Annotated in this window: 50 protein-coding genes (1 of these 50 running past the window's edge); 26 read left to right on the forward strand and 24 right to left on the reverse strand. The window is 56.3% G+C overall.

Annotation, left to right across the window (positions count from 1 at the left end; translation table 11 throughout):
• Window positions 1-227 precede the first annotated feature (227 nt).
• Window positions 228-1310 (forward strand): substrate-binding domain-containing protein, encoded by a 1083-nt coding sequence (locus FQB27_RS09775; protein ID WP_169560830.1) that lies wholly within the window; start codon window positions 228-230, stop codon window positions 1308-1310.
• Between the two features lie 7 nt (window positions 1311-1317).
• On the forward strand, window positions 1318-3903 hold the full coding sequence (locus FQB27_RS09780; protein ID WP_169560831.1) for an ATP-binding protein: 2586 nt from the start codon (window positions 1318-1320) through the stop codon (window positions 3901-3903).
• A 49-nt stretch (window positions 3904-3952) separates the two neighbouring features.
• On the opposite strand, the gene FQB27_RS09785 is transcribed toward FQB27_RS09780, so the two are convergent.
• From FQB27_RS09785 to FQB27_RS09825, 9 genes are all read right to left on the reverse strand, one after another.
• Entirely contained in the window at window positions 3953-6223 is a 2271-nt protein-coding gene (locus tag FQB27_RS09785; protein ID WP_169560832.1) for a xanthine dehydrogenase family protein molybdopterin-binding subunit, read from the reverse strand.
• A gap of 2 nt (window positions 6224-6225) precedes the next feature.
• Entirely contained in the window at window positions 6226-6684 is a 459-nt protein-coding gene (locus FQB27_RS09790; RefSeq protein WP_169560833.1) for a (2Fe-2S)-binding protein, read from the reverse strand.
• A gap of 262 nt (window positions 6685-6946) precedes the next feature.
• A complete protein-coding gene (gene recQ, locus FQB27_RS09795; RefSeq protein ID WP_169560834.1) occupies window positions 6947-8743 on the reverse strand; it encodes a DNA helicase RecQ in 1797 nt (598 codons plus the stop codon).
• Between the two features lie 39 nt (window positions 8744-8782).
• Window positions 8783-9058: a transposase gene (locus FQB27_RS09800; RefSeq protein WP_169560835.1), complete on the reverse strand. Its 276-nt coding sequence runs from the start codon at window positions 9056-9058 to the stop codon at window positions 8783-8785.
• 35 nt (window positions 9059-9093) lie between these two features.
• Window positions 9094-9420, reverse strand: coding sequence for a RebB family R body protein (locus FQB27_RS09805; RefSeq protein WP_169560836.1), 327 nt, complete (start codon window positions 9418-9420; stop codon window positions 9094-9096).
• A 48-nt stretch (window positions 9421-9468) separates the two neighbouring features.
• Window positions 9469-9810, reverse strand: coding sequence for a RebB family R body protein (locus FQB27_RS09810; RefSeq protein WP_169560837.1), 342 nt, complete (start codon window positions 9808-9810; stop codon window positions 9469-9471).
• Between the two features lie 116 nt (window positions 9811-9926).
• On the reverse strand, window positions 9927-10283 hold the full coding sequence (locus tag FQB27_RS09815; RefSeq protein WP_169560838.1) for a RebB family R body protein: 357 nt from the start codon (window positions 10281-10283) through the stop codon (window positions 9927-9929).
• 44 nt (window positions 10284-10327) lie between these two features.
• Complete coding sequence (locus tag FQB27_RS09820; protein WP_169560839.1) at window positions 10328-10648, reverse strand: RebB family R body protein; 321 nt, start codon at window positions 10646-10648, stop codon at window positions 10328-10330.
• A 51-nt stretch (window positions 10649-10699) separates the two neighbouring features.
• A complete protein-coding gene (locus FQB27_RS09825; protein WP_169560840.1) occupies window positions 10700-11047 on the reverse strand; it encodes a RebB family R body protein in 348 nt (115 codons plus the stop codon).
• A gap of 207 nt (window positions 11048-11254) precedes the next feature.
• On the opposite strand from FQB27_RS09825, the gene map reads away from it, so the two are divergent.
• Window positions 11255-11992, forward strand: coding sequence for a type I methionyl aminopeptidase (gene map / locus FQB27_RS09830; protein ID WP_169560841.1), 738 nt, complete (start codon window positions 11255-11257; stop codon window positions 11990-11992).
• A 10-nt stretch (window positions 11993-12002) separates the two neighbouring features.
• Here map and FQB27_RS09835 read toward each other — a convergent pair whose 3' ends face one another.
• Both FQB27_RS09835 and FQB27_RS09840 read right to left on the reverse strand, forming a co-directional pair.
• Window positions 12003-12446, reverse strand: coding sequence for a RebB family R body protein (locus tag FQB27_RS09835; protein ID WP_169560842.1), 444 nt, complete (start codon window positions 12444-12446; stop codon window positions 12003-12005).
• Window positions 12447-12506: 60 nt separating this feature from the next.
• The gene (locus FQB27_RS09840; protein ID WP_169560843.1) at window positions 12507-12893 is read right to left on the reverse strand and encodes a RebB family R body protein; all 387 of its coding nucleotides are present in this window, start codon (window positions 12891-12893) and stop codon (window positions 12507-12509) included.
• 258 nt (window positions 12894-13151) lie between these two features.
• Between FQB27_RS09840 and FQB27_RS09845 the strand changes: the two genes are divergently transcribed.
• Window positions 13152-13790 (forward strand): RNA polymerase sigma factor, encoded by a 639-nt coding sequence (locus FQB27_RS09845; RefSeq protein ID WP_169560844.1) that lies wholly within the window; start codon window positions 13152-13154, stop codon window positions 13788-13790.
• Window positions 13791-13928: 138 nt separating this feature from the next.
• Here FQB27_RS09845 and FQB27_RS09850 read toward each other — a convergent pair whose 3' ends face one another.
• The gene (locus FQB27_RS09850; RefSeq protein ID WP_169560845.1) at window positions 13929-15269 is read right to left on the reverse strand and encodes a DEAD/DEAH box helicase; all 1341 of its coding nucleotides are present in this window, start codon (window positions 15267-15269) and stop codon (window positions 13929-13931) included.
• Window positions 15270-15686: 417 nt separating this feature from the next.
• Here FQB27_RS09850 and FQB27_RS09855 point away from each other — a divergent pair, with 417 nt between their 5' ends.
• On the forward strand, window positions 15687-17279 hold the full coding sequence (locus FQB27_RS09855; RefSeq protein WP_169560846.1) for a SulP family inorganic anion transporter: 1593 nt from the start codon (window positions 15687-15689) through the stop codon (window positions 17277-17279).
• Between the two features lie 85 nt (window positions 17280-17364).
• Window positions 17365-18195, forward strand: coding sequence for a mechanosensitive ion channel family protein (locus FQB27_RS09860; RefSeq protein WP_169560847.1), 831 nt, complete (start codon window positions 17365-17367; stop codon window positions 18193-18195).
• Between the two features lie 97 nt (window positions 18196-18292).
• Here FQB27_RS09860 and FQB27_RS09865 read toward each other — a convergent pair whose 3' ends face one another.
• The 3 genes from FQB27_RS09865 to FQB27_RS09875 all read right to left on the reverse strand — a co-directional run bounded on the left by FQB27_RS09865 (window position 18293) and on the right by FQB27_RS09875 (window position 21295).
• Window positions 18293-18772, reverse strand: a complete 480-nt coding sequence (locus tag FQB27_RS09865; RefSeq protein WP_169560848.1) for a potassium channel family protein — start codon at window positions 18770-18772, stop codon at window positions 18293-18295.
• A 79-nt stretch (window positions 18773-18851) separates the two neighbouring features.
• Window positions 18852-20453, reverse strand: coding sequence for a GMC family oxidoreductase (locus FQB27_RS09870; RefSeq protein ID WP_169560849.1), 1602 nt, complete (start codon window positions 20451-20453; stop codon window positions 18852-18854).
• A gap of 56 nt (window positions 20454-20509) precedes the next feature.
• On the reverse strand, window positions 20510-21295 hold the full coding sequence (locus tag FQB27_RS09875; protein ID WP_169560850.1) for an AraC family transcriptional regulator: 786 nt from the start codon (window positions 21293-21295) through the stop codon (window positions 20510-20512).
• A 138-nt stretch (window positions 21296-21433) separates the two neighbouring features.
• On the opposite strand from FQB27_RS09875, the gene FQB27_RS09880 reads away from it, so the two are divergent.
• Window positions 21434-22687 carry an NAD(P)/FAD-dependent oxidoreductase gene (locus FQB27_RS09880; RefSeq protein ID WP_169560851.1) on the forward strand — a complete coding sequence of 418 codons (1254 nt, stop codon included), beginning with the start codon at window positions 21434-21436 and terminating at the stop codon, window positions 22685-22687.
• An 86-nt stretch (window positions 22688-22773) separates the two neighbouring features.
• Window positions 22774-24048, forward strand: coding sequence for a glycerate kinase type-2 family protein (locus FQB27_RS09885; protein WP_169560852.1), 1275 nt, complete (start codon window positions 22774-22776; stop codon window positions 24046-24048).
• Window positions 24049-24141: 93 nt separating this feature from the next.
• On the opposite strand, the gene FQB27_RS09890 is transcribed toward FQB27_RS09885, so the two are convergent.
• From FQB27_RS09890 to FQB27_RS09900, 3 genes are all read right to left on the reverse strand, one after another.
• Window positions 24142-25911, reverse strand: coding sequence for a methyl-accepting chemotaxis protein (locus FQB27_RS09890; protein WP_169560853.1), 1770 nt, complete (start codon window positions 25909-25911; stop codon window positions 24142-24144).
• 23 nt (window positions 25912-25934) lie between these two features.
• A complete protein-coding gene (locus FQB27_RS09895; RefSeq protein ID WP_206374503.1) occupies window positions 25935-26549 on the reverse strand; it encodes a hypothetical protein in 615 nt (204 codons plus the stop codon).
• Between the two features lie 116 nt (window positions 26550-26665).
• Window positions 26666-27235, reverse strand: coding sequence for a helix-turn-helix domain-containing protein (locus FQB27_RS09900; protein WP_169560854.1), 570 nt, complete (start codon window positions 27233-27235; stop codon window positions 26666-26668).
• A 92-nt stretch (window positions 27236-27327) separates the two neighbouring features.
• Here FQB27_RS09900 and tdh point away from each other — a divergent pair, with 92 nt between their 5' ends.
• The 12 genes from tdh (at window position 27328) to FQB27_RS09960 (ending at window position 44091) form a co-directional block, all read left to right on the forward strand.
• Complete coding sequence (gene tdh, locus FQB27_RS09905; RefSeq protein WP_169560855.1) at window positions 27328-28413, forward strand: L-threonine 3-dehydrogenase; 1086 nt, start codon at window positions 27328-27330, stop codon at window positions 28411-28413.
• Window positions 28410-29594: a glycine C-acetyltransferase gene (locus FQB27_RS09910; RefSeq protein WP_169560856.1), complete on the forward strand. Its 1185-nt coding sequence runs from the start codon at window positions 28410-28412 to the stop codon at window positions 29592-29594. The genes tdh and FQB27_RS09910 overlap by 4 nt, the downstream gene beginning before the upstream one ends.
• Window positions 29595-29882: 288 nt before the next feature.
• The gene (locus FQB27_RS09915) at window positions 29883-31817 is read left to right on the forward strand and encodes a serine protein kinase (protein ID WP_169560857.1); all 1935 of its coding nucleotides are present in this window, start codon (window positions 29883-29885) and stop codon (window positions 31815-31817) included.
• A gap of 13 nt (window positions 31818-31830) precedes the next feature.
• Complete coding sequence (locus FQB27_RS09920) at window positions 31831-33093, forward strand: YeaH/YhbH family protein (RefSeq protein WP_169560858.1); 1263 nt, start codon at window positions 31831-31833, stop codon at window positions 33091-33093.
• Between the two features lie 15 nt (window positions 33094-33108).
• Entirely contained in the window at window positions 33109-34572 is a 1464-nt protein-coding gene (locus tag FQB27_RS09925; RefSeq protein ID WP_169560859.1) for a SpoVR family protein, read from the forward strand.
• A gap of 194 nt (window positions 34573-34766) precedes the next feature.
• A complete protein-coding gene (betB, locus tag FQB27_RS09930; protein WP_169560860.1) occupies window positions 34767-36233 on the forward strand; it encodes a betaine-aldehyde dehydrogenase in 1467 nt (488 codons plus the stop codon).
• Between the two features lie 158 nt (window positions 36234-36391).
• The gene (locus FQB27_RS09935; protein WP_169560861.1) at window positions 36392-37294 is read left to right on the forward strand and encodes a DMT family transporter; all 903 of its coding nucleotides are present in this window, start codon (window positions 36392-36394) and stop codon (window positions 37292-37294) included.
• Window positions 37295-37458: 164 nt separating this feature from the next.
• Window positions 37459-38625: an acetylornithine deacetylase gene (gene argE / locus FQB27_RS09940; RefSeq protein ID WP_206374505.1), complete on the forward strand. Its 1167-nt coding sequence runs from the start codon at window positions 37459-37461 to the stop codon at window positions 38623-38625.
• 149 nt (window positions 38626-38774) lie between these two features.
• A complete protein-coding gene (locus FQB27_RS09945; protein WP_169560862.1) occupies window positions 38775-40373 on the forward strand; it encodes an ABC transporter substrate-binding protein in 1599 nt (532 codons plus the stop codon).
• A gap of 73 nt (window positions 40374-40446) precedes the next feature.
• Window positions 40447-41418 (forward strand): ABC transporter permease, encoded by a 972-nt coding sequence (locus FQB27_RS09950; protein ID WP_169560863.1) that lies wholly within the window; start codon window positions 40447-40449, stop codon window positions 41416-41418.
• 5 nt (window positions 41419-41423) lie between these two features.
• Window positions 41424-42353: an ABC transporter permease gene (locus FQB27_RS09955; protein WP_169560864.1), complete on the forward strand. Its 930-nt coding sequence runs from the start codon at window positions 41424-41426 to the stop codon at window positions 42351-42353.
• A 10-nt stretch (window positions 42354-42363) separates the two neighbouring features.
• Entirely contained in the window at window positions 42364-44091 is a 1728-nt protein-coding gene (locus FQB27_RS09960; RefSeq protein ID WP_169560865.1) for an ABC transporter ATP-binding protein, read from the forward strand.
• 73 nt (window positions 44092-44164) lie between these two features.
• On the opposite strand, the gene FQB27_RS09965 is transcribed toward FQB27_RS09960, so the two are convergent.
• Entirely contained in the window at window positions 44165-45247 is a 1083-nt protein-coding gene (locus FQB27_RS09965) for a M14 family metallopeptidase (protein ID WP_169560866.1), read from the reverse strand.
• A 177-nt stretch (window positions 45248-45424) separates the two neighbouring features.
• On the opposite strand from FQB27_RS09965, the gene FQB27_RS09970 reads away from it, so the two are divergent.
• Window positions 45425-46432, forward strand: coding sequence for a glutathione S-transferase family protein (locus FQB27_RS09970; protein ID WP_169560867.1), 1008 nt, complete (start codon window positions 45425-45427; stop codon window positions 46430-46432).
• Window positions 46433-46461: 29 nt separating this feature from the next.
• Here FQB27_RS09970 and FQB27_RS09975 read toward each other — a convergent pair whose 3' ends face one another.
• Window positions 46462-48669: a PAS domain S-box protein gene (locus FQB27_RS09975; RefSeq protein ID WP_169560868.1), complete on the reverse strand. Its 2208-nt coding sequence runs from the start codon at window positions 48667-48669 to the stop codon at window positions 46462-46464.
• 246 nt (window positions 48670-48915) lie between these two features.
• On the opposite strand from FQB27_RS09975, the gene FQB27_RS09980 reads away from it, so the two are divergent.
• On the forward strand, window positions 48916-49938 hold the full coding sequence (locus FQB27_RS09980) for a YeiH family protein (RefSeq protein ID WP_169560869.1): 1023 nt from the start codon (window positions 48916-48918) through the stop codon (window positions 49936-49938).
• Window positions 49939-50002: 64 nt separating this feature from the next.
• On the opposite strand, the gene FQB27_RS09985 is transcribed toward FQB27_RS09980, so the two are convergent.
• The 3 genes from FQB27_RS09985 to FQB27_RS09995 form a co-directional block, all read right to left on the reverse strand.
• Complete coding sequence (locus FQB27_RS09985; protein WP_169560870.1) at window positions 50003-51370, reverse strand: TRAP transporter large permease; 1368 nt, start codon at window positions 51368-51370, stop codon at window positions 50003-50005.
• Window positions 51367-51975 (reverse strand): TRAP transporter small permease subunit, encoded by a 609-nt coding sequence (locus tag FQB27_RS09990; RefSeq protein ID WP_169560871.1) that lies wholly within the window; start codon window positions 51973-51975, stop codon window positions 51367-51369. The genes FQB27_RS09985 and FQB27_RS09990 overlap by 4 nt, the downstream gene beginning before the upstream one ends.
• A gap of 110 nt (window positions 51976-52085) precedes the next feature.
• On the reverse strand, window positions 52086-53147 hold the full coding sequence (locus tag FQB27_RS09995) for a TRAP transporter substrate-binding protein (protein ID WP_169560872.1): 1062 nt from the start codon (window positions 53145-53147) through the stop codon (window positions 52086-52088).
• Window positions 53148-53620: 473 nt separating this feature from the next.
• Here FQB27_RS09995 and sugE point away from each other — a divergent pair, with 473 nt between their 5' ends.
• From sugE to FQB27_RS10015, 4 genes are all read left to right on the forward strand, one after another.
• A complete protein-coding gene (sugE, locus tag FQB27_RS10000; RefSeq protein ID WP_169560927.1) occupies window positions 53621-53938 on the forward strand; it encodes a quaternary ammonium compound efflux SMR transporter SugE in 318 nt (105 codons plus the stop codon).
• A gap of 177 nt (window positions 53939-54115) precedes the next feature.
• Complete coding sequence (locus FQB27_RS10005; RefSeq protein ID WP_169560873.1) at window positions 54116-55150, forward strand: META domain-containing protein; 1035 nt, start codon at window positions 54116-54118, stop codon at window positions 55148-55150.
• 252 nt (window positions 55151-55402) lie between these two features.
• A complete protein-coding gene (locus tag FQB27_RS10010; protein WP_169560874.1) occupies window positions 55403-56275 on the forward strand; it encodes a 5'-nucleotidase, lipoprotein e(P4) family in 873 nt (290 codons plus the stop codon).
• 289 nt (window positions 56276-56564) lie between these two features.
• Complete coding sequence (locus tag FQB27_RS10015) at window positions 56565-57200, forward strand: CGNR zinc finger domain-containing protein (RefSeq protein WP_169560875.1); 636 nt, start codon at window positions 56565-56567, stop codon at window positions 57198-57200.
• Between the two features lie 48 nt (window positions 57201-57248).
• Here the strand turns inward: FQB27_RS10015 and FQB27_RS10020 are convergent, their stop codons facing one another.
• Window positions 57249-57671: the final stretch of a malonate--CoA ligase gene (locus FQB27_RS10020; RefSeq protein ID WP_169560876.1), read on the reverse strand. It continues 1089 nt past the right edge of the window; only the last 423 of its 1512 coding nucleotides appear in the window; its start codon lies beyond the right edge, outside the window; its stop codon occupies window positions 57249-57251.

Here is a 57671-nt window from a genome sequence, read left to right on the forward strand (position 1 = left end):
AGAATAACAGCGTTGTTGAGGGAAAACCAAGACAAATTCCGGGATGTGGAAGGGGACGAGGGAGAGATCCCCTCTGTGTGAATTTGGAGAATTTCTAAAGAGTTCGTAAACTTTTTGGCAATAGGCTTTATTCCCGCATGCGTGAAACCGGGAGGGATGCGCATTTGAAAAGAAAGAGTAAACAGGGACAGCGCGGCAGCGTATTCGGTATTGTAAAAGCGGGTCTGATGCTTTTTTTCTGCCTTGTCCTGAGTGTACCGGCGTTTGGCCAGTCCCGCTTTGAGGATTACTGGACAATCGACGAGTTTTTCAGAAAAAAACCGGCACAGAAACAGATTACCGCCGCCTTCGAGAAGCGGGTTCAGAAATCGGGCAATGTGGACGTCCCCTTACCGGATAGAACCTTGCGGATCAGTGTGGTTTATCCCGGCGTTCAGGCTTCCGACTATTGGACAAGAAGTGTCCGCGCATTTGAGGCGCGGCTGAAAGAACTGGGCGTGAAATACACCCTGATGCCCTATTTCACCCGCCCGTCCAAGGATGTGGGGATGCAGCGATCCTATCTTGCCAAGGCGCTGAATTCCAAGGCTGACTATCTTGTTTTCACGTTGAACGCGGAACGTCACAAGGGCCTGATCCAGAAATTCATGGCGGCCGGGCCGACAAAGGTCTTCCTGCAGAATATCACCACCCCGTTGAAGGCCTTTGGAAATCGGCAACCTTTTCAATATGTGGGGTTCGATCATATCGCAGGAACCCGCCTGCTGGCGGAACGGTACCTGACAGAAACCGGGGGAGAGGCGACCTATGCCATGCTGTATGGCCCAGAAGGGTATGTCAGTGCCATGCGGGGGGATAGCTTTTACCTGTTCATGGACGAGCATCCGAAAATGAAGCGGGCAGCGGCCTATTATGTGGGCTTTGATCGGGAAAAGGCCCGCGCGGCGGCGCTGGAACTGCTGACGGCCTACCCGGATCTGGATTTTATCTATAGCGCCTCGACGGATATCGCGCTTGGTGTGGTGGATGCCTTGAAGGAGACGGGAAAGCTGGGGCAGGTGCTGACAAATGGCTGGGGCGGCGGGGCTGCAGAACTGGCTGCGCTTGAGGCAGGGGAGTTACCCTTCACGGTGATGCGCATGAATGATGACAACGGGGTTGCCATGGCCGAGGCGGTCTTTCTGGACCAGACAGGAAGGCGGGCGGCGGTGCCGCTGGTGTATTCGGGTGAGTTGGTACTTGTGGACCAGAAAAGCGGTTCCAAGAGATTGATGGAATTGAAGGAACGTGCCTTTAGATACTCAAAATAGGTCAAAAATGACACGGGAATACAAACTTCCGCTGGTGCTGGCGGGGGGGCTGTTCGTTCTGGTCCTGCTGATTTTGGCGGTTCTTCTGGCCGCTACCTATCGGAACTCACTGACCGCGCTGGAACAGGAAAGGGCCCAGCTTCAATCCCACAGCCAGTCAATCAGTGATCTTGTCGCCGAGACCAGCCTGGAAAGATTGCGGCATATCATTGACGTGACCGTCGAGGATGCGGTTTTTACGGAAGCCATCGGTCCGGGCAGTCAGGATACCCAGAAGGCCTTTCTGGGAGAGATTTTCTATAACCAGTCGCAAGGCGAGTTTGATGTTCTGGTCCTGTTGACATCGGGCGGTGAGATTGTAGAGCGGTACCATACCGAGCTTTCCGGCTTCCCGGTGATCCTGCAGGCGGTGCGGGCGTCCTCATCGCAATTGGGGAACTGGTTCTGGGCCGAGGAAGACGCAGGGCCTTCCGAAAGGTCGCGAATTATGGCCTTTTACAAACAGGCCATCATCAACCAGATTTCCGGCCGGGTGGAAGGCTATCTGGTGGGCGGGGTGTTCTTAAGCGGGAATACCGGTCTGGCCCAGATGGTCAATGACAGGGCGCAGGCGGATCTGACCGTCCTGATGCGCGGCGGGCAGGTTCTGGCCACCTCGCACGGGGACGGCGAGGTGGTGCCAGCAGCGGATCTGGTGTTCGAGGCGGGGCAGGTTGAAAAGCAGGTCTCCGGCTATCGTCTGATCCGGTCTGAAATCCTGTCCGAGCGGTTTCCGGAAGCGGGCTTTGCCTCGGTCACGGCCTATAATACGGAAAGTGACCGCTCGCTCATCAGAACCTTCGTTATTTCCACCCTTCTGGGGCTGGGGTTGGCGCTTTTGTTGTCGCTTCTGGCCCTGTCGGCCCTTCGGGCATTGCTTCTGCAACCGTTGGGCAAGGTGATGGACTATGCCCGCACAGTGGGGCGGCAATCGGATGCGGTTGCGCCGCCGGTGACGTCAATTCAGGAGTTTAACGAGTTTTCCCGGACGCTGGAAAATGTATTCGCCGCCTTTCTGGAGAGTGAGAAGCGGTTTGCCGATTTTGCGTCTGTCTCGTCGGATCTTTTGTGGGAAACGGACGCAGATCATATCTATACCTATCTGTCGCGGGACCCGCAAAGCAGCCTGTCCGTCGAGACATCGGACCTGCTAGGGCGCAGACGTTGGGAATTATCCGCAATTGATCTGGAGTTCAGTGACTGGGAGCATCACAAGCAGGCGCTGGAGGAGAGGCAGCCGTTCCGCAATTTCATTTTCCGTATTTCGGGGGCAGAGGGGGGCTGGGAATACTGGTCTGTAAGCGGGCGGCCTGTTTACGATAATGACAATCGGTTTGTGGGATATCGGGGGACATCCACCAATATCACAAGCGAGATTGAGGCCCAGAAGGAAGCCGCGCAATCCCTTGAAAAATTGCGGCAGGCCCAGAAGATGGAAATTGTTGGCCAATTGACGGGCGGCGTTGCCCATGACTTCAACAATCTGCTCGCGGTGGTTCTGGGTAATCTGGAACTGGTGGAGGAAGGGATGAGCCATGAGGATCCCAACCGGAAAGCCCTGTCAGATGCCATTCGGGCGGTTGAGAAAGGGGCGGCCCTGACCCATCAGCTTTTGGCCTATTCGCGCCAGCAGACCCTGAAACCCGTTGTTGTGCGGCCGGGGGAAATCGTCCATGAGATGCAAAGCCTGCTGGATCGGGCGCTTGGCGAGACCGTGACGGTGCGGTCCAGCCTGAATGACAGTTGGTCCGTGCTGATTGACCCCAATGAACTGGAGAATGCCCTTCTGAACCTTGCGGTCAACGGCCGGGATGCCATGCCAGCCGGGGGGGAGTTGGTGATCGAGAGTTTCGACATCACCATTGATCAGGATTTTGCCGAAGCCGAGGGGGATATGCTGCCCGGTGACTATGTCTGCGTCGTGGTGACGGATACCGGGGAAGGTATCCCGGAGACGGTGCGCGACAAGGTGCTGGAGCCATTTTTCACCACCAAGGAAGTCGGCAAGGGCAGTGGCCTTGGCCTCAGCATGGTGTACGGGTTTGTAAAGCAATCCGGCGGGGCGCTGAATATCTATAGTGAAATCGGGCAGGGAACGTCTATCCAGCTTTATCTGCCAAAGGTCAAAGACGCAGACGAGACTATCCCGGTGCCGCCGGGAGATGTGATCCGGGGGCGCGGGGAACTGGTTCTGGTGGTCGAGGATAATACAGCCGTCCGCCGCCTGATCGTTTCGCAACTGAAATCCATGGGCTATGCCACGCTGGAATGCGGTGACGGGGTCGCGGCCCTGAACGCGCTGGAGCGGGAGCCGGTGGATATTCTGCTGTCGGATGTGACCTTGCCGAAGGGAATTTCCGGGGTGGAGATTGTCACACTGGCCGAGGATCAATATCCAGACATGCCGAAATTATTGATGTCCGGTTTCAGCAAGGAGGTCTTGAGCGGCGAGGTCACCTTGCCCGAAAAGATCGACATCCTTTACAAGCCGTTCACAAAAATCCGCTTTTCAGAAGCCCTCAGCCGGGCCATCAAGGTTCGGCAGGCAGGGTAAAGGACAAGCAGGCTGGGCCGGACAGGGTGTCCGGCCGTATTGCGGCTTGTTAGACGCTGAACCCGTGTTTGGTGAGGGGGAGGGAGCGAACCCGTTCCCCTGTTGCCGCAAAGAGGGCATTGGCAACCGCCGGGGCAATCGGGGGCGTGCCCGGCTCGCCGATGCCGCCAAGGGGGCGACCACTGGCAGCGATATGCACCTCGATTTCCGGGCAGTTGGCAAGCCGTACCATGTCATAGTCCGGGAAGTTGCTTTGCTGGACCCGCCCGTTTTCAATGGTGATTTCCCCATAGAAGGCCGCCGACAGACCGAAAACAATACCGCTTTCCATCTGGGCGCGGACCGTGTCGGGATTGACCACGGTGCCGCAATCCACCACACAGGTGACCTTGTGAACGGTCAGGGTCTTGTCCGCATCGACGGAAATTTCCGCCACCTGCCCGACGATGGAACCAAAGGATTCATGGAGGGCAATACCGCGGGCGCGGCCCGCTGGCAGGGGTTGCCCCCAGCCACTTGCCGCCGCCAGTTTCTTCAGAACCGCCGTGAAATCTGACTGTCCTTCCAGATGGGCAAGGCGGAAATCGACAGGGTCCGTTCCGGCGGCATGGGCCATCTCGTCCATGAAGCATTCCGTAAAGAACGCATTGTAGGAATGGCCCACACTGCGCCAGTACCCGACCGGAACCGGCGTCCGAACGGGCACATGTTCCATTAACTTGTTGGGGAACTGATAGGGGATATCCGCCGCGCCTTCCGCCGTTGTATTGTCAGGCATGTCGGCCCCGGCCCACGGCAGCATCCGTTCGGTGAAGGATCGGGTGACGGAGGGACTGGCAACCCGGTTGAGCCATGTTTCCGCCTTGCCATCCGCCCCAAGAACCGCCTTGAATTCCGCCAGTGCCGCGGGGCGGTACATGTCGTGCTGAATATCGTTTTCCCGGGTCCAGATCAGCTTGACCGGGGCACCGTTTGTTTCCTTGGCAATGGTGACGGCCATGACCACCAAATCAATTTCGGCCCGCCGACCGAACCCGCCGCCAAGATAAGGGGTGTGGACAGTGACATTCTCTGCATCAACATCGGCGGTTTTCTCGGCAAACCATGCCATCAGGGTCGGGGCCTGATTGGGGATGGAAACCTCGACCTCGTTCTCCCCAACAAAGGCCGTGCAGTTCATGGGTTCCATGCAGGCATGGGCCAGAAATGGAACCTGATAGGTGGCGGACAGGACCGACCCCGCCTTTGCAAGCGCGGCGTTGGTATCCCCGTCATCCACATAGGATCGCCCTTCTTCCTGTTGCAGGCTTTCACGGTATTGCTGGAAAATCCCTTCCGAGGACAGGTTTGCGTTGTCGCCTTCATCAAACGTCACGGGCAGGGCGTCGACCGCCTTCTTGGCGCGCCAGAAACTGTCGGCGACAACGGCAACACCGGTCCCAACGGATACAACCTTTCGAACGCCCGGCATGGTGCGAATGGCATCTTCATCCCACGAGCGGACGGTGCCCCCGAAAACGGGACATAATTTCACCGCAGCATATAACAGGTCGCGGTTGTAAAGGGTCGCATCCAGCCCGAAACCGGCCTTGCCGGTGACCTTGTCCGGAATGTCCTGACGTTTCGGGCTGGTCCCGATGACTTTCCGAAGGCTGGCGGCTTTCAGGGTGACATCGGTGGGCGGTTCCATGTCGGCGGCACTTTCCACCAGATCGGCGTAGGAAGCCCGTTTGCCGCTGGCGGGGTGGACAATATGACCCTGTTCGGCGCGGCATTCCCCCGGCGAGACCTGCCAGAGTTGGGCCGCTGCTGCGATCAGCATTTCACGGGCCATGGCACCAGCTTTCTGCATGGACTCCCACGAGTTGCGGACGCTGGTGCTGCCGCCGGTGACCTGAACCCCAAGAAGATTGGCCACCTTTCTCATGCCCCAGGCGCCAATGGTGGCCTCGCCTTTATGGTGCCCGTCCGAGAAGGGCAGGCTGTCCATGATGGCGGTGAAGTTGGCATAGACCGGCGCGATCGGGGCCTGTTCCGGGGTGACCGCGGCAACATCAACTTCCAGTTCCTCGGCCACCAGCATGGACAGGGCCGTGTAAATACCCTGTCCCATTTCCGAATGGGGAACGGCGACGGTGATCTTGCCGGATTTGGCGATTTTTACCCACGCGTTGAGGACATATTCCCCGTCTTCCATGGTTTCGGCAAAGGCCGCCGCATCGGGGGTGTCTTCCTTGAAGCCGAAACCGATGGCCAGTCCGCCGCCAACGAGGCCGCCCGCGATCAGGAATTTACGCCGTGAAAACTTGAATTTCGCCATGATCACGCCTCCGCCCGAAGTTTGGCCGCAAGATGGATGGCCTTTCGGATGCGCGGATAAGTGCCGCAGCGGCAGATGTTGGTGATGGCATCGTCGATATCCGCATCCGTGGGCGACGGGTTATCGCGGAGCAGGGAACTGACGGCCATGATCATGCCGGACTGGCAATAGCCGCACTGGGGAACCTGTTCCTCTATCCATGCGACCTGAACCGGGTCCAGTCCGTCTGGGGACAGGCCCTCGATGGTGGTGATTTCGCTGCCGATAACATCACTGACCGGGACAACGCAGGAGCGCACGGCCTCTCCGTCCACATGGACGGTGCAGGCCCCGCAGGCGGCAACGCCGCACCCGAATTTTGTGCCTGTCAGGCCGACCGTGTCGCGCAGCACCCAAAGAAGGGGCGTGTCCTCTTCTGCGTCGATATCGGTTGTCTGTCCGTTGATGCTCAGTTTCAGCATTGATGTCCCCAGCCTGTTCGTAAATGACCACCGGTTATGATTTTGGAAGTTGTGTAATTTTTGTCAATAAATCTCTCTAAAGAAGCGTTAAATCATATAAAAACCCGGTTCCGCGAAAAGGGGCATGGCCGTCCAGATAGCCAGTCGCGCCCTGTTGCGAATGTCGGTTTTTATGATGTCGGCATGGCGATGAGTGCGAATATATCCGGGCCGAAGGGGTGATATGCCACCCGTGCAGGAGGCCTATCAATGCCGCAATCGGTCAGACAGGCTCTGACAGGGCGTCCAGAAAGGCAGCGCCGTATTTGTCTCGTTTTGTCTCGCCGATGCCGGGGATTTCCCGGAAGGTTTCCATGGAGGTCGGCTTCAGGCGGACCATTTCCACCAGTGTCTTGTCATGAAAGATCACATAGGGGGGGACGTTCTGCTCTTTCGCCAGTTCTAGCCGCCGGGCCTTGAGGCGGGCGAAAAGTTGGCGTTCCTCCTCTGTGTCCAGCGAGATGGGGGCACGGGACCGGCTGCTGCCGCCCTTGGATTTTTCCAGTTTCCGGATATGCAGGCTTTCCTTGCCCTGCAGCAGGGGGCGGCATTTCTCGTCAAGGGACAGGCTGCCATACCCTTCCGTGTCGGTATTGATATAGCCAAGGGCGAGAAGACGGCGGATCAGGGATTGCCATTCCGCCCGTGTTTTCGAGGTTCCCTTGCCATACACATTGAGGGTGTCATGACCAGTGCTGCGGATCTTGTCCGTATCAGCCCCCAGCAGAACATCAATGATATGGCCGCTGCCATACATCTGGCCGGTGCGGTAGATGCAGGACAGGGCCAGTCTTGCATCTTCGGTGCCGTCGATCAGGGTCGGCGGGGCCATGCAGTTATCGCAGTTGCCACATGGGGCCGGGTTTTCGTCCCCGAAATAGGTGAGCAACAGGACCCGGCGGCAAGAAACCGTCTCGCAGAAATCCAGCAGGGAAGAGAGCTTTTGGTTTTCGATCAGGCGCTGTTCCGGCGGCAGGGACGCCCCCATCAGTTGCTTGATCTTGACGATATCCTGATGGCCGAAGGTCATCCAGGCCGTTGCAGGCAATCCGTCCCGCCCGGCGCGCCCCGTTTCCTGATAATAGGATTCCATGTTCTTCGGCAGGTCCAAATGGGCGACAAAGCGCACATCCGGCTTGTCGATCCCCATACCAAACGCAATGGTGGCGACGATGATCAGGCCATCTTCCTTGAGAAACCGGTCCAGCGTTGTGGCCCGGACCTCTGACGGCAGGCCCGCATGATAGGGCAGGGCATTATACCCGGCATCCTGCAGTTTCTCGGCCGTGGCCTCGACCTTTTTCCGGGACATGCAATAGACAATACCGGCATCATCCGGGTGGTTGTTCTTTAAAAATGAAACTAACTGGTTAAGTCCATTTTTCCGGTCAGTGACATTGTAGGTGATATTCGGGCGATCAAAGCCGGACTGGAACACCTTCCCGTATTGCAGGCCAAGCCTTTCGACAATGTCTTTACGGGTTTCCGTATCGGCCGTGGCGGTCAGGGCGATGCGCGGCACCGTCGGGAACTGTTCCTGAAGCAGGGCAAGGCGGCGGTATTCCGGCCGGAAGTCATGCCCCCACTGGGAAACGCAATGGGCCTCGTCGATGGCGAACAGGGCCGGGTTCAGGCGTTTCAGGATATCCGGGAAGTTGCCCGAGAAAAGCCGTTCCGGGGCCACATATAACAGCTTGATCTCGCCCGCCATCAGGGCTTTTCGCACCTGCGACTGTTCGTCCATTTCCTGGGATGAATTGAGGGCCGCCGCCGGTATGCCCAGCTGGTTCAGGGCTTCCACCTGATTTTGCATCAGGGCAATCAGCGGCGAGACAACAACGGTCAGCCCGTCAAGGCAGAGGGCCGGAACCTGATAGCACAGGGATTTCCCGCCGCCGGTTGGCATCAGGACAAGGGCATCCCCACCGGACAGGATATGGTGGATGATGTCCGCCTGCTGGTGGCGAAACTCGGGATACCCGAAAACGGATTGTAATATGTGTAACGGATCACGCGACATGCCCCTGTTATACAAGCTGTGGGCAACAGTACAATCCGATTAAGACTGTTTTTTGATCCGGGCCAGTTGTTCCTTCAGGGCGTGGATCTCCAGGGCGGCATCCGCCAGCAGATTTTTGAGCCGGCTGTTCTCCTCGTCCACCTGCCGAAGTCGGGCCGCTTCCTCGTCAAGGGAACTGCGGGCCTGCTTGCGCCAGCGATACAGGGTTGCCTTGGATACGCCAAACTTGCGGAGCGCTTCAGGGACGCTCAACCCGGCGTCCAGTTCATCGAGTATGGCGGCTATTTCCTCCGCTGAGTGTTGTTTTCGGGACATGGGGGCTCACATATGTTGCGGGGCTGCATCAGGGACTATTTCCCGAGTTCGTTGACGACGGCCTGCAGGGCCGACAGGTTTTCGGTAATGGCACTGCCTGCGACCAGTTCCTGGGAGGCCTTGGCGGCGGCGGCCGGATCGGTTGTCAGCAATTGACGGGACGCCGCAAGGGTGATGGCGTTATGTATGGAATAGCTGTGCTGTTGCTGGGCGATGACATTCTGCAGGGCAAGGCCGATACTGTGGGCCATTTGCTGATACAGTATTGCCATGGCTTCTGCCGGGGCCTCTCCGACCACCTTCATGCTGGTCTGGGTAATGGCATCGGTTACCTGGCTGTTGACGTAGCTTTCCTCGGTCATTCCGTTGCTCCTGCTTCGTTAGGGGCCATGGTGGACGCGGGCGACCCGTTACGTGTCGCTGTCATTTTTCCGGCGTTTTTTCTGCTTTGGTGCCTCTGTATGAAGGACAATCGGCTGGGCGGAATGAATGATGCGGGTGGCCGGTTGCGGACGTTGCAGAATAAGCTGGATATTCTGGGACAGGGCCGCCAGATTGACGCTGTTCACGTTCTGCTGGTTAGACACCGCATTCTGGACCGAGGCCCCGATGGACTGGGCCATGGACTGATAGAGTGTCGCCATGGAATGGGCCGGCGCCATCCCTGTCGCCAGCATGTTGGACTGGGTGATCGCGTCGGTGATCTGGCTGTTGACGCTTTTTACCGGAGTTGAGTTGTTGTTTGCGGTCATTGCTGTCTCTTTTCCCTACTGAAATGCCTGAACCTCACAGAGAGACGGTCTCTCGGGGGCGATTGTGAGGTTCAGGCGCAGTTGCAGACAGATTGGATGCTGTCTGCAAACCCGGATTAGCGGTTAAAGCTGGGTGTGTTCGGGTTTTCCCGATTGAAGGAGTTCATGACCCCTTTCATGGATGCCATGGATTCCGCGATCGGGTTGCCGCTCAGGATTTCCTGTGTGGCCTTGCCGGTGGTGGCTGTGTCCAGCGTATAGAGGATAGTGACCGCGCCGGTTACCACGGCACTGTCAATGGAGTTCTTGTGCTGCTGGTTGGCAACCATGTTCTGCATGCTCATACCCGTGCTTTGTGCCAGCATCTGGTACAGCATTCCCATGGATTCTGCCGGGGCATCGCCCAGAACCTTCACGTTTGACTGGGTGACAGAATCTGTGATCTGACTGTTCATCCACGTATTTTCAGCCATGATTTATCTCCTTGAATGAGTGTTCCTGTTAAAAGTCTCAAGACCTAGAAGCCGCTTGCGGCGGCCTGAAGGGCTGTAAGGGATTCCGCGACCGGGTTACCGGCCAGGACTTCCGACGTGGATTTCGCAGCCGTTGATGCGGACAGGGAATAAAGAACGCTTGTTCCCTGCGTGGTGATGGCCAGATCAATGGTGGCCGCGCTTTGCTGGTTGGATACGGCGTTCTGCATGCTTGCGCCCACAACCTGACCGAACACCTGATAGGTGTTGGCCATGGAAATGGCAGGGGCTTCTGCAAGGTTGCTCACATTGGCCTGGGTAATGGAATCGGTAATCTGGGAGTTGACCGGGGTATCGCCTGGCATGGTAATGCTCCATCATAGGGTTTAGGTTGGTTGTGCGGTTTGTCTTTCGGGTTATTCAGCCTGCTTTTCTTTCAGTGTCTTGAGTTCACTGATGATCGATTTCAGGGCCTCGGCTATTTCCAGATTGGATTCATCCATCAGGATGTTCCGCACGGAACCGGCGTCGGCGGCGGTATCGAGGTTGAACAGCATGCTGATCCCCTGGGACACAATCGCGGAGTCGATGGTGTTCATATTCTGCTGGTTCGCCACGGCGTTCTGCATGGAGACACCAACCGACTGGGCAAGCAGTTGGTAGGTGGTTGCCATGGACTGGGCGGGTGCCCCGCCGAGAACAGTAAGATTGGCTTGCGTCACCGCATCCGTTATCTGGCTGTTGACGGGCGTATCTTTGGCCATTGGGCATTCCTCCATGCATCAAGACAAAGCGATGAATATGAGATGTTCATCATTCGACAGTGGCAAGACGCACCGGTTTGAGAATATGTGAAGAACGGGTTGGGATTTTCTTTTCCCGGTTGCGAAAACTCTTATTTGTGTTTTTGCCAGAAAACAGGCAAAACCGTGGTTTGTTGCGTAGGGCGTCAGTGTTGAAAGAAGATATTCATGATTGTTAAAACCGAAACGGACCGGCAGGGACTGATTGAGATCGGCGGTATCATCCGGCAGATCCTCGACGAAGTGGAAACGCTGGTTCGTCCGGGGATCACCACACTGGAGCTGGACCGGATCGTGGGTGAGAGGCTGGCCCATCACGGCGCCCGCTCGGCGCCCATGCTGGCCTATGATTTTCCGGGTTTTTGCTGCATCAGTGTCGGGGATGAGGCCGCGCACGGTATTCCGGGACCGCGGGTGCTGCAGGAAGGCGAACTGGTCAATGTTGATGTGTCGGCGGAAAAGAACGGTTACTGGGCAGATTCAGGACGGTCCATTCCGGTCGGAAAGGTCAAGGATCACCTGACGCATCTGTGCAATGCGACCCGCAAGGCCCTGAAAGAAGGGGTGAAGGCGGCGCGGGCCGGGTCCCCCATCAATGCCATTGGCCGTGCGGTTGAGGGCGTGGCCCGCAAAAGTGGTTTTGAAATCATTGACGGGCTGGTCGGGCATGGCGTCGGCCGCAATATTCATGAACCCCCCGAAGTTCATAACCGCTTCCTGCCCAGCGGGAGGGATATTCTGGTCGAGGGGCTGGTCATTACCATCGAGCCCTTCCTGACCACCGGTGCGGGATATTACCGCGAGGGGGATGATGGGTGGACCCTCTATACGGGGGACGGGTCCCCCTGCGCCCAGTATGAACATACATTGATCATTACCCGGGGCAGCCCCATCATCCTGACCTGATCAGGGCGTCTTATCCGCCCATCTTCTTGACGATGCTATCCATGGCAACGGCTGTTGCCGCAATGGCATCCGCGGTAATGCCGGCGATTTCCTGACTGGTCTGTGCCGTCAGGGCCGTGGCCCCGGCGTTGGTTACCGAATTCAGGCCGGTAACAGCGGTTTGCGTCTGGGAGTTGAGCGCCTGTGTGATGGCGGCGGTCTGGGCGTTATAGCTTTCGCCGATGGTGGTTTTCTGGGCACTGAGGACAGCCGCCTCGGCGTTCTTGAGTGCGGTCAGGGACGCGGCCCCTGCGCTGGTAACACTGTTCAGAACATTGGCGTTGATGGTCGCGTTCTCAAGGGCAAGGCCCGATGAATGGGCGGCAAACTGATAAAGAAGCCCCATGGCAAAACTGGGAGATTCCTCAACATTTGCCATCATGGCGGTGAAGGGCGGCTTTGTGTTTTCAGTCATGACTAATCACTTCATACTGGACATGAAAAAGGGGGGCTGCAAGGAAACAGGGGAAGGGGCCTATGCGCCTTCTGCTGAATCCGTTCCGGCGGTCGCCGCGCCTTCCTCCCCGGTGCCTTCCTGCTCTCCTGATGCGGGGGCGGTTTTCTCGCCACTGATGATGGCGACCAGTTGTTCCCAATTTTTCAGGCGATCTGTCATGGTCAGTTTGTTGACCTGATCTGTCATGCCTTCCCACAGGATGTTCCCGGCGGCGGCGGATACCGCTGCTGTATTCAGGATGTTCAGGTTCTGTTGGGTGGCGATGTTGTTCTGGGCCCCCATGCCGGCGGCATGGGCGACGCTCAGATACATGGTGGCCATGGCGCTGGACGGGGCGCAGCCAAGAACAAGCTCATTCAGGGCAACGACAGATTCAGTAACAGGATTTGAGTAAGTTTTTGTCATTTCTTGAAATCTTTCAATGAAAATTATTTTATACTAAAGTTAATTTGGGTTTTACTTTTATATTTCAATAAAAAGATATTCCTGTTTCCGATTTATTTTAGATTTTTCTTCTAAACTTCTCTTTTTGATTATTAGGTTGTGAAAGTTTTTGTGCTGGCACTTTAAACGTGTAATTTACAACCTAAATCCACATAGCGTTCGAAAAATGCTCTTTTAAAGAGTTTTTTGTGGTTGGGATTGCTGCTGTGGAGAGACAGGGTGACGAAAAACAATATCCGGTATGCCTCATCTGTAAAATCATCAGGAAAACTGAGGGAAGTTATTCTGTCGAGCGAGAGCATCTCGTCCCCATGCGAGGAGAGCACTCCGTCGCCCGCCATGTTCTGGAAGGCATGGAACAGCCACGGGGACTATCTGAAGCGGCTCAGTCAGGTATGGATGAATGTCAGCCATACGGATGCGGAGGATGCCTTCAGCGATGCTACCATCCGGGCTTTTGAGAAATACGCCGCTCATGCCACCCAGATCAGCAACGAGCGGGCATGGTTCGCCCGGCTGCTGCACAATATCTGCATTGATATTCACCGTTCGAACAAGCGGCGGGGGACGCTTCGCGAAAAGGTGAAGGAAATATCGGATATCGATACAGGGTTGTTGGATACGGTGATTTATACGCCGGAGGCCCGTCTGATCAATTCAGAGATCGGGGCCATGATCACGACGGCCATTCAGGACTTGCCTGAAAAGTTGCGGCAACCGCTTGTCATGCGGCTGGTCAGCGGGGATGAGTATGACCATATCGCCTGCACGTTGGGTATCTCCAACGACAACGCCCGCAAACGGGTGCAGCAGGCGCGGGCCATCCTGCGAAAGAAGCTGTCTGTTCTGAGGGAATGAGGGGCCCGGCATATGTATGGGCCGAAGGGCCTACCCGGGACCTGAGGGAGCGGGGAGGAGAGGCGGGGGCGGTTGTTTCCGTCCCCGCGGTATTTCTGGCGGTGTTCCGCCTCGGGTCAGTTTGTAAGGCCGGTGACCTTACCCGGCCTTTTTGAATTTTGCACGGTTCGGTGCTGCCTTGCCAAATTTCGCCTTTGGGGCTCCATTGGGCCGTTTGGCATTCTTAAATCCTGGCTTACCCGTGTTCTTTCCGAAGGTTTTCTTGCCTTTCGGGGCCCCATTCTTGGAGAACGGCTTTCTCCCGCCTCCCGGACGATGCTTTTTCGCCGGGCTTTTGGGCATGGGGAAGGGGTGGTCATCGTCAATCCGTACTTTCTGTTCGATGGCTTTTTCAACATTGCGGAGCAGGTTGCGTTCGCGAGGTTCACAGATGGAGATGGCGATGCCCGTTGCCCCGGCACGACCTGTCCGGCCAACGCGGTGGACGTAGTTTTCCGGTTCCATCGGCAGGTCATAGTTGATGACATGGGTGATGCCGGAAACGTCAATGCCCCGTGCGGCCACATCGGTTGCCACAAGGATGGAGAATTTCCCCTGCTTGAAGGCGCGCAAGGTTCTTTCGCGGCTGCGCTGCGGCTTGTCACCATGAATGGCGCAGGCCTTGGTGCCCTCGATTTCTTCCTCAATGGCGGCGGCCAGCGTTTCCGTGGTTGCCTTGGTGCGCACGAAGATGATCACCCGCTCCTTGTCGCCAAGGGCCAGAAGGTGCATCAGCAGATCTTTCTTGTGCTGCTGGCCAACCATCAGAACAGAATGGTCGATGGTTTCGGCAACAACTGTTTCCCGCGGGGCTTCCACATAAACCGGTTCGTTCAGCAAGTCCTTGGACAGGGATTTGATGGCCGGGCTCATGGTCGCCGAGAACATCACGGTCTGGTGTTCAGGCGGCAGCTTTTCGGTGATTTCCTTGACGTCGTCAATGAAACCCATGTCCAGCATGCGGTCTGCTTCGTCCAGAATGAAGGTCTGGACGTTATCAAGTTGAACGGTTCCCCGTTTCATGTGGTCCATCAGGCGGCCCGGTGTGGCAATCAGGATATCGACACCGCGGCTCAACTGCTGCAACTGCGGGCCGTAAGGCGCGCCGCCATAAACGGTTGTGTGGAACAGTTTGATCCCACGGGTGAAGACCTGGATACATTTCCCGATCTGGACGGCCAACTCGCGGGTCGGCGCCAGAATAACGGCTGTGGGCTTGTTCGGCTTTGGCCGTTTCCGGTCGTGGGACAGGGTCTGCAGCAGCGGCAGGACAAAGGCTGCCGTCTTGCCACCGCCGGTCTGCGCAATGCCCATCAGGTCCTTGCCTTCCAGAAGGTGCGGGATGGCGGACCCCTGAATGGGGGTCGGGGACTCAAAGCCCTGTTTCTCCAGAGCGCGTAGAAGCGGCCCAACCAGATTGAGGTCGGCGAATACTGTCATTTTCTTTACTGTCCTTCAAACAGACAAAATGGCCCTGCCGGTACTTTGGCAGAGGGTTAATACAGGTGGGAACCGTCTTTCCCAGCCTGGCTCGGATTGTCTGGAGGGACGATAAGGCCGGCAGCGGTTTGAAACCGCGGAAATACTGTTCACTGTCATGATCGCGGCAAGGCCCGGTTTTTCGCGCCTGCACAACACGCCGCAAGAGCGTGATGGAGCCGTATGATGGATTTGGGAGCGGATGTCAAGGAACATTGCTGTATGGGCTATGTTATTTTAAAGAAATTAACATTAGAATATTGCCATGACCAAGGCGCATGTCTGTTTCCCGCTGTTTTCACTGGTAATTGCGCTAAAGATTGTATACTAAACCCTCCACAAATGTTGCTGCGCACAATCTTTGTTGTGCGTTTTTTTATGTCCAGAATACAGAGGGAACGAGACGTGCAAGCCAACACCTCAGTGCCGGGAAAATCCTCAGAAACAAGTGTCTTCGGACAAATCAGAATTGAGCTTCTATCAGGCCTGACAGTGGCTTTGGCACTGGTGCCGGAAGCGGTGGCCTTTGCCTTCGTTGCCGGGGTGCATCCGCTGGTCGGGTTGTATGCCGCCTTTCTGGTTGGCCTGATTACCGCCCTGATTGGCGGGCGTCCGGGCATGATTTCAGGCGCAACCGGGGCGTTGGCCGTGGTGATGGTCAGCCTTGTTGCCAGTCATGGTGTGGAATATCTGTTCGCGGCGGTGGTCCTGATGGGGATTTTCCAGATCCTTGCCGGGGTGTTCAAGCTGGGCAAGTTTATCCGCATGGTGCCGCATCCGGTCATGCTGGGCTTCGTGAACGGGCTTGCGATCGTGATTTTCCTCGCCCAGTTGGGGCAGTTCAAGATTGCCGGTGCGGACGGTCAACTGGAATGGATCACCGGCCAGAGCCTGTACATGATGCTGGGGCTGGTGGGCCTGACCATGGGGATCATCTTTTTCATGCCAAAGCTGACCAAGGTGGTGCCGGCGCCGCTGGTGGGGATCGGTGTTGTGTCCTTCCTTGTGATCGGTTTGCAGCTTGATGTGCGGACGGTGGGCGACCTTGCCTCCATCTCAGGCGGCTTGCCCACTTTCCATATTCCCATGGTGCCCCTGACGCTGGAAACCCTGTGGGTTATTCTGCCTTATTCCCTGATCCTTGCGGCCATTGGCCTGATTGAAAGTCTTCTAACGTTGAACCTTGTCTGTGAAATCACCGACACAAAGGGCGGCGCCAGCAAGGAATGCGTGGCGCAGGGCGTGGCCAATACGGTCACCGGGTTCTTTGGGGGCATGGGGGGCTGCGCCATGATCGGCCAGAGCATGATCAATGTCAGTTCTGGCGGACGTCAGCGGCTGTCCGGTATTTCTGCGGCCCTGTTCCTGCTGTGCTTCATCCTGTTTGCGTCCCCGTTGATCGAACAGATCCCGCTGGCCGCCCTTGTCGGGGTCATGTTCATGGTGGTGATCGGGACCTTTGCCTGGTCCAGTTTTCGAATCATCAACAAGATCCCGCGCTCTGACGCCTTTGTGCTGGTGCTTGTTTCCGGGGTAACCGTGGTCAGCGACCTTGCGGTTGCGGTGATTGTCGGGGTGATTGTGGCGGCGCTGGTCTATGCGTGGGAAACTGCCAAGAAAATGCATGTGACAACCCATGTGACGCCAGATGGTACCAAGGTTTATCAACTGGAAGGTCCGCTGTTCTTCGGGTCGGTCACCAGTTTCCAGAACCTGTTCGACCCGCGCAACGACCCGGATGATGTGGTCATTGATTTCCAGAACTCCCGCGTGGTGGACCATTCCGGGTTGCAAGCTATTGACAGTCTTGCAATTAAATATAACAACGCCGGAAAGCAGCTTCACCTTCGGCACCTGAGCGCCGATTGTCGCAAACTTCTGCACAACGCCCGTAACATGGTCGAGATTTCCGTTCTGGAAGACCCGAAATACGGTGTTGCCGCAGACTATGACACGAAGTTCGCCGAATAAAATATAGACACTACTCTGTTTGGTTGAGCATAGTAGTGATCGGATAATATTCGCTCATTTGATCCAGTTTAGGGGGATATTGAATATGGAGAATACCAAATATATTGAGGAGATTATCGCCCAGCTTGTCACGATTGTGACAACATACGGGTTGGATGTGATCGGGGCGATTGTCATCCTTCTGATTGGTAATTTTGTGTCCAAGAAGGTTCCGCTTCTGGTGACCAAGGTTCTGGACAAGAAGGAAGTCGATCGGACAGTTACACAGTTTCTGGGGAACCTGATCCGTGCCACCATCCTGATCGTGACGGTCCTGATGGTTCTGGCCCAGTTCGGCGTTCAGACTGCCAGCCTGATCGCGGTTCTTGGTGCCGCCGGTCTGGCCATCGGCCTCGCACTGCAGGGGACATTGTCCAATGTGGCGGGCGGTGTCATGCTGCTGTTCTTCCGTCCCATTCGCGTCGGTCAGTATGTCGAGGCAGCGGGTCATGGCGGTACGGTTGTTGCCGTAAACCTGTTCACAACTGAACTGTCCACGCCGGACAATGTCCAGATCATTCTGCCGAACAGCGCCGTCTGGGGCAGTGCGATCAAGAATTTCAGCTACCACGCCACCCGTCGTGTAGACCTGCTGATGGGCATTGCCTACGAGGATGACATGGACAAGGCCATTGCCATCATGAAGAACGTGATCGCTGCGGATGATCGTGCCGCACAGGACCCGGCCCCGATGATCGCGGTTTCCGAACTTGCGGATTCTTCCGTCAACTTCACCGTTCGCGTCTGGTGTAAGGGCTCTGACTACTGGCCGCTGAAATTCCACCTGACGAAAAGCTTCAAGGAAGCCTTCGACAAGGAAGGTATTTCCATCCCGTTCCCGCAGCGTGTTGTGCATGTTGTGAAAGAGCAGGATTAATTGATCCTTCTTCGCGAAACGGAAAAACCCGCCTGTTCAGGCGGGTTTTTTTGTGCCTGTCCGCAATGACAGGCGGGGTGGGGATGGGGTGATAGGCTCAGCTTTCCCCGGAATGGGACGGGGTATGGATGGCGTCATGTTTGCGCCAGAACAGGCCCCGGACATTGACAAGGAAGGCGGTGCTCCACCCAAACAGGATGATCCCGCTGACGGCCTGCAATGCGGATGTCAGTTGCCAGTCCGGTGACAGGGTGATGTCCCCGAAGCCGAGGGTGGTGAAGGTCACCGTCGAAAAATAAATGGCGTCATGCATGGTCGTTGTCTCTCCGACCATGTGGTAGAAGGACGCCCAGATCCAGGCCTCAATCGTGTGGGTCATGAACAGGCCCAGAACCACCACAATCATGATCAGCACATGCCCGAAGGCCGGGGCGCGTACTTCCCACACCGCCCCAAACCGCTTCACCCGCCGCAACAGGAATTCCAGACAGAAGGCGTGATTGATCACACAAATGATGATCAGGATGGATCCAAGAAACAGTTGCAGAAGCATGGTGTTCGTCCAGGCATGTGACATGTGGAAAGTTCCGCAACTCTATCAGGAAAGCAGGGCAAAAGGAAAGCGAGGCCTGCCATCATCCGGCCTCGTCCCCCTGTCAGGCGATAGCCGGGGTCTTGGCGTCGGCCTTGATCATGTCCGCCGCCTTTTCACCGATCATGATGGTGGGGGCATTGGTGTTGCCGCCCACGAGGGTCGGCATGATCGAGGCATCGACGATGCGCAGGCCCTCCAACCCATGCACTTTCAACTGGGGATCGACAACAGCCATGTCGTCCGTCCCCATCTTGCAGGTGCCAACCGGATGATAGACCGTATCGGCCCGGTTGCGGATTTCCGCTATCATTGCCGCGTCGGAATTAAGGTCCACCGGATAGAGGCGCTTGCCGCGCACCCCTTCGAAGGCCAGGGCGTGCAGGATGCGTTCCATTTCCTTGACCCCGGTCAGCAGGGTCTGGACATCGTCATCATTGTCAAGGAACCGGGGATCGATGCGCGGTGCATCCTCGGCCCGTGCGGAATTCAGGGTCACGGTGCCCCGACTTTTCGGGCGCAGGACACAGCAATGGCAACTGAACCCATAGCCCAGATTGGTCTTGCGGGCATGGTCGTCCAGCATGCCGATGACAAAGTGAAGCTGGTAGTCGGGGACTTCCATATCGTTCGATGTCTTGAGGAAGGCCCCGATTTCGGCGAAGGTCGTGGTGACCATCCCGGTCCGCTGCTTGCGCCACTCGAAAATGGCCTTGATCAGGTCAACACCGCCGGACAGGGAAATGCCCATGCTGTCCCGGGAACTGGAACGATAGGCGGAAACATAATCAATATGATCCTGAAGGTTTTCGCCCACCCCCGGCAGTTCATGCACCATATCGATGCCGAACGGGGTGATGTTTTCGGGGGCACCAACCCCGGACAGCAGCAGCAATTGCGGGGTAGCAAAAGCACCGCCTGACAGAATGATTTCCTGCCGGGCCTTGAGTGTTTTTGTCTGGCCGTCCTGAACATATTGCACACCGACCGCTTTCTTGCCTTCGAACAGGATGCGGGAGGCGGTGGCGTGGGTAAGGATGTCCAGATTGGGGCGGTCAAGGTTGGGGGTCAGGTACCCCTTGGCGGCGCTGCATCGCTCTCCGTTTTTCTGGGTTGTCTGGAAATAGCCCACGCCTTCCTGTTCGGCCCCGTTGAAATCCTTGTTCATGGGCAATTGCAATTCGCGCGCGGCCTTCATGAACACATCCCCAATCTTCATGGGGGAACGCAGGTCCGCCACGTTGAGCGGGCCGCCGGTTCCGTGGAAATCATCGGCACCGCGTTCGTTGTTTTCCGCCTTCTTGAAATAGGGCAGCACATCCGCATAGGACCAGCCGGTATTGCCAAGACTGGCCCAGTGGTCATAATCCCAGCGGTGCCCCCGCACATACAGCATGGCGTTGATGGAACTGGACCCGCCCAGCGTTTTCCCCCGTGGCTGATAGCCCTTGCGGTTGTTAAGGCCGGGCTGGGGGACGGTTTCAAAGGCCCAGTTGTTAATCTTGCGGGGCAGCATGGCGGCTGTTCCCATGGGGGCGTGGATCAGGATGCTTTTGTCCGGGCCGCCGGCTTCCAGCAGGCAGACCTTGATGTTGGGGTCCTCGCTCAGGCGGCTGGCAACGACCGAGCCCCCGGACCCACCACCCACGACAATATAATCATACATCTCTGACCCTCCCGCTGTCGGTTGTATTTTCGTTTTAAAGTAGTTTATTTTACATTTTAATTCTCGTTTATAAAGTATTTTGATGGGGTGACGCCCATCATTTGCTTGAACATGGAAATGAAGGCGCTGATGCTGTCATATCCCATTTCAAGGGCAACGCTGGTGACCGACTGACCGGAGGCCAGCAATTCAACGGCCACCATCAACCTGTGCTGTTGTCGCCATTTACCGAAGGTCAGGCCGGTTTCGCGCTTGAACAGGCGGGCCAGATTGCGCTCGCTCAGACCGATATCCTGCGCCAGAGCGGCAAGGGTCCGGGGGTCGGCCGGGTTGTTCATGAAGATATTGGTGATCTTCCGCAATCGCTGATCCGAGGGCATGGGCAACAGAAGCGGGGCTGAGCGGGCGATACAGACCTGATCGAACATCACCTCCATCAGGCGGCTTTCCGGTGTGTCGGGGGTATAGTCCCGGGGGATGTTTTCAGCGGAGGCAATGAGTTCCTTGAGCAGCGGGTTCACCTGCAGCACACGGCAGGTGGACGGCATGCGGGCGCATTTTTCCGCGGCCACATGGATAACCAGAAACTTCACGTCCCGGTTGCTGTAGATGCCGTGATCCGTATTGGCCGGTATCCAGAGAACCCGTTCCGGGGGCACCAGCCATCTGCCTTCATCTGTTGAGGCGAGAACGACCCCCCGGACCGTATAGACAAGCTGTCCCCATTCATGGCGGTGGGGAATGATTTCCCGTTCCTCGACCAGATCATAGACCTTGAGGGCGATCGGTCGGTGCAGAAAATCGGACAGGTCGTATTTTATCGGTAGTTGATTTTCGTTCATATTTCATTTTCCCAATATAATACGCTACAGTCGTGTGAGGCGAACACCAAGAGAAAAATTACCCGTGGCTCCGGTACGGGTGAGGGGCAACGCCGGAGGGAAAAGGGTACAGGGGGACGAGCCCGGATGCAAAAGGGATTGAACAGTAGGACAGGTCGTGACGTCGTGGTTGTGGGCGCCGGGATTATCGGGGTCTGCACGGCCTATGCCTTGCAGCGGCAGGGAATGTCGGTTCGCCTTGTCGACCGAAAGGGGCCTTGCGCGGGCGCGTCCTTTGGCAATTCCGGGGCGGTGGTGGATGGCAGCAGTGTTCCCAATGCCATGCCCGGCCTTTGGAAGACGGTGCCGAAGATGCTTCTGGACCCTACCGGGCCGCTGGTGCTGCGCTGGAAGTATCTGCCCGAGATCGCCCCGTGGCTGTTCCGCTTCCTGATGGAGGGGCGAAAAGACAAGGTTCGGCACAATGCCACCAGCCTGAAAGCCCTGACCGATACCGCCGCTGCGGATTGGGAAGAGCTGGCGCAGGATGCCGGGGTGCAGGACCTGATCCGTCCCGTGGGCTGGCTCAAGGTTTATGAAACCGAGGCAGGCTTTCGGGACACAGTGGCGGCCCGGATGCTGATGCGAGAGGTCGGAACGGATTTTGACGTGCTGACAGCTCCCGAAATTCACGATCTGGAGCCTAACCTTGCCCCGCTTTTCAGCCGGGGAATTTTCCAGAAGCAGGCCCGTTTTGTGATCAACCCGGAGGACATGGTCCTGCGGCTGGCAGAGGCGTTCCGCCAAGAGGGCGGCGAGATCATTCTTTCCGATATCAGGTCCCTGACAGCCAAGCCGGGCAAGGTCACCCTGAACGGGTCCGCTGGAACCCTGACGGCAGAGGCCGCCGTTCTGGCAGCGGGGGCATGGTCCGAACGACTGGCCCGCCAATTGGGGGACCGGATCCCCCTTGAGACCGAGCGCGGATATCATCTGATGTTCCCGGAGCAGGCGGCGGGGCTGTTGACCCGCCCGGTCGTTTACGGCGAGAAATCTTTTGTGCTGTCCCCCATGAAGATGGGGATCCGGCTGGGAAGTCAGGTGGAATTTGCCGGTCTGGAAGGGGAGGCTGATTTCCGGCGTGTCCGCAAGCTGGTTCCGTTGGCCCGAAAAATGCTGCCGGCCCTCGCAGGGGATGAGCAATCCGTCTGGCTGGGTTATCGACCGTCGCTGCCGGATTCGCTGCCGGTGATCAGTCCGTCAACACGGCACGGGAATGTTGTTTATGCGTTCGGGCACCAGCATCTGGGCCTGACATTGGGGCCGACAAGCGCCCGTCTGGTCTGCGATCTGCTAATGGGGGCAGAGCCGCCCATTCCCTTATGGCCGTACCGGGCAAACCGTTTTACCTGATCAGGTTTGTGGTGGGATGCTGACGGAGGCCTTGATGTGAGGGCGGGGCCTTTTCTATACTTGCCAAAAAGCACTCCGGAGGCAGCATGTCCCTTGATCCCGAAAAATTTCTGCGCGGCCTTTTTGACGAGGCTGTCAGGGCCGCAGCACCCGCCCGGTGTCTGGCCGCCCATTTGCCGCCAGCTCCAAAGGGGCGGACCATCGTGATCGGGGCGGGCAAGGCGGCAGCTTCCATGGCCAAGGTGGTCGAGGATCATTGGCGTGGACCTCTGGAGGGGCTGGTGATCACCCGATACGGCCACGGGGAGCCGCTGGAGCATATCCGTCTGGTGGAGGCCGGGCATCCCGTCCCGGACGCGGAAGGGGCGCGGGCGGCAGAAGCCATTCTGGACCTTGTGTCCGATCTGGATGCGGATGATCTTGTGCTGTGTCTTTTCTCCGGTGGGGGATCGTCCCTGCTGGCCATGCCGGGGCCGGGGATCACGTTGCAGGACAAGCAGAAAATCAACAAGGCGTTGCTGATGTCGGGTGCCAGTATCGGCGAAATGAATACGGTGCGGAAGAAACTGTCTGCGTTGAAAGGCGGCCGTCTGGCGGTCGCGGCGTGGCCTGCCCGTGTCGTGACCCTGATGATTTCCGATGTGCCGGGCGATGATCCGTCGGTCATTGCGTCGGGACCAACGGTGCCGGACCTGACCTCGGTTGCGGAGGCGCGGGACATTCTGGCCCGCTATGGCATTGATGTGCCGCTGTCGGTTGCCGCCTTTCTGGAGAGCGAGGCCGCCATCCCGCCCAAGGCCGATCATCCGGCCTTTGCCGCGGCAGAGACCCATGTCATTGCCACCCCGCAGGCCTCCTTGCAGGCCGCCGCTGATCTTGCCCGGTCTCAAGGGATTGAGCCGGTTATTCTGGGCGACCGCATTGAAGGCGAGGCACGCGAGGTTGCCCGTGTCATGGCAGGCATTGCCCGGCAGGTTCGGGAGCATGGACAACCGGCCCAAAGACCCGCCGTCCTGATTTCAGGCGGGGAAACAACCGTGACCGTGAAAGCGTCCGGGGCTTCCACGGGCCGGGGCGGGCGGAATGCTGAATTCCTGCTGGCCTTTGCGCTGGCCATGGCGGGAGAGGATGCGATATACGCGCTTGCCGCCGATACGGACGGTATTGATGGCACAGAAGACAATGCCGGCGCCGTCTATAGTCCGGCAACACTGGCCCGGGCGAAGGGCCTGTCCCTTGAGGCCGCAGAGTATCTGGCCCGTCATGATGCTTATGGGTTTTTCCAGCGGTTGGGCGGGCTTGTGATGACCGGTCCCACCCGCACCAATGTCAATGATTTCCGGGCCATTCTGGTTCTGTAGACGGGGTGTGTGGTTCTGAAGGAGTGGTTTGCGCTCATAAAAAAAGCGCCGATACAGGGAAGTATCGGCGCTTTTTAATGGGATAGTTTGTAACTAGACCGCCTTGACGTTATCCAGGAAGGTGCGGATATCGTCCCGCAGGGTCTCGTTATTGCGGTTGAGGTGGTTGACCGCCTCTTTCTGGTTGTCCGCCCGGTTCAGCGTATCGCTGGCGGCCTGGGCAACCTTCTGCACCATCAGGGCTACCTGATTGGCGCTGTCAGCGGCATTTTCCACGTTCTTTGCAATTTCGCCGGTGGCGGCACCCTGTTCCTCGACGGCACTGGCCACAATGGTGGTCAGTTCATCGATTTTCTTGATGATGTCACCAACCCCGGTCACCGCTGTGGCGGCTTCCTTGGTTTCGGACTGGACCTCGGTAATCTTCTTGCTGATTTCTTCGGTTGCCTTGCTGGTCTGGGTGGCGAGGCTTTTCACCTCGTTGGCGACCACGGCAAAGCCTTTCCCGGCTTCACCGGCCCGGGCGGACTCAATGGTGGCGTTCAGGGCCAGCAGGTTGGTCTGGTTGGCGATGTCACTGATAATCTCGACCACCTGACCGATGGCGATGGCCGCTTCGTTCAGGGCGGTTACCCGCTCGTTGGTGGTATTGATCTCGTTCACGGCCGTTCTTGAAACATCGGCTGCCTGTACCATCTGGCGAGAGATTTCCTCGATGGAGGATGTCAGTTCCGTTGTGGCGGCAGAGACAGAGTTGATGTTTTCGTTGGTCGCGCCGATATTCCGGGAGGCCTCGTCGGACAGACGCCGGGTTTCGGTAGCGTTGTTGGACATGGTGTCGGCAGAGGCCGCAACCTCGCGGACAGATTCCAGAACAATGTTCAGGCCTTGTGACATCTTGCCGTCAAAGTCATGGGTCAGGCCGTTCATGGTGTCATGACGCTGCCGTTCCCTCTGCTGCTCTTCCAGCTCTTTTTCGCGCATTTGCTGCTGTTCGATTTCCTTCTGTTTCAGGTCACCGATCAGGCCTTCCATTTCTTTCTGCTTTTCTTTTTCGCGCTCTTGCATGTTGCGCTGCTCGATGGCGTTTTCGCGGAAAATCTCGACCGCACGGGCCATGGCGCCAATTTCATCCTTGCGGGTTGCGCCCCTGATTTCGAAATCAAGCTTGCCATTGGCAAGTTCGCTCATGCGATCAGTCATGCGACCGATGGGGCCGGCGATAGCCTTGGTCAGGGCAAAGCCGAAGAAGACGGCAATGATGATCAGAGCGGCCAGTGAAACGATGATGGTCGTGGTCACCTTGGCTGTTGCAGCCTGCTTTTGCTCCATCGTTTGCCGGGAAATGTTCGCGAGCTCGGTTTCAATGATGGTTGCCACCCCATTGAATTTCGCGACAACCTCTGACGGCTGTCCGGACGCGGCGATGGCGCGGGCCTGATTAACGGTCAGGTAATTGCGCATCAGGCGGATCTGTTCGGTGGCGAAGCGCTCCTGCCACTCTGTATGGTGGGCGGAGAGTTTCTTGATCAGTGCTGTCGCGGCATCGTTGCTCTTGACCCGTTCCAGCAGGACCTGATACTGGGCCGTGAGTTTTTTGTCAGCCTCTTCATACTGAACAAGGCCTGTACGATCGCCGGTCAGCAGATAGTGATACAGTCCCTGACGCTGGCTCAGGAAGGACTGTTTGTAATCGAAATAGGCCTGCCCTGTTTTTTGCGCCGCGCTGCTGCGAAGTTCGGCATCGTCGATCTCTTTCAGGGAGATAAACGAGAAGACCGCCATGATGAGGGTGACAATGACCAGAACTGAAAACCCGAGAGTCAGTTTTCTGGCAATTTTCATATTGTTCAGAAAATTCATTTCATTTTACCTTGGAAAGGGGTTCAGTTGGCATCGTTGCGCCGGGCAAGTTCGGTCAGGTTATATTCCACCGTGATTGCACCGATCGGGCGGTTGTTCGTGTCGGAAATGGTCAGGTTAACCTGTGCCCGCCAAGAGGCCGTAGCCTCGTTATATTCCGCTTCATCAATGAAGATGGCACCGTGTCCCTTGGGAAAGGTCTTCTGGAACTTGGCTTCGTCGCCCTGCCAGAAATCCGACGTGATCCCGCTTTGCCCCACATTCAGGCCGTTGGCGTCCATTACGAACATTTCCGTGTACAGACCGCCGGAACCTGCCTGAATTTGGGTCAGGTAGTTCGACAGCGGGTTGCTGAGGATGTTGGCGATCAGCGGCTGGTCATCCTGTTTGGTTTCCTGGCGCCACTGTTTATCCAGCCTGTCAATGTCCGCTTCTGAAAGGGCGGAATATTTTTTGTTCTGTGCTTCAATGATAAGGGGAACAACCGGGTTTCCAAGCCATTCCCGGATGTCATTTATAATCTGGTTGTCAATAAGAGTGGTAGAGGGCGCTGCGGTCGTTGCATGGGCGCCTGGTACATTCCCGACAAGTGCGATGGACGCGGCCAGTACACTCGCAGTTACAAGTTGTCGAAACATAGAGTTTCCCCTGTTACGCGGATTTATTTAATCGTCTCGACGGTACGGGGATTTGCTTAATCAAATGTAAACGGGAATGGCGGTTTTATGCGGCCTATGACGTATTAATGAATGGTCTAGGTCCCTAGTATTACGACCAGAAGCGCCCGCGCATTCTCACCCGATCTGTTTTCGATGGAATGAGGGCGGTCTGCAGCATATCGGGCGGTTTCCCCCTTTTTGACAATCCCTGATTCGTCTCCGCTCAGAACATATAATTCCCCGTCCAGAACGGTCAAATGCTCCATGGTGCGCGGGGCGTGGGGCTGGGAATTGACACGGCCGCCCGGTTCAATATTGAGCTGGTACCATTCCGTATTGTTTACCAGTTCGGCAGGTCCCAGAACCGTCAGGGTATAATGACCGTCCGGGTCGTGCAAAACCGGTATGGAGGAGCCGCCCTCGATGATCAGGCTGTGCTCGGCTTCCTCGCCGCGGATCAGGTCGTCAATGGTTTGACCCAAGGCCTCCGCCAGTCGCCAGACAATGGCAAGGGTGGGATTGGTCTCGTTCCGCTCTATCTGGGATAACATGGATTTTGAAACCCCGCATAAGGACGCAAGCTGGTCCAGCGTCAGTTGCTTTTCCTTGCGAAGGCGGTTGATGGTTTTGCCGACAGAGGGCGGAGTGAGGGCGTTTTGAGTCATTTTTCCTATTGACGGGATAAAAATCCAATATATTGTACAAATCGTTAAGTCCAGTATATCGGATATTTTTCCATTTTCCAGAGGAAAACATCATGTTCACCATTGCCAAAGCCAAACCAGAACGCGGTATCTGGTTTTCAGAACAGCCCCCCTTGCCTGCACCGGGCCGGGGCATGGTCATGGTGGATGTGGTCATGGCCGGAATTTGCGGAACCGATTTTCATATCTTCAAGTGGGATGCGTGGTCGGCGGGCCGGATCAGAACCCCCATGACCATCGGGCACGAATTCGTTGGCCGGATCAGCGCAATTGGCGAGGATGTGGAAGGCTTCACCATTGGCGAGCGGGTCTCGGCGGAATGCCATATTGCCTGCGGGGCTTGCGCCCATTGCCGAACGGGCAACGCCCATATCTGCGAAAAGACCGAGATTATCGGGGTGGACCGGCCCGGCGCCTTCGCCGAGCAGGTGATTATCCCGGCCGGGAACCTGTGGAAGGTGCCGGATGCCATCCCGGATCATCATGCGGCCGTGTTCGATCCGGTTGGTAACGCCATGCATATGGTGACGACGGCGGGGGTAACCGCCCGCGATGTGCTGATTGTTGGCGGTGGACCCATTGGCCTGTTTGCGGCGGCCATTGCCAAGGCCCATGGCGCGCGCAGTGTTTCCCTGCAGGAGCCCAATCAGGCCCGCGGCGCCATTGCCGCCAGTCTGGGATTGGACCTTGTTGTCAGTCCGCGGGATGAAAACTGTAAATCCAGTATCGTGGAAATTTGTCAGGGCCGGGGCCCCGATGTGGTGCTGGAGGTAAGCGGTAACGGCAAGGCGCTGGATACGGCGCTGGAAATTGCGTCGCCGGGTGCGGTGGTCGCGTTGCTGGGTATTCCGGGCGGTCCGGTTGAACTGGACCTTGGGGTCAAGGTGGTCATGAAGGGGATCAGTCTGCTGGGTGTCACTGGGCGGCGGATGTTTGAAACCTGGTATCAGGTGGAGGCCTTCATGCTGAAAAACCCGGACCTGATCGATACGGTCGTCACCCATATTCTGTCCGCAGAGGACTTCGAGACAGGGTTCAGACTGATGGAGGAAGGGGCCTGCGGTAAGGTTGTTCTGGATTTTGCAGGCAAAAAGACAAAGAAGATAGAGAAGATAGAGAAGGCGGGGAAAGCGTCATGAGCAAGGCATTGTTGAAACGGTTAGGGGCGGCGCTGGAAACAGCAGAAGCCGAGGGCACCTACAAGCACTTCCGGTATATCAAGGGGGCCATTGGCTCCCATATCGATCTGGAAGGGAAGGGGGATGTGACGCTTTTATCCTCCAACGACTATCTTGGCTTTGCCAATCACCCGGAGATTGTCGCCGCCGCCCATCAGGCGCTGGATACCTACGGGGCCAGTACGGCGTCGGTCCGGTTCATCTGCGGAACACAGAGTGTTCACCGGGAGTTGGAGGAGGCGCTGGCCTCTTTTCACGGAACGGAGGCGGCACTGACCTATTCGTCCTGCTGGGCGGCCAATACAGGACTGTTCCCGGCCATTACCGGCCCCGGTGATGTTATCCTGTCCGATGCCCTGAACCATGCCAGCCTGATTGATGGCATTCGGGCGACCGCGAAAGGGGTTGTCCGGCAGGTCTATGCGCATGGGGATCTGGTCGATCTGGAAGAAAAGCTGAAGGCGGCACGGGAGGCCCCCTCCCGGATGATTGTGACCGATGGGGTCTTTTCCATGGAAGGGGATATTGCACCGCTGGACCGTCTGTGTGATCTGGCGGATCAGTATGATGCGCTGGTGGTGCTGGATGACTCCCACGGCCTTGGGGTTCTGGGAAAGACCGGGCGCGGTACTGCGGAACATTTCGGGGTTCTGGACCGGATCGATATTTTTACAGGGACCCTTGGCAAGGCGCTGGGGGCGGGAACCGGCGGATTTGTGGCGGGCCCCCGGGCGGTGACGGAAACCCTGATCCAGCAATCCCGTCCGCATCTGTTTTCGAATGCCCTGCCGCCCTGTGTTGCTGCGGCTGGGGTCAAGTCTCTTGACCTGCTGTTGGCCCATCCGGAGCGGGTGGCCGGCTTGCAGGAAAAGGCGGCCTGGTTCCGGGGCTACCTGAAAGACCTTGGGCTTCAGCCTCTGGCCGGTGAAAGTGCGGTTGTCCCGGTGATCGTTGGCGAAACGGTAAGGGCCATCCATCTGGCCAACGCCATGCTGGAACAGGGCGTATTCGTGACCGGGTTTGGTTTCCCCGTTGTCCCCGAAGGTGAGGCCCGCTTGCGGTTTCAGGTTTCTGCTGCCCACGATATTGCACAGCTTGAACAGGCCGGAGCAGCCCTGAAATCCCTGATGGGGAACAGTTGATTACATCTGGATATATTCCGAAAATATGACGAGCCGTACAATCTGCAGGTGCGGCTCGTTTCTTTTGAGTCCCCCCCTATGTCCCCCGCCCGGAGGGACAAATTCATTTGATAATTTTTATAATATTTAAATATCCCTTTTGAATCAATTCATTAGGCTTTCAAAACAAATGAGGGGCATTATTCGCTTTACTTGATTTTTATCTTATATATCCCACCTTCAAAGTAGAAGAGTAAGGAGTTCTCAGAGGTTATGAGGCAGGGCTATTTTCAAGTTAGGGTGAAATAGATGACCAGAAAGCGTGATGATTTCCAGGATATTATACGAAAAGATCAGGCGGAAAGAAAAAACCAGACCTGGCGCGGTACGTTTTTGGATTACCTGGAACTTGTACGGGAAAACCCGGAGATTTATTCTCTGGCGCACAACCATATGTACAAGGTTATTTCCGATGCCGGTATGGCGTCCGTTGACGAACTTGACGACGGGGCCAGAAGCCTGAAACTTTGGGGGGACCACCCGCCCAAGGTCTATAATTTCTTCAAGGATGAATTCTTCGGTATTGAACCTGCCCTTGAAAAGATTGTGCGGTATTTTCAGGCCGCTGCGATGAAGGGTGAGGAGAGCCGACAGGTTCTTTATCTGATGGGGCCGGTGGGGGCCGGTAAAAGTTCCATTTCGGAATTGCTGAAGAAACGCCTTGCCGAGGCACCGCCCATCTATTCCATCGAGGGCTGTCCAATCCGGGAAGAACCCCTCCACCTGATCCCGCGATCCTTGCGCGAGAAATTCAATGAAATGCTGGAAGTCACCATCGAAGGGGAACTCTGCCCTGTTTGCCGGTATCGGCTGGAGCATGAGTTCGATGGCCGGTATGAAGAATTTCCCGTCTGCACAACCACCTTCTCCGTTGTTAACCGGCGGGGGGTTGCGGTGGTTCCGCCGGTCGACCCCAACAATCAGGACACATCGGTCCTGATCGGGTCCGAGGATATTTCCAAACTTGACCAGTATTCAGAAGGGGACCCACGGGTTCTGGACTTGAACGGGGCCTTCAATGCGGGCAACCGGGGACTGGTTGAGTTTATCGAGGTATTCAAGAATGAAACCGAATACCTGCATTCCATCATTACGGCGACACAGGAAAAATTCGTCCCGGCACCGGGGCGGCACGGGACCATTTATGTGGACTGCGTGATCCTTGCTCATTCCAACGAGGCGGAATGGCGGCGGTTCAAGGCCGATCATACCAACGAGGCCATTCTGGATCGTATCGTGACGGTAAAGGTTCCCTATAACCTGCGCCTGAAGGAAGAGGTCAAGATTTACGAGAAGATGCTGGGCCGGTCCGGTTTCAAGTCCCATATCGCCCCGCATACCCTTGAGATCGCCGCCATGTTCGCGGTCATGAGCCGGCTGGAGAAATCCGCCAAATGTGACGTGACGACCAAAATGCGTCTCTATAACGGGGAAGACGTGATCGAAAAGGGACGGACCAAGAAGATCGATATTGAGGAGTTGAAGGAGGATGCCACCTTTGAAGGAATGAGCGGCATTTCCCCGAGATTTATCATGAAGGCGATTGATACGGCCCTGACCGACAGCCCGGAGGGGATAACCCCCATCCATATCCGGGATGTGATGATCCGCATGGTCAAGGATACGGAATTTGCCGACGATGTGCGCAAGCATTATCTGGAACTGCTGCAGGACACCATTCACAAGGCGTATCTGGAAATTCTGGAAAAGGAAATCACCAAGGCCTTCGTCTATGCCTATGAAGAGCAGGCGGAAACACTATTCCAGAACTATCTGGACCATGCCGAGGCCTATGTGAACAAAACCACCCTGAAGGACCGGAATTCCCGGGATGACATGCAGCCGGACGAAAACTTCCTCAAGAATATCGAGGAGCAGATCGCCATTATCGGCTCATCAGTAGACGGTTTCCGGCAAGAGGTGATTTCGTATCTCTGGGCGGTGGGCCGCCGCGGCAAGAAGGTGAATTACAAGAGTTACGAGCCGCTGAAAGAGGCGATCGAAAAGAAACTGATGGAATCCGTTCGGGATATCAGCCGGATCATTACAAAGGCCCGGACCCGCGACGAGGAACAGCAGGAGAAATTCGGAACGCTGGTCGAGAATATGCTGGACCGTGGCTATAACGAGTATTCCGCAGATGTGGTTCTGAAATACGCGGCCAATCATCTTTGGAAGGACTAGGAGGGAGGGAGCCATGGGCGCAGTTTTTCGTCCCTATTCCCCGTCTGACAGTCTTCAATCCGACCGCACCTCGGGGGATCGCCAGCGGCACCGCGAAAAACTTCGCGAGGCGCTGAAGCGTAATATTGCGGATGTGATTTCCGAACAGTCCATCATCGGGCGGGGGCCGGACAGTATCGTCAAGGTCCCCATTCGCGGCATCAAGGAATACCGGTTCGTTTATGGTTCCAACAATCCGCAGGTGGCCCAGGGCAATGGGGACAGCGAGCCGGGCCAGATTGTCGGCAAGACCCGCCAGCAGGGAAAAAGCGGGGATGGCAAGGCCGGGAACCAGCCGGGCGAGGATTATTACGAGACAGATGTCACCCTTGAGGAACTGGTGGAAATCATGTTCGAGGATCTGGAACTGCCGGACCTTGAAAGCAAACCCCTGCGCCAGATCGAGTCGGACTATACTCACAAGCGCAGCGGGACCAAGCAGGTTGGCATTCGGGCCCATCTGGACAAGAAAAAGACGGCCAAGAACCGGATCAAGCGACGCTTTGTGCATGAGAAGATTGAACGGGCCCGGCAACAGGATGCCGCCCCGTTGACCCCCGAGCCGCCGCCCGTGCCAGCGGACGAGCAGGAGGAGGCCCGCTTCCCCTTTTCCCAGCGGGATTTCCGATATCACCGGCACAAGCCGGATATCCGCTATGAAAGTAACGCGGTGGTGATCTGTATCATGGATACATCCGGGTCCATGAATGTGATGAAGAAATATCTGGCCCGCAGTTTCTTTTTCCTGCTGTACCAGTTTGTCCGGTTGAAATACCGCCATACGGAACTGGTCTTCATCGCCCATGACACCCGCGCCCGCGAGGTGAACGAGGATGATTTCTTTCACCGCGGCGAATCCGGCGGCACCATGATTTCCTCCGGCTATCAGAAGGCGCTGGACATCATTCGAAGCCGGTATGACCCCAGCCTCTGGAATGTGTATGCCTTTCATTGTTCGGACGGCGACAATTTTCAGGAGGATATCCCGAAGACACTGAAACTGGCGCAGGAGTTGTGCCAGTGCTGCAATCTGTTCGGATATGGGGAAATCAAGCCGGCGGGCGGTGTCTCGTGGGGGACGCCCATGCTGAAATATTTTGACGAAATCAATGAACCCAATTTCGAGACGCTGGGGATTTCGTCGAAGGCCGACGTTTGGCCGAAATTCAAGGCCTTCCTGTCTCGGGACAAGCAGACGCCGGCTTATACGGGGAATATTTTCGATCCGACCGGATAACAGAGGAAGCAGACAATGGGTCGCAGCTACACACTTGACGATTTGCAGAAATGGGAAGCACGGATTTATGAGAAGGTTCAGGAATTTGGCCTGAAATGCTATCCGCAGGAATTCGAGATTTGCGATCATGTGCAGATGCTGGGCATGATGACCTATAGTGGTATGCCCTCCCACTATCCACACTGGTCCTATGGCAAGTCGTTTGAGCGTCTGAAGACCCTGTATGATTATGGGGTGCAGGGGATCCCTTATGAAATGGTCATCAACAGCGATCCGTGTATTGCCGGGCTGATGCGGGACAATTCCCTGTGTCTGCAAATCCTGACCATGGCCCATGTGTATGGGCATAACGACTTTTTCCGTAACAATTTTACCTTTGACCATACGCAGGCCAGCACCGTCATTACCCGGTTCAAGTCCCATGCGGACCGCATCCGAAGCTATGTTGAGGACCCGTCGATCGGGCAGGACGGGGTGGAACGTGTGCTGGATGCGGCCCACGCGTTGTCACTGCAATGTCGTCGCAATCAGGCGATCCGGCGTCTGGGGCGGGCCGAACAGATCGACCGCCTGCTGGCCGAGGCGGAAAGTGACCGGCGGGACAGGGTTGCGCTGGGACAGAAAACGGCAAACGGGCCGGCGGCAGAGCATCCCGATATTCACAAATTCCCGCTGGAGCCGGAGGAAAATATCCTGTTGTTCATTCGGGATTTCAATCCGCGCCTCACGGAATGGGAGAAGGACCTGCTGACCATCGTGCATGAACAGGCCCTTTATTTCCAGCCGCAGATCGAGACCAAGATCATCAATGAAGGCTGGGCCTGTTACTGGCACCGCGAGATCATGAACAGCCTTGATCTGCCGTCTGACATTCATATGGAATTTCTGGTCCGGCACAATCAGGTGGTTCGGCCCATTCCGGGCGATATCAATCCGTATAATATCGGGTTGGCCCTGTGGGATCGGATCGAGGAAAAGGAACTGGGCGAGGCGCGCAATCACAGCGAGGACCGGCAAACACCGGATATCCGCAAGAAAATGTTCGAAATTCGTGAAGTGGATCGGGACACATCCTTTATCCGGCGGTTCATGGACCGCGAAACCATGGAGCGGCTGGACCTGTTCGAGGCCGCGCCCCAGCATGGGGATTGGGTCATATCCAAGGTCGCGGACGAGGAAAACTGGCGGTCCGTGCGGGATATGTTGATCCAGTCTGTGGGCTTGGGCGGGATACCCCGGATTGCGGTTACGGACGGGGATGTAGACGGGGCCCGGACCCTGCTGCTGACCCATGAATTCGATGGCCGCGAGTTGGAGGCGAAATACGCGGAAAAAACACTGGAGCATGTCTATCAGTTGTGGGGCCGCAAGGTGATGCTGGAAACCCGCATGAATGATAACGAAACAACCTATTCCTTTGACGATAGCGGCCTGTCCATCACCGCCGAATTCGGTGAGGCGCAATATCCTTCTTTCTAGGGTCTTACCCTTTCCTCCAGGGGGGCGAATTCTTCTACCCGTGGCGAAATGGGCCTAGAGAATGTCGCCCCCCCGACAGTTTCTGTCGCCATTCCCCGTTAGGGTCCTGTTCAATCTGGCCGGATTGTGCCTTTTGGTGATGCAAAGGGGCAATCGGAATGGCCGCATGTATGGGTTCTGCCAAAGGAAAGATCATGACCTCAACACCTGAGCTGCCGCTTTTTATCGGGGGACGGGCCACGCCCTCTGCGTCGCAGGACCGGTTTGCAAATATCAACCCCGCCACGGGCGAGGTGCTGGCGATGGTTCATGAGGCCGACAAGCGCGATGTCGATGCCGCCGTTGTCGCTGCACAAGCAGGATTTCGGGAATGGTCGGCCTTGCCGGGGATGGCACGGGGACGGGTGTTGCTGCGGGCCGCGGCCCTCATGCGGGAGCGCCGAGACGAACTGGCCGAAACCGAGGTGAGGGATACGGGAAAGCCCATTTCAGAAACCCCGTTTGCCGATGTGGACAGTGCCATTGATGCGCTGGAATTTTATGGCGGGCTTGCGGCGGATATCAAGGGGGATCATCTGGATCTTGGCAGTACGGCCTTTGCCTATACCCGCCGGGAGCCGCTTGGCGTTTGTGTCGGGATCGGGGCGTGGAACTATCCGCTTCAGATCGCAGCGTGGAAATCAGCGCCGGCACTGGCTACCGGCAATGCCATGATTTTCAAGCCGTCAGAACTGACGCCCACCAATGCCATGAAACTGGCCGAGATTTACCAGCAGGCAGGATTGCCGGACGGGGTCTTCAATGTGGTGCATGGCCGGAGCGAGACGGGGCATCTTCTGGCGTCCCATCCGGGGGTGAACAAGATTTCCTTTACCGGATCGGTTCCCACCGGGCGCAAGGTGTTCGGGGATGCTGCGGCCGGTCTGAAACAGGCAACGCTGGAACTTGGTGGGAAATCGCCGCTCATCATTTTCAGTGATGCCCAATTGAGTAATGCCGTCTCCGCCGCCATGAATGCCAATTTCTACAGCATGGGCGAGGTTTGCTCCAACGGAACGCGAGTTTTCGTGCACGAGGATTTACACGCGGATTTCATGGCCCTGCTGAAAGCCCGGACAGAGGCCATGACCATCGGGGACCCCATGGACCCGACAACCCGTGTGGGGCCATTGATCAGCAAGGCGCACCGGGATCGGGTTCTGGAATATGTCCGCCTCGGGATTGAGGAAGGGGCCTATCTTGTCACGGGCGGCGAGCCTGTAAATGTTCCGGGGTTTGAGGACGGGAACTTCGTGTCCCCGGCGATTTTTGATGCCTGTCAGGATGACATGCGCATCTGTAAAGAGGAAATCTTCGGGCCGGTCATGTCGGTCCTGACCTTCCGCGAGGAGGAAGAGGTGGTTGAGCGCGCAAACGCAACCGAGTTCGGGCTGGCCGCCGGGGTTTTTACCCAGAACCTGACGCTGGCCCACCGGGTCGTGGCGCGCCTGCAGGCCGGTAGTTGCTGGATCAACAACTACAATCTGACCCCTGCGGGTGTTCCTTTCGGCGGGATCAGGCAATCGGGGATTGGCCGGGAAAATTGCCGCGAGACGCTGGACCATTTCACACAGGTGAAAAGTGTCTATGTGGAGCTTGGGGATGTGGAATGTGATTACTGATCCCGGTTGCTGTCAGGGGGGGCAGCGGCCCCTTGAAAGGGGCGCGGCGGTGCGCCCGTTTGAAGAAGGCGGGCCGAACCTGTCCTGTGGGCACCAATTGACAGGTCCGTAAAAAAGCCGTCTTATCTTGTCTTTAAAAACAAAAAGAAGGCAAGTGGATGGAAGCCTGGATCCTGATTACGATTTTCGCGGCCTTTTTCCAGAATGTCCGAACAGCAATTCAAAAATACCTGAAAGACCGCCTCAGTACTGGCGGCGCGACCTATGTTCGATTTCTGTATGGCTTTCCCTTTGCGGTGATCTATGTGGCGGTCCTGCATTGGGGGTGGGGGTATGACCTTCCGCCGCTCAACTGGACCTTCGCCGGATATGTGGTGCTGGGGGGATTGGCGCAAATTTTGGGGACCGCGCTGCTGGTGGCGCTGTTCAGTCTGCGGAATTTTGCCGTTGGCACAACTTACTCCAAGACGGAAACGGTACAGGCCGCCCTGTTTGGCATTGTGTTGCTCGGGGATTCCCTCAGTTGGTCGGCGGTGGTGGCCATTGCGATCAGCATGGTGGGGATTTTGCTGATCTCCATGTCGGGCGGGCGGCTTACCGTCCGTGAGTTTTTTCTGGCCTGGACCGGGAAATCAGCCATTCTGGGTATTCTGTCCGGTGGCCTTTTCGGGGTGTGCGCTGTGGCCTACCGGGCGGCTTCCCTGTCGCTGGAAAGTGACATGCTGGTTGTGGCCGCGGCCGTATCAATCGTCTGTGTTCTGGCGTTCCAGTCCCTTGTCATGACCCTTTATATTTCGCTGGTGGAGCCGAACCAGCTTCGAAAGGTTGCGCGGGCGTGGCGTCCGGCCACCATGGTGGGGGCGGCCAGTCTGCTGGGGTCCATTGGCTGGTTCACAGCGATGGCGTGGCAGAACGCGGCCTATGTTCGGGCGGTCGGCCAGATCGAATTGGTGTTTACCTTCATGATCTCGATCTTCTATTTCAAGGAAAAGACCACCCGCCTTGAGGCCATGGGCGTCCTGCTGGTGGTCGGGGGCATTCTGGTCTTTGTCCTGAAATAACCCGAAAGGGCGTTAAAACAACCGGGATGAGCCGGTGTTCAGTTTGATTGTGGCGAATTTTGATCGAATTTTTTACATTTTTGTGAAAGCCGGTCTTTCCCTAATTTTTGCTCTGGTATAGAGTCCGGAAAGTAATTTGGCTTCAAACAAAATGGGAGTGTGAAGTGGCTTCTACTTACACGCCGGTAGAAATGATCGCGAAACTGGTCGGATTTGACACGGTTTCCCGGAATTCCAATCTGGACCTGATCGATTTTGTCGCGGACTATCTGGCAGAATATGGTGTGTCCTCGACCAAGGTCTATAACGATGACGGGACCAAGGCCAACCTGTTTGCAACTGTTGGTCCAAATGTGGAAGGCGGTATCGTCCTGTCCGGACATACGGATGTTGTGCCTGTTGATGGTCAGCCGTGGGACACGGACCCGTTTGAAGTGGTTGAGAAGGATGGCAAGCTGTACGGCCGGGGCACCGCCGACATGAAAAGCTTTTCCGCCATCGCCCTGTCCATGGTCCCGGAAATGCTGGAAAAAGGCATCAAGAAGCCGATCCATTTTGCCCTGTCCTATGACGAGGAAGTGGGCTGCCTCGGTTCGCCCCGCCTGATCGAGTATCTGGCGAAAGAGGCCGCAAAGCCGCGTGCCGTCATCGTTGGCGAGCCGACCATGATGGACATCGTGACCGCCCACAAGGGGATTGTTGGCCTGCGGACCAAGGTTACGGGCCGCGAAGCCCATTCCAGTCTGGTTGAGGACGGCGTCAGTGCCGTCATGACCGCCACCCGTCTGGTCAATTTCATTGCCGACATGATGGCCGAGAACAAGGCCAAGATGGACCCGGACAACCCCTATGCACCGGCGCCGGGCTACACCACCCTTCATGTGGGGGTGATCAATGGCGGTACGGCCATGAACATCATTTCCCGCGAATGTGAATTCCTGTGGGATATCCGCTATATCGCCGAAGATGATCCGCAGGACTTCATCGACCGGTTCAACCGGTATGTGGAGGAAGAAATCCTGCCAGCCATGAAGGCGGTTGCACCGGAAGCGGATATCGTAACTGAAATTCGCTCCTCCACCCCGGCCCTTGGGCAGGAAGAGGACGGCGAGGCAGAAATGCTGTGCAAATCCCTGACCGGAAAGAACAATACGTCGTCTGTGGCTTATGCTGCCGAGGCGGGACAGTTCCAGGAGGCCGGTTTCTCAACGGTTATTTGCGGTCCGGGATCCATCGGGATCGCGCACCAACCGAACGAGTTTATCGAGGTCGATCAGGTTCGCCAGTCAGAGGCATTTATCCGCAAACTGATCGTTAAACTGGCGGGCTGATCCGGCAGGACAACTTGTATGGACAGGATATTGTTGTTTGTTTAATGTCCAAAATAGGATTGCGCCCAAAGATAAAAAGGTTCGGGCGCAATGACTTTCCCCTTTGGGGCACCGTTTTTGATGCAAATATTTAGTTTAAGGGAGACACCATGAAATTGCGTCACGGACTGATGGCCGCCGTCGCTGCAGCAGCAATTGCTGTTGCCGCGCCAGTCGCCAAAGCTGAAACTTTCAAGTATGCCTTTCAGGGCAGCTTGAGTTCACTTGACCCGCATTCACTGAACGAGACTTTCCTGCTCGGAACGCTGGGTAACATCTATGAAGGTCTGGTCATTTATGACGAGAACCTGACAGTGACCCCGGGTCTGGCTGAATCCTGGGAAATCGTCGAGCCGACAAAATGGAAATTCAACCTGCGTAAAGGCGTGAAATTCCACAACGGTAACGACTTCACAGCCGAAGACGTTGTCTTCTCATGGCAGCGTGCGCTGTCTGAAGGGTCTGACCAGAAGGTCCGTGCCGCCAAGATCAAGAATATCGAGGTCGTTGACGATCACACGATCATTATTGAAACACCGGCTCCGAACCCGATCCTGACGTCCGACCTGTATTTTGTCTACATGATGGACAAAACATGGTCCGAGGAAAACAACACCACAGAGGCAACAAGCCCGTCTGCGGACACCACAGGCAACTTCGCCAACCTGAACGCCAACGGTACCGGTCCGTTCAAGGTAACCGAGCATAAAGCCGACGTGAAAACCACGTTCGAGCGTCATGCCGATTACTGGGGCAACATGAAATCCAATGTGACACGCATTGAATTCACACCCATCAAGGAAGCCGCAACCCGTGTTGCTGCGCTGATCTCTGGTGAGCTGGATCTGGTTTACCCGGTTCCGGTACAGGACTGGCAGCGTCTTGACGATGCGGCTGGCGTAAAGTCACTGGCAGGTCCGGAAGCCCGGACAATCTTCCTGGGTATGGATCAGGGCCGTGATGAGCTGCTCTACTCCAACATCAAGGGCAAGAACCCGTTCAAGGATATTCGTGTCCGTCAGGCCATGGCGCACGGCATCAACCTTGAAGCCATCAAACAGAAAGTCATGCGCGGTGCGTCTACACCGGCTGGCCTGATGGTTGCCCCGCAGATCAACGGCTTTGTCGCTGAACTGAACACTCCTTATGCCTATGACCCGAAGAAATCCAAGGAACTGCTGGCGGAAGCCGGTTACCCGGATGGGTTTGAGGTGACTCTCGACTGCCCGAACAACCGTTACGTCAATGACGAGAAAATCTGTCAGGCCGTTGTTTCCATGCTGGCAAAAGTCGGCGTCAAGGTAGACCTGCTGGCTCAGCCGAAATCCAAGTATTTCGGTAAAATCCTGGCCACCGGCGGTTTCGACACCAGCTTCTACATGCTGGGCTGGACACCGGGCACCGTGGACAGTGAAAACGCCATGTCTTCCCTGCTGGCTTGTCAGAACGCAGAAACCAAGGTTGGCCTGTTTAACCTCGGCAACTACTGCAACCCGCGTGTTGACGAGCTGACCGCCAAGGTTGGTTCTGAAACCGATCAGGATGCGCGTAATGCGATGATCAAGGAAGCCTTCCAGATCGTCAAGGACGAGGTCGGTTACCTGCCGATCCATCAGCAGCCGCTGTCTTGGGGCGTGCGTGATGGCGTCTCTGTCGTACAACGTGCAGACAACATTCTGGACTTCCGGAATGTGGTTGTCGGCAAGTAAGGCAATTCGGAATACAGGGCCTGCACATCGCAGGCCCTGTTTATTTTTATCTTAGCGAAAACTAAATTTAGCCATGGTTTCATTTTTGTTTAAGCGACTGCTGCAATCATTCGTTGTGATGATTACGGTTGCGCTGATCGCATTTTCCATGTTCCGCTTCGTCGGCGACCCGATCAACAACATGGTTGGTCAGGACACCACACAGCAGGAACGGGAAGAACTGCGCGAAAAACTTGGTTTGAACGATCCTTTCCTTGTCCAGTTCGGTCGTTTTACGCTGAACGCCGCGCAAGGGGATTTCGGGCTCTCCTATAAATACCGGGTCCCTGTTAGCGAAATGATTTTCGAGCGGATGCCTGCCACGCTGGAACTGGCGTTTGTTTCGGCCATTATTGCCCTGTTCTTCGGAATTCCGCTGGGGGTATATACGGCGCTGAAACGCAAGGGCATACTCTCCAAGTTCATCATGACCATGTCTTTGGTCGGGGTGTCCCTGCCTACATTCCTGACCGGTATTCTTTTGATCCTTTTGTTTGGCGTGATGTTGCGCTGGCTGCCCACCTTCGGTCGCGGTGACGTGATTGAAATCGGGAGCTGGACAACGGGCTTCCTGACCGTTTCCGGTCTGAAATCCCTGATCCTGCCCTCCATTACTCTGGCCCTGTTCCAGTTGACCCTGATCATGCGTCTTGTCCGGGCTGAAATGCTGGAAGTTCTGCGGACCGACTTCGTCAAGTTTGCGAAGGCTCGCGGTCTGCCGGACCGTGCGGTGCATTTCAAGCACGCGCTCAAGAACACACTGGTGCCGGTGATCACGATTACAGGCCTGCAGCTTGGCTCGCTGATTGCCTTTGCCATCATTACGGAAAGTGTTTTCCAGTGGCCGGGAATGGGACTGATGTTCATTCAGGCAATTTCTGACGTGGATATCCCCGTGATGGCAGCCTATCTCGTGCTGATCGCTTTCTTCTTTGTTGTAATCAATATGATCGTGGACCTTCTTTACTATGCCGTTGATCCACGCCTGAGGGCTGATAACGAGTAAGATCCATGGAAAAAACTATCGAAAAAACACGTTTTGAACGTTTCCTTGACAGCGATGTCTGGCACAGTTTCAAGTCCAGCCCCGTTGCCATTATCTCGTCACTGGTCACACTGATCATGATCCTTGCGGCCTTGTTCGCGCCGTATATCGCGCCTCATGATCCGTTTGATCTGGTGTCCATCGACATCATGGATTCCAACCTTCCGCCAGCCTGGCAGGAATTCGGCGAAGCCCGTTTCCTTCTGGGGACGGATGATCAGGGCCGGGATATCCTGTCCACCATCATGTATGGTGCCCGGATTTCCCTGTTTGTCGGTTTCGCATCCGTTATCTTTTCCATGGTTGTGGGGATCACGCTGGGCCTCATCAGCGGGTATGCCGGGGGGCGCGTTGATGCCTTCATCATGCGCGTTGCCGATATCCAGCTTTCTTTCCCGGCCATCCTGATCGCCCTGCTGATCGATGGTGTGGCCCGTGGTATCGTACCGAAGGAACTGCACGAGGAACTGTCCATCTATGTTCTGATCTTCGCCATCGGTATTTCCGGCTGGGTTCAGTATGCCCGGACCGTGCGTGGTTCCACGCTGGTAGAACGGAACAAGGAATATGTTCAGGCGGCCCGTGTCATCGGTATTCGTCCGGGCACAATCCTGCGGCGCCATATCCTGCCCAACGTCATGGGGCCGGTCATGGTGATTGCGACCATCCATCTGGCGATTGCCATCATCACGGAAGCGACCCTGTCCTTCCTGGGTGTCGGTGTTCCGCCGACCACGCCGTCTCTTGGCACCCTGATCCGGATCGGGAACGAGTATCTGTTCTCCGGTGAGTGGTGGATCACGATTTTCCCCGGTATCACGCTTGTCATACTGGTGCTGGCCGTAAACCTTTTGGGGGACTGGCTTCGTGATGCCCTCAACCCGAAACTGCGCTAGGGAGGACAGGATGGATCTGCTTAGTATCAAAAATCTTGAAATTGAATTTCCAAGTCGGCGCGGCACGGTCGTGGCGGTCAATGATGTCAACCTGACCGTTCAACCGGGCGAGGTTCTCGGGGTTGTGGGCGAGTCCGGTGCGGGTAAATCCACCATCGGCAACGCCGTGATCGGCCTGCTGGAGCCTCCCGGACGGATGTCCGGCGGCGAGGTTTACCTGAAAGGGGAACAGATCAACAATCTGTCCTCCGAGGAAAAACGGAAAATCCGCGGCCGTCGTATCGGCATGATTTTCCAGGACCCGCTGACCTCTCTTGATCCGCTTCAGACAGTGGAACAGCAACTGGTTGAAACCATCGAGTTGCACCTCAAGCTGGGGGAAGCCAAGGCCAAGGAGCGGGCGATTGACCTGCTGCATCAGGTGGGTATTCCCAATCCTGAACTGCGGGTGAAGCATTACCCGCATCAGTTCTCCGGCGGGATGCGTCAGCGCGTGGTGATTGCTTTGGCCCTTTGTGCCGAGCCGGAAGTCATCATCGCGGACGAGCCGACCACGGCACTTGACGTTTCCATTCAGGCCCAGATTCTGGAACTGATGCGCAAGCTGTGTCAGGAAAAACAGGTCGGGATGCTGATCATTACCCACGATATGGGGGTTATTGCCGATATTACGGACCGCGTGGCCGTCATGTATCGGGGCAATCTGGTCGAGGAAGGGACCACCCAGAAAATTCTGGGCAATCCTGACCATCCTTATACCAAGAGCCTGATCAGTGCTGTACCGCGCCCGGACATTCGTCTGAAACGCTTCCCGATGGTCGATTACATCGAGAAAGAGGAAGACCGCAAGAAGCTGCTGGATATCTCAACCCACTGGTTGGGACAGGCCCGTGACTTTGATGCGGTTGAAGGACCCCTGGTCGAGGTCGAAGACCTTGTCATGACCTTTGTCACCAAGCCGGCTTTCCTGAAGAAGAACCGCCAGACCTTTAATGCGGTCAACGGCGTTTCCTTTGAAATCCGTCAGGGTGAGGTGTTCGGCCTTGTGGGGGAAAGCGGTAGCGGTAAATCCACCGTGGCCCGCATGATTTCCGGTCTGTACAAGCCGGCGAAAGGTGCGGTCAAGTTTGGCGGAACCAACTTGACAGAGATCAAGTCTGAAAAGGAACTGGATTATTTCCGGCGCCAGATGCAGATGATCTTCCAGGATCCGTTCTCGTCCCTGAACGGTCGGATGCGTGTTATGGATATCGTGGCGGAGCCGATCCGGTTCCACAAGCTGACATCCAGCAACGCGGAAACCGAAGGCATTGTCATGGACCTGCTGGAACATGTGGGGCTGGGCCGTCAGGCGGCGGTTCGTTTCCCGCATGAATTCTCTGGCGGTCAGCGTCAGCGTATTTCCATTGCCCGCGCTCTGGCAACCCGTCCGCGGTTCCTGATCTGTGACGAGCCGACATCGGCCCTTGACGTGTCCATTCAGGCGCAAATCCTGAACCTGCTGAAGGACTTGCAGGAAGAGCTGGGCCTGACCATGCTGTTCATCAGTCATGACCTGCCGGTTATCCGTCAGATGTGTGACCGTGTGGGGGTGATGAAGATGGGTGAACTTGTCGAGGTTACGGAAACAGAAAAACTGTTCACCGCGCCTGAGGCACCCTATTCACAGGAACTTCTGTCCCTGATGCCGAAGCTGGACAACCTGTCCCAGCAGGGGCTGCAGGTGGAAGGCGCCTGATCAACAGGATGCAAACCGAAATGAAAAAAGGGGCCCTAGGGCCCCTTTTTTTGTGCTGATGACCTAAACCCGGTCAGGAGGCTTCAAGCCCTTTCAGGGCCTTGGTGACGGTTTCATTAGCCCGCTTGCAGACCATTTCCTTCCAGTCGTCCTTGTCGCAATAGAACGCATCACGCACCTGCTTCTTGATGCTGCGACCCAGATCACTGTCCAGATCCCCGTGGATATAGAGCCAGTTGTCCGCCCGAAGCGCGCCCAGAACCTCAAGCACGGGGATGGTGCCATATTCAATGGCAACGCAGGTATGGGTTGCCTTGGGGGAACTTTCGGAAATACCAAAATTGATGCTGCCCTCAACAACCGGGGATGTGGATGTGCCGGCATCCGGCGAAGTGACTTCCCCGTCATACCAGTTCATAGCCCGCTCAACACCGTTCGGGTCCCCCACATAGATCAGTTCGCCAAAGCCATAAGGGCCAAGACCCGTATGCAGGTCCAGAGAGGCCACATGCTCCGCATCGGCGGCATGCTGCTTGACCACGGCGCGCAACGTATCGTTTGACCATGACGGGGCCGTACCGCCATAGAAAACACCATCGGCGTGAACATGCTGACCGCTGGTCACCGCAGACTGGAAGGTGAACAGGTCATGACGGGCAATATAGTCCTGAATGTCCGCTTCTGCCTTCTCCCGTGCCGGTCCGTCCCAGTCGGCGGGAAGAACCATGGGATGGACCTCGCGGTACGCCGCATTGTCGGGCAGGGGCTTGCTGAAGTCGCGGAAGTTCCGGTTCAGGTCGATATTGTCTTCATTGACCCGGCGAACATGGGAAAACCCATACGGGTTGATGGCATGGATGAACAGGACGGCGGTATCCGCAGGCAGGTCGGTGAAATAGCCTTCCCGCAGAAGACCAATCTGAATGCCGGACCCGCAAAAGCCTTCGCCGCCATGGGTGGCGGAACTGATGATCAGGATTTTACGGGCGGATTGGGGGCCGATCCGGGCCACGTCCATAAAAAGGTCTTCGCCTTCCGCCCCCTTGGCACGGTCATTGAGATGGCTTTCAACGTCCAGATTCCGGTCCGCGCAGGCGTCAAGAAACTTGGTGCGGGCTTCGGAATAGGTCGCTGAGAAGTGCCGGGATACTGTCATGGGATCGTCCTTTACATGATGTACAGTAAATGTCTGGAGTTATTTTGTATCCTATTTGGCAGGGCGGGGGACAACTCTTTTTGAACAGAAGGCCAATCGCCGCTATGATCTTTGCAACTCGCCCGAAACAAGGGCAGGGAGGATTGCCAAAATAGAAAAAAGAAGAGGCGTTTCGGTATGCAGGAAGATACGTTCATTTTGTACGGTTCAGAATATTCACCCTTTTCCGTGAAGGTCCGGTCCTACCTTCGGTACAAGGGGATTCCCCATGTCTGGCGACCGCGAACACGGGATAACATGGCGGAATTTCAGGCCCATGCCAAGCTGCCCCTGATACCGCTGCTGCTGCGCCCTGACGGGACCGCCATGCAGGACAGCACGCCGATGATCGAAAAGCTGGAAGCGGAGTTTCCGTCCCCCTCAATCCTGCCGGACGAGGCGGTAAGCGTCTTCATGTCGGCATTGATCGAGGAATATGCAGACGAATGGGGCAACAAGCCCATGTTCCATTACCGCTGGTGGCGGGATGAAGACCAGATTGCGATCTCTGGTGCACTGGCGGCGGCGTCCAATCCGTCGGGAAGCGAGGCGGAGAATAAGGCCTTCGCCCAGTCATTGCGGGAGCGGATGGTGCCGCGCCTGAGCTTTGTCGGCTCAAGCGAGCAGAACCGGGAGACGATTGAGCAGTCGCTGGAGGATCTGCTGGGTTTGCTGGAGGTCCATTTGAAGGGCCGGCCTTACCTGTTCGGGGGGCGTCCGGCGCTGGCTGATTTCGGATTGTTCGGGCAGCTTTATGGATGCACGCAACAGCCGACAACCATTGCAATCCTGAAGGATTATCCGCTTGTTTCCGCGTGGATTGACCGCATGGTTGATCCCGCCGCGGAAGGGGCGTTCGAGCCATGGGCCGATTTGGCAGGGACGCTTGTCCCGCTGATCCGGGATCAGGTCGGGGGCCTGTATATGCCGTGGGCGGTGGCCAACAGTCAGGCCCTGATGCAGGAGGCGCCGACCTTCACGGTTTCCTTGAGGGGATGTGATTTTACGCAGGACACCATGAAATATACCGGCAGGTCGTTCATGGCGCTGCGCAAGCGTTATCAGGATGCGGGGGATAACGGCCTGCTGGAGGAAGCCCTGATCAAGGCGGACTGCCTCAAGCCGCTGGTTTCAGAATACTGGTAAGACGGGCCTTCGTTCCTTGTCCTGATCCGTCAGTGACCAATGGCCTCGCGGATTTTCTCGGCAAGCTCTTTTTTACGGAACGGCTTGTTCAGAAGCATGGAAGACTCGCCGAGATCGGAATGTGAATCGAGGGCATTCTGGGTATAGCCGGACATGAAAAGAACACTCAGGTTCGGCTTGCTCTCCCGCGCTTTTCTGGCTACCTCCGGGCCCCGCATACCGCCCGGCAGGACCACATCGGACAGCAGCAGGTCGATCTGCTGAACCGTTTCGATGACCTCAAGGGCGGATTGCCCGTCATGGGCCTGCACCACGTTATAGCCAAGGCTTTTAAGCTGAAGGACCGTCAATTCCCGCACATCCGGGTCGTCCTCAAGGACAAGAATGGTTTCATTGCCGGTCTTGGGGGATTGCGCTTCCATTTCTGCTACCTGTTCTTTCTTTTCTTCCTTCGTGCGGGGAAGATATAGTTTGACGGTGGTGCCCATTCCCTGTTCGCTGTAAATGGTCACATGGCCGCCGGACTGTTTGACAAAGCCGTAGATCATGCTGAGCCCAAGGCCCGTTCCCTCGCCAACAGGCTTGGTTGTGAAGAAGGGCTCGAAAACCCGGTCAAGGATGTCCCGTGTCATGCCGATCCCGTCGTCGGAAACGGAAATCGTGACATATTCGCCGGGCACGATTTCTTCCTGAAACTGGTTTTCTTCTCCGTCTATAACGACGTTCGATATCTCGATGGACAGGACACCTGCGCCCTTGTTCGTGGCGGTAATGGCATCGCGGGAGTTGATGGCCAGATTGAGGATCACGTTTTCCAGTTGTCCCTGATCGACCTCGCAGCTCCAGAGGTCCGGTCCATAGGTGGTCTTGATGGAAATATTCTCGCCCAGAACCCTTTTCAGCATGTCGGCCATGTTGTCGACAAGGTCTTCCACATGGGTGACCGTGGGGGACAGCATCTGCTTGCGCGAGAAGGCCAGCAGGCGGCTGGTAAGTTCGGCGCCCCGTGTGGCCGCGCTGATCAGGGTTTTCAGGAAGGACTGCGCCGGGGAATCGGCGGGCAGGTCTTCCTCCAGCAGTTCCGCATTGCCAAGCACCACGGCCAGCAGGTTGTTGAAGTCATGGGCGACGCCGCCTGTGAGTTCGCCCACGGCCCGCATTTTTTCTGACTGGCGCAGTTGTTCCTCGCTTTTCGCAAGGGCCACTTCCGAGGCCTTCCGATCGGAGATATCCTCCATGCTGATCCCGATAAAGCGCAGGCCCTCCCGCTCCAGCAGGTGATAACTGACCTGAACGGGGATAAGATGGCCGTCCTTGTGGATGACCTCTTTTTCAAAGGGAGGGGTGGGGCTTTTCTTGCGCAGGTGGCGCATCTGCTCCACCTCTTCATCATGGAGGGAACTGGGCGTCAGGTCCCACAAGGTCATCTGGCGGATTTCATCGGCGGTATATCCCACAATTCTGGCGTAGGCGGGGTTCACGTCCACAAACTGCCCATCCACATGATTGAGGGCGAGGCCAATGGGGGATTGCTCGAACAGCATCCGGTTATATTGCTCGCTTTCCCGAAGGGCGTAGAACGAGCTTTCGATATTGGTTCGCATCAGATTGATGGCCGAGACCACATCATCCAGTTCGTCCTTGGAGGCACCGCTTTGCTTCCGTTGCAGTTTCAGTGGCGGCTGGTTGCTTTCCAGCTTGATGTTGCGGGCATAGTTGGACAGGGTCAGCAGGTGCCGGGAAATCTGGTACTGGAAGACAATCAGGAAAAAGCCCGCGATCAGGAAAATCACCACCGCATTGCTGGCCAGATTGATCAGGGCGCGGGATTTCAGGCTGTCAAAAACCTCGTTCAGGCCAGCAACGACTTTCAGGGTGCCAAGGTGAAATGTGTGCCCGTTGTTATCCAGTTTCAGGGGAAATTCAGCCTGCAGTGTTTTTTCAGAACGGACCACGCCGGACAGCCATTTGGTTTGCTCGCTGTCGGCAATGGAGACATACTCGATATTGTCCGTATTTATCAGGCTGTCCAGGTGAAGCTGTATCTGCTCCTCGTCCAGAACCCATACATTATGGGTCAGGTTTGGAAGGCGGGTTTCCCGAATATCCTCGAAACCGGCTTCTATCTCGTCGAGATTTTCCTGATAGTCGATATAGAGCTGAAGGGCCGTACTCAGGAGCGTTACAATAAAGCTAAACGCTGCGATGGATAGAATCAGCCTTCGGGCAACCGTCATTCGGATTTCCTGTTATTTCCGCTATTTGTAATGCTATCGCCGACAATAATGTCAGATACCATATATTTGTACTTTTTTTTGTTTAAATTACTGTTGAAATTATGCGCGGGAACAGAAGATCGTCGCGGCGATGGTTCTTCACCAAGAAGAGAGAGGCCGGCGTTGCGGATGGATCGGCACTTGTGATAGTTAGATGTTCTGTTTGACTTAAAACAATTTAGGTATCTTGTGGGAGGGATGCCCGATATGGAAGAAAACTCCGCCAAACCGGTGGCAGCCTTTGCCGACTGGTTGAAATCCGTCTTTCCGGGCGTCCTTGTGTGCCTGACCATTGCCATGGCATCCACATTCCTGAGTGACCATTACGGTGGCCCGGTTATGCTGTTTGCCCTGTTGCTGGGCATGGCGTTTCATTTCCTGTCTCAGGAAGGGCAATGTGTTAAGGGAATTGAGCTGGCCTCGAAATCGATCCTGCGCATTGGTGTAGCCCTGCTGGGGGTTCGCATCACCATTGACCAGATCGCCGGGCTTGGCGGGTATACCATCATGGGGGTTCTGCTGGCCATTGCCGCGACCATCCTGTTTGGCTGGGTTGCCGCGCACATGTTGGGCCTGAAGCGGGCGCAAGGGTTGCTGTCCGGCGGGGCGGTGGCCATTTGCGGGGCCTCTGCTGCGTTGGCCCTGTCGGCGGTGATGCCCAAAAACAAACATTCCGAGAATAATACCATTGTCACGGTTGTTGCGGTGACCACCCTCAGTACGGTGGCCATGGTGATCTATCCCCTGATCACGCAGGAACTGGGGATGTCGACCGTTGATAGCGGGATTTTCCTGGGCGGTACCATTCATGATGTGGCGCAGGTGGTCGGCGCGGGATACAGCATTTCCGACGAGACCGGGGATATCAGTACCGTGGTGAAATTGCTGCGGGTGACGGCCCTTGTTCCTGTGGTGCTGGTCTTTTCCCTGCTGTACAGCGCCAGAAACGCGCAGGACAATGGCGGCTCCAAAAAGGGGCTTCTGCCGCCGCTGTTTCTTGTGGTCTTCATCGGCTTTGTGATCCTGAACAGTTTCGGCTTTCTGCCGACCGTGGCAACGGATCACCTGACCGATATTTCCCGCGCCTGTCTGGTGACGGCGATTGCCGGACTGGGGATGAAGACATCGCTGAAGGATGTGGCCAAGGTGGGATGGCCGATTGTTATTCTGGTGGTGTCGGAAACCGTCTTTATTGCCCTGTTCATTCTGGGCGTGATCAGCTTCCTGTAGGAGTGTTGAAGGCCTGCCTGACCGCTCCGGTTCGGAAGCGGGCAGGCAGTCGGTGCATTTTCCGTCAGTTCAGAAGTTTTCCCGGCAGCCACATGGCGATGGCGGGAAAGGCCATGACCATCCCAAGTCCCACAAGCTGCAGCAGCACAAAGGGGATGATGCCGCGATAGATCTGGTTGATCTTGACCTCGGGCGGGGCGACCCCCTTCATATAGAACAGGGCAAACCCGAACGGCGGTGTCAGGAAAGAGGTTTGCAGGTTGACGGCCATCAGGATCGCGAACCAGTAAACCACATCCATCTTTGCCACATGATCCCCGAAATCAAGGCTGGTGATGATCGGGGCGAAGACGGGCAGCACGATCAGGGTTATTTCGATCCAGTCGAAGAAGAAGCCCAGAAAGAACACCACAATCATCAGGACCAGCAGGATGCCCCACGGGCCAAACCCGAACTGGAAGATAAAGTCGGTGATCAGTTCTTCCCCGCCAAGGGATCGAAACACATAGGAAAAGGCCGTTGCACCGATAAAGATGAAAAACAGCATCCCGTTGGTAAGGGCGGTTCGCTCAATAACATCCCGCAGCACGGCGAAGGACAGTTTCCTGTTGTAGATCGCCAACAAAATGGCTCCGAAGGCACCAACACCCGCCGCTTCGGTCGGGGTGGCCCACCCGGCAACGATGGACCCAAGGACCATGAAAATCAGGAAAACAGGCGGAATGAACCCCTTCCAGAGCAGCTTCATCAGGTCCTTGAAGGTGTCCGGGCCAAGGGCTTCGGGGAGCGGCGGCGCCAGTTCCGGCTTCAACTTGCAGAGCGTGAAGATATAGATGAAATAAAGGCTGGCCAGCAGCAATCCGGGCAGGACCGCGGCCACAAACAGGGTGCCCACCGAGCGGCTGAGTAGATCGGCCATGATGACCAGCATGATGCTGGGCGGGATCAGGATGCCAAGGGTGCCGGAGGAGGCAATCGTCCCGGTGGCCAGTTCCATATTGTATTTCCGTTCCAGCATCATGGGCAGGGCCATCAGCGAGATCATGACGACGGAGGCGCCGATGATCCCGGTGGTCGCCGCCATGATGGTTCCCATCAGGGTGACAGACAGGGCCAGACCGCCGGGGGTGCGCCGGAACAGGACCTGCAGGCAATGCAGAAGGTCCGTCGCGACACCGCTGCGTTCCAGCATGGTGCCCATGAAGATGAACATGGGAATGGCTACCAGAACCAGGTTGTCGGCAATCCCCCATATCCTTAGTACCAGATTGAAAAACTCGATCTGGGAAAAGACATCGAAATAAATACCGATAAATCCGAAGGCGAGGCCAATGCCACCAAGGACGAAGCCGACCGGATAGCCGCTGAACAGAAAAATGGCCAGAGCCACAAACATGAAGGCGGGCAGGTAATCCTCGATATAAAAGTTCATGATTTCCCCCGCCCGCTATTGTCACTGTTGAAATCGATATCTTTTAACGGAGGCACGGCTTCGGCCGTTTCTTCCCGTGCCATGCGGTCTTTCAGGTCGGGCGGGCCGAACAGTTCAATGAATTTTCGAAGGGTGATCACAATCCCGGCCAGCAGCATGAAAAAGAAACCGATGGGCAGGAAGCTTTTGATTGCCCAGCGATAGGGCAGACCGGTGGCGGAATCGGACATTTCATTGACCGACCACGACCGTTCGATGAAATCGGTGGAAAAGTAGAGAATGATCAGGCAGTAGGGGATCAGGGCAACCAGACAGCCGATAAATTCAATCCAGTTGCGGGTCCGCTCTGAAAACCGTTCGCGAAGAAGGTCAATCCGCACATGGGCGTCCTTTGTATAGGCGAACCCGATACAGAGCAGGAAGATGATGGCGTGAAGATGCCATTCCCCTTCCTGCAGCTTGGTGGACCCGAGAACCAGAAAGCGTCGTGTGACCACGTCGAAGATGATGATGATGATCAGGGGGATTGTGACCCAGGCGCCGACCTTTCCGGCGAAGGTGACAAGCCTGTCCAGAAAGGCTTCAAGTTTAGCCAGAAATAGCATCGGTTATACTCCGTTACCCTGCACAAAGAGTTTGAGATGCCGGTCCATATGGTGACAGGACCGGCATTCCGGGACCGGTGCGGGGACGGGAAATCCCATCCCCGAATGGCTCAGTTCAGGTAACCGAGTTCCTTCCAGACGGCGTAGTCTTTCCGAAAGGCACTATAGGATTCCCAGACCCGCTTGAAGTTGGCATCCCGGGCGGCGTCCTCGGCGGCCACCTCGTTCCACTTTTCTTCCAACGTATCCAGAATTTCCTGTGGCCAGCGGTGAATTTGAACACCCTTTGATTTCAGTTCGATCAGGGCCTTGGCCTGAATGGCTTCACCTTCCGCCAATCCTTCACGGAAACTGTCGCCGCAGGTGATTTCGATCTGGGCCCGCTGCGTGTCGCTGAGGGCATTCCATTTTTCAAGATTGAATAGCACCTCGAAAATGGTCGATTGCTGATGCCAGCCGGGGAAATAATAGTGCTTGGCGATCTGATAAAAACCGAGATTGAGATCAATGGCCGGCATGGAATATTCGGTCGCATCGATGGAGCCGCGCTCCAATGCCGGGAAGATATCGCCGCCCGCGATCAACTGGGTGGAAACCCCGATTTTCTCCATCACCTTGGCACCCAGCCCGAAGAACCGCATTTTCAGGCCCTGCATATCCTCGATGGTTTTGATTTCGTTGCGGAACCAGCCAGAGGCTTCCGGCGCGATAATACCGCAGGGGACGGATTTCAGGCCATGCTTGGCGTAAAGTTCGTCCCAAAGCTGGATGCCGCCTCCGTAATAAATCCAGCCCATATATTCACCGGCGCTGGGGCCGAAGGGAACGGCGGCGAACATGGCCATGGCCGGTTCCTTGCCGTACCAGTATCCGGGGGTGGACCAGCAGGCGTCCACAGACCCCTGACCAACAGCGTCAAAACATTCCTTGGCGGGAATAAGCGCGTTGGGTTCAAAAAACTTGATGCGGATATTGCCGCCTGAAACCCGTTCCAGTTTTACGGTCATGTTCTTGCCAAGCGTCCCAAGCTGGGTGAGGGAACTGGGGAACCAGCTTGCCATTTTCCAGTTGATCCGTTTGTCTTCTGCAGACGCACCGGTCGCTGCCGCGACGGTCAGACCGCATGCAACAGCGGCTGTTGCCAGCTTGCTGCCTAGCCCTTTGAATGTCATGTTTTTCTCCCATTGATATGACGAACAAGACAAGCGTGGAATATCTCCCGCTATTCCGGCACTTGCTGTGGCTTTCGACCTAATCACGAATACATGAGAAGCGACTGATGTATTTAAGAGTGTGTATGAGTTACTTTCGAATGTAAATAAAATACTCAATTAGATAAATATTGTATTTTGTCTGCAAGTCAAAGTGCACAGGTCAAAGGGCTGAAAAAGTCCGTTTTCCTTGACGATATTGCCCCGAAAATGCGTGCGGTTGAAAAGACCCTGAATTGAACACGGCCTGTGATGGAAGACACAGGCTTATGGTCTTGGAATTCCCCCTGATCGGTGCTAACTACAGCCTGAATTCCGGCTTCAGGCGGGACCGGCTGGGGCCGGTCCTTTTCGATGCGGCAGTTTTTATACTGTCTTCCGATACGGATGGTATTTTTATCGGGCTGGGCATGGCTCTGTGGAAAGGAATGAAAATGGCGTGGAAGTTACTGTTTCTTGCAGGGATCTTCGAAGTGGTTTGGGCAATCGGCCTGAAATATACCGATGGGTTTTCCCGTCTCTGGCCCAGTGTGGGAACCATTGCCGCCATGGGGATCAGCTTCTTTTTCCTCAGTGTCTCTCTTAAAACCCTGCCTATCGGGACGGCCTATGCGATCTGGACCGGGATCGGTGCGGTGGGAACCGCCATTCTGGGCATTTTCCTGTTTCAGGAACTGGTGTCCTTCCCGCGGCTGTTCTGCATCGGTTTGATCGTTGCCGGGATTGCGGGCCTGAAACTGACCTCCTCCTGAAGCGTGTCACCTGTCACCTGACACCTGAAGCCTGCTGCCTGACAAGGGCTGCGGGCGTTTTCCGTCTTGTGCTGTCATAAAAACACCATCTTTCTGACGGATGAAAGAGGCTCATTTCTCTTGCCGGGGCCTGCGCCGCAGTGCCATCCGGCTTTTCAGACTAAGGAATAAAGGTTCATGGTAAACCGGAACGGATTGCTTGCCACATTATTGACTGCTGCTGTTGTTGTCGGCTGTACCCCGGCGGGGACGGATCAGGGCGAAAAACCGGGGGCCGTGCTGGCGATCAGTCAGGTGACCGGCGAGGTTGCCTATCGGGAACGGATAGCCCTTGCGCCGTCAAGCCGTGTGGGTGTGTCGCTATACGCGATCTCCCCGGATGGGTCCGAGGCAGAGGTGGCCTCAAACGCATTTTCGACAGAGGGCCGTCAGGTTCCCTTTCCGTTTTCCCTTGATCTGACGACAGAGCAGGGGCAGGCCGTCTCTGGCTATCGGGTCAAGGCCCGGATCGAAGACGCCCACGGGCGGGTCCAGTGGGTCGGTGAAAAGGTTCTGGCTGTCCCATCAGAAGCGGGCAAACTCGATGCTGGCATGGTTATGCTGAAGCGGTCCGTGGTGCGGGATGGTAGCGCGGCCGCAGGCGGGGAGGGGTTCCAGTCCTACCGCTGTGACGGTGCCCTTGTGGATACCCGGATGCAGGGCGACAAACTGGAATTGGTGATGCGCGGCGGGAAATACCTTTTGTCGCAGGAAATCAGTGCTTCCGGTGCGCGGTTCGTCGGGCCGGCCGCTGATGGCGAGGTGGAATTCTGGAGCAAGGGCGATACCGCCACCCTGACCACCGGCAACAAGGCCGGGGCAAGCTGCGCCAAGGTTGCGACCGGACCGCTTGGCGGCGGCGAATGGGTGGTTGAGGATATTGCCTCTGCCGGGGTGATCGACAATTCCCGGGCTACCTTGATGTTCGGGGAAGACGGACGCCTGTCCGGCCGGGCCAGTTGCAACAGTTATTCCACGACCTTCAAACAGGAAGGCAGCCGCATGACGCTGGGGGCGACCGCCACTACCATGATGGCCTGTTTGCCGGCCCTTTCAAATCAGGAAGCCGCCTTCCTCAAGATTCTCGGGGATGTGCAAAATGCCTATATCAACGAGACGGGCGCGCTTGTGCTTGTTGCGTCTTCCGGCAAAACCATGACGGCCCGCCGCTAGGGCCGTTCGCCGCGTTCGGTCCGGGGCAAAGGCCCGAAGACCAAAGGGAACAGCCTGACAGAATTCATCCTGACGTTGCGCATCCGGGGGCCTCTCCGGGTGCGTTTTTGTTTTTTCGCTGTTTCGGGCCGTTAAAAAAACATTTGGTAATATAGGGGTTTTATTCCAACATGATCGGACCCGGTGCGGTTTGGGAGCAGGTTATCTGAAAGGCCGCGACCGGATCATTCTACTCAGGGGAGAGCGAGAGCAATGAAACTTCAAAAAATTGTCCGTAATTCAGCAGCCGGTGTTGTTCTGGCAGGGCTGACTGTTTCCGGTACCATGGCCCATGCCGACAGTACGGGCATGATGACAGCGGAAAGCGACCTTCTCAATGCAACGCTCTGGATGCAGACATCCGTGGAGTTCAAGGCCAATTCCATGGCCGCCTACAAACTGGCCGAGGTGATGCTGGACCGGGCGCTGGCAGACAAATCATGGACGGCGGCACTGGAACAGGACGGGGATTATCAGGGCAAGCCGCCAGCGGTCATTCTGGATGTGGACGAGACCGTTCTGGATAACTCTGTTTACGAGGCATGGCTGATCAAGGCCCGGACCAACTACAGTTCCAAGACCTGGATGCCGTTTGTGGATGATGCGGTTTCCACCCCCATCGCCGGTTCGAAAGAGTTTATTGACTATGCCCGCTCAAAAGGCGTGGAGATTTTCTATGTCTCCAACCGAAAGGCTCCGGGCGAAGAAGGGACCCGCAAGAACCTCAAGGACTACGGGTATTATGTGAATGACAAGGTGGATACGGTTCTGCTGCGCGGCGAGAAAGAGGACTGGGGATCGGAAAAGAGTACCCGCCGGGCCCATGTGGCCAAGGATTACCGGGTGTTGCTGCTGCTGGGGGACAATCTGGGCGACTTTGTGGATATAAAGAACGCGGATCTGGCAGAACGGAACGCGATTCTGGCCCGCTATCAGGAAAACTGGAGCAGCAAGTGGATCACCATTGCCAATCCCATGTATGGATCATGGGAAGGCGCCGCGTTCGGCTTCCAGTGGAAAGCCTCTGACGAGCAGAAGCGCCAGCTTAAAATGAACGCCATGAAATACTGGGCCCCGGCTGAATAACCTGCAGACCCGGACCCGGGCTTGAAAGAACCCCCTGAAGCGCCGGTTTCAGGGGGTGTTTTCATGGCTGAATTCAGGAATTGTTTTGGGGCGTCATTTTTTCGCCAGAAACAGCCTTCATGCTGACCGGTAGTGAACCTTGAAAAGCGATTAAACCGGTTTTTTTATAAAAAAAGGAATAGGGCGCGTTTTAGGGCTGGTTCCTGCATTCGAATTGTTGCAGATTGCAGGGCGACAATCAAAGGCGAACGTCAGGGGCGCCCGGATCAGGTGAATAACGGAGAGAGACGTGGCGAAGCTGAATGCTCTGGCCAAGGCAGGTGTGGTGAATGTTGAGGGGTTCTACACGGTAGGAGGGCGGACCGCGATTGACTTTGCGAATTCGTCCCGCCGGTTTGGCAAGGATGGCGAGGGGTTGGAACGTCTGGAAGAGCTTCTGACCTTCCTCAAGTCCATGGGCCACCTGCATGAGGAAGAAGCCTCCACCTATCACATGTATCAGTTTCAGAACCCTGACCGCTGTGCGGCGGTGATGGCCGATCTTCGCAGTATCCGCTCCCGCTTTATTGCGGTGTTGGGGCAGATGTCCAGTGGCTGGCCCATGGACCCGACCTTTGTGGGGGAACTGAACGAAAAGCTGGAGGGGTTCCGGACCTATCTGTCCCTGACCCCGGCAGAGGGCGGCATGGAACTTTCCACGCGCCTGGCCGATGATGGGCCGGAGCAGCTTATGTATCCGATTATCAAGGATATCGCCGAATTTCTGGCGTCAGAGGATGGCAGCCGCGTGCGCCAATGCGCCAGTGACCATTGCGAGCTGTTCTTTATTAACAATTCCCGGAACGGACGCCGTCGCTGGTGTTCCATGTCCACCTGCGGCAACCGGGCCAAGGTCAACGCCTATCTGAAGCGTCAGGAAGGCTGATTTCCCGGTGGCGGGGACGGCGCCTCAGAGAGAGGCGCCGGTTTTTGGTCAGGCCGAGGCTTCGGCCATTTTCCTCAATTCATTTTTCTGGACCTTGCCCATGGTGTTGCGGGGCAGTTCCTTGATCACAAACACTTCTTTCGGGACCTTGAAGTTGGCCAGCTTGTCCTTCACAAAGGCAATAACGCTGTCCGCGTCCACCGGTATGCTGTTATCCGGCACCACAAAGGCGACGACCGCCTCGCCGAAATCCGGGTGGGGGCGTCCCACAACAGCGCTTTCAAGAACGCCCGGCATTTCATCCAGATAGCTTTCGATTTCCTTGGGGTAAACATTATACCCGCCGGAAATGATCAGGTCCTTGGCGCGGCCGACAATCCGGTAATATCCGTTGGGGTCCTTGACCGTCATGTCGCCGGTAATGAAATACCCGTCCGGCCGGAACTCGGCGGCGGTTTTCTCGGGCATCTG

Origin of the sequence: Sneathiella chinensis (genome assembly GCF_012720115.1) — a bacterium.
GTDB classification, from domain to species: Bacteria; Pseudomonadota; Alphaproteobacteria; order Sneathiellales; family Sneathiellaceae; genus Sneathiella; species Sneathiella chinensis.

Excerpts from the sequence above, each read along its gene's own strand:
- FQB27_RS09775 (WP_169560830.1), top strand. The coding sequence starts at position 228 with ATGCTTTTTTTCTGCCTTGTCCTGAGTGTACCGGCGTTTGGCCAGTCC.
- FQB27_RS09780 (WP_169560831.1), top strand. The coding sequence starts at position 1,318 with ATGACACGGGAATACAAACTTCCGCTGGTGCTGGCGGGGGGGCTGTTC.
- FQB27_RS09785 (WP_169560832.1), bottom strand. The coding sequence starts at position 6,223 with ATGGCGAAATTCAAGTTTTCACGGCGTAAATTCCTGATCGCGGGCGGC.
- FQB27_RS09790 (WP_169560833.1), bottom strand. The coding sequence starts at position 6,684 with ATGCTGAAACTGAGCATCAACGGACAGACAACCGATATCGACGCAGAA.
- recQ (WP_169560834.1), bottom strand. The coding sequence starts at position 8,743 with ATGTCGCGTGATCCGTTACACATATTACAATCCGTTTTCGGGTATCCC.
- FQB27_RS09800 (WP_169560835.1), bottom strand. The coding sequence starts at position 9,058 with ATGTCCCGAAAACAACACTCAGCGGAGGAAATAGCCGCCATACTCGAT.
- FQB27_RS09805 (WP_169560836.1), bottom strand. The coding sequence starts at position 9,420 with ATGACCGAGGAAAGCTACGTCAACAGCCAGGTAACCGATGCCATTACC.
- FQB27_RS09810 (WP_169560837.1), bottom strand. The coding sequence starts at position 9,810 with ATGACCGCAAACAACAACTCAACTCCGGTAAAAAGCGTCAACAGCCAG.
- FQB27_RS09815 (WP_169560838.1), bottom strand. The coding sequence starts at position 10,283 with ATGGCTGAAAATACGTGGATGAACAGTCAGATCACAGATTCTGTCACC.
- FQB27_RS09820 (WP_169560839.1), bottom strand. The coding sequence starts at position 10,648 with ATGCCAGGCGATACCCCGGTCAACTCCCAGATTACCGATTCCATTACC.
- FQB27_RS09825 (WP_169560840.1), bottom strand. The coding sequence starts at position 11,047 with ATGGCCAAAGATACGCCCGTCAACAGCCAGATAACGGATGCGGTGACG.
- map (WP_169560841.1), top strand. The coding sequence starts at position 11,255 with ATGATTGTTAAAACCGAAACGGACCGGCAGGGACTGATTGAGATCGGC.
- FQB27_RS09835 (WP_169560842.1), bottom strand. The coding sequence starts at position 12,446 with ATGACTGAAAACACAAAGCCGCCCTTCACCGCCATGATGGCAAATGTT.
- FQB27_RS09840 (WP_169560843.1), bottom strand. The coding sequence starts at position 12,893 with ATGACAAAAACTTACTCAAATCCTGTTACTGAATCTGTCGTTGCCCTG.
- FQB27_RS09850 (WP_169560845.1), bottom strand. The coding sequence starts at position 15,269 with ATGACAGTATTCGCCGACCTCAATCTGGTTGGGCCGCTTCTACGCGCT.
- FQB27_RS09855 (WP_169560846.1), top strand. The coding sequence starts at position 15,687 with ATGTCCAGAATACAGAGGGAACGAGACGTGCAAGCCAACACCTCAGTG.
- FQB27_RS09860 (WP_169560847.1), top strand. The coding sequence starts at position 17,365 with ATGGAGAATACCAAATATATTGAGGAGATTATCGCCCAGCTTGTCACG.
- FQB27_RS09865 (WP_169560848.1), bottom strand. The coding sequence starts at position 18,772 with ATGTCACATGCCTGGACGAACACCATGCTTCTGCAACTGTTTCTTGGA.
- FQB27_RS09870 (WP_169560849.1), bottom strand. The coding sequence starts at position 20,453 with ATGTATGATTATATTGTCGTGGGTGGTGGGTCCGGGGGCTCGGTCGTT.
- FQB27_RS09875 (WP_169560850.1), bottom strand. The coding sequence starts at position 21,295 with ATGAACGAAAATCAACTACCGATAAAATACGACCTGTCCGATTTTCTG.
- FQB27_RS09885 (WP_169560852.1), top strand. The coding sequence starts at position 22,774 with ATGTCCCTTGATCCCGAAAAATTTCTGCGCGGCCTTTTTGACGAGGCT.
- FQB27_RS09890 (WP_169560853.1), bottom strand. The coding sequence starts at position 25,911 with ATGAATTTTCTGAACAATATGAAAATTGCCAGAAAACTGACTCTCGGG.
- FQB27_RS09895 (WP_206374503.1), bottom strand. The coding sequence starts at position 26,549 with ATGTTTCGACAACTTGTAACTGCGAGTGTACTGGCCGCGTCCATCGCA.
- FQB27_RS09900 (WP_169560854.1), bottom strand. The coding sequence starts at position 27,235 with ATGACTCAAAACGCCCTCACTCCGCCCTCTGTCGGCAAAACCATCAAC.
- tdh (WP_169560855.1), top strand. The coding sequence starts at position 27,328 with ATGTTCACCATTGCCAAAGCCAAACCAGAACGCGGTATCTGGTTTTCA.
- FQB27_RS09910 (WP_169560856.1), top strand. The coding sequence starts at position 28,410 with ATGAGCAAGGCATTGTTGAAACGGTTAGGGGCGGCGCTGGAAACAGCA.
- FQB27_RS09915 (WP_169560857.1), top strand. The coding sequence starts at position 29,883 with ATGACCAGAAAGCGTGATGATTTCCAGGATATTATACGAAAAGATCAG.
- FQB27_RS09920 (WP_169560858.1), top strand. The coding sequence starts at position 31,831 with ATGGGCGCAGTTTTTCGTCCCTATTCCCCGTCTGACAGTCTTCAATCC.
- FQB27_RS09925 (WP_169560859.1), top strand. The coding sequence starts at position 33,109 with ATGGGTCGCAGCTACACACTTGACGATTTGCAGAAATGGGAAGCACGG.
- betB (WP_169560860.1), top strand. The coding sequence starts at position 34,767 with ATGACCTCAACACCTGAGCTGCCGCTTTTTATCGGGGGACGGGCCACG.
- FQB27_RS09935 (WP_169560861.1), top strand. The coding sequence starts at position 36,392 with ATGGAAGCCTGGATCCTGATTACGATTTTCGCGGCCTTTTTCCAGAAT.
- FQB27_RS09945 (WP_169560862.1), top strand. The coding sequence starts at position 38,775 with ATGAAATTGCGTCACGGACTGATGGCCGCCGTCGCTGCAGCAGCAATT.
- FQB27_RS09950 (WP_169560863.1), top strand. The coding sequence starts at position 40,447 with ATGGTTTCATTTTTGTTTAAGCGACTGCTGCAATCATTCGTTGTGATG.
- FQB27_RS09955 (WP_169560864.1), top strand. The coding sequence starts at position 41,424 with ATGGAAAAAACTATCGAAAAAACACGTTTTGAACGTTTCCTTGACAGC.
- FQB27_RS09960 (WP_169560865.1), top strand. The coding sequence starts at position 42,364 with ATGGATCTGCTTAGTATCAAAAATCTTGAAATTGAATTTCCAAGTCGG.
- FQB27_RS09965 (WP_169560866.1), bottom strand. The coding sequence starts at position 45,247 with ATGACAGTATCCCGGCACTTCTCAGCGACCTATTCCGAAGCCCGCACC.
- FQB27_RS09970 (WP_169560867.1), top strand. The coding sequence starts at position 45,425 with ATGCAGGAAGATACGTTCATTTTGTACGGTTCAGAATATTCACCCTTT.
- FQB27_RS09975 (WP_169560868.1), bottom strand. The coding sequence starts at position 48,669 with ATGACGGTTGCCCGAAGGCTGATTCTATCCATCGCAGCGTTTAGCTTT.
- FQB27_RS09980 (WP_169560869.1), top strand. The coding sequence starts at position 48,916 with ATGGAAGAAAACTCCGCCAAACCGGTGGCAGCCTTTGCCGACTGGTTG.
- FQB27_RS09985 (WP_169560870.1), bottom strand. The coding sequence starts at position 51,370 with ATGAACTTTTATATCGAGGATTACCTGCCCGCCTTCATGTTTGTGGCT.
- FQB27_RS09990 (WP_169560871.1), bottom strand. The coding sequence starts at position 51,975 with ATGCTATTTCTGGCTAAACTTGAAGCCTTTCTGGACAGGCTTGTCACC.
- FQB27_RS09995 (WP_169560872.1), bottom strand. The coding sequence starts at position 53,147 with ATGACATTCAAAGGGCTAGGCAGCAAGCTGGCAACAGCCGCTGTTGCA.
- sugE (WP_169560927.1), top strand. The coding sequence starts at position 53,621 with ATGGCGTGGAAGTTACTGTTTCTTGCAGGGATCTTCGAAGTGGTTTGG.
- FQB27_RS10005 (WP_169560873.1), top strand. The coding sequence starts at position 54,116 with ATGGTAAACCGGAACGGATTGCTTGCCACATTATTGACTGCTGCTGTT.
- FQB27_RS10010 (WP_169560874.1), top strand. The coding sequence starts at position 55,403 with ATGAAACTTCAAAAAATTGTCCGTAATTCAGCAGCCGGTGTTGTTCTG.